Below are 56,561 nucleotides of genomic sequence, written 5' to 3' on the forward strand. Positions count from 1 at the left end.
CTGGGTTGATAGGCCGGATCTGGAAGCCCAGTAATGGGTGGAGGTGACCGGTACTAATAGGCCGAGGGCTTGTCCTCAGTTGCTCGCGTCCACTGTGTTAGTTCTGAGACAACGAACAGTTGTCGGCTAGAGCTTGAACCACACAAAAGAAAAGTGTGCTTGTTCGCTCGAAACCATTAGGGTTTCGGTGGTCATAGCGTGAGGGAAACGCCCGGTTACATTTCGAACCCGGAAGCTAAGCCTTACAGCGCCGATGGTACTGCAGGGGGGACCCTGTGGGAGAGTAGGACGCCGCCGAACAATATTTGGAGGACCCCTGGTCCCAGCGTTCACGCTGGGACCAGGGGTCCTTTTGTTTTTCCAGAAACTTTCAGAAACACAGCCCGGAGCGCGCCGCGTAGCTGGCTGCGCGAGAATGACTTGCGGTACCGAAGACAGGAGTCACCGATGTCCACCAACTCTCCCGAGGACCGACCCGAGCGCGAGGAGCGGCGACGGGACAGTGGTGACCGCGGCGACCGTGGCGGGTACCGCGGAGGCCCGAGCCGTAGCAACGATCGTGGGAACGACCGCGGCGGCAGCAGCGGTGGCTACGGCCGCCGTGACGACAACCGTGGTGGCGCTCCGCGCCGTGACGACCGTGGCAGTGGCGGTGCCAGCAGTGGGGGTGGTGGCGATCGCGGTGGTTACCGTGGGCGTGACGACCGTTCCGCCGGCCCGCGTCGGGATGACCGGCCCGCTGGTCCGCGCCGTGACGACCGTCCGTCCGGTCCCCGTCGGGATGACCGCGGCGGCGAGCGCGGAGGGCGTCCCGGTGGTTTCCGTCGGGACGACAACCGTGGTGAGCGGCCCGCGTTCCGGCGTGACGACCGCAGCGACAACCGTGGTGGCGAGCGTCGCGACGACAACCGCGGTGGCGCTGGCGGTTTCCGTCGCGATGACAGCCGTGGTGAGCGTCCGCCGTTCCGGCGTGACGACAACCGTGGCAGCGGTGGTGGTTTCCGGCGTGATGACAATCGCGGTGAGCGTCCGCCGTTCCGGCGTGATGACCGCGGTGACAACCGGGGCGAGCGTCCTGCCTTCCGGCGTGACGACGACCGCGGTGACCGTGGCAGCTACCCCCGCCGTGACACCGCGGCGACAACCGCAGTGACAACCGGGGTGGCGAGCGTCCGCCCTTCCGTCGTGACGACCGCCGTGACGGTGACCGTCCCGCTTTCCGGCGTGACGACAACCGTGGTGACCGTGGCAGCTACCCCCGCCGCGACGATCGTGCGTCCGGCCCGCGTCGTGATGACCGCGGTGGGGACCGTCCGGCCTTCCGGCGGGACGACAGCCGTGGTGAGCGGCCTCCGTTCCGGCGTGATGACCGCGGTGACAACCGGGGCGAGCGTCCTGCCTTCCGGCGTGACGACGACCGCGGTGACCGTGGCAGCTACCCCCGCCGTGACTCCGGCGTGACGACCGCCGCGATGACCGGCGTGACGACCGTCGGGGCGACGACCGCCGTGGTGGTGGCAGCCGGTTCCGTGACGAGCGGGAGCGTGACCGCGAGCCGATCAAGCGGCTGCCGATCCCCGAGGACGTCACCGGCGAGGAGATCGACAAGGACGTACGGCAGGAGTTGATGAGTCTGCCGAAGGGGCTCGCGGAGGACGTCTCGAAGAACCTGGTGATGGTCGCCCGGCTCATCGACGAGGACCCCGAGGCCGCCTACGCCTACTCCAAGATCGCCCTGCGGCTGGCGTCGCGGGTCGCCGCCGTACGTGAGGCGGCCGGGTTCGCCGCGTACGCCAACCAGAAGTACAGCGAGGCGCTGGCCGAGTTCCGGGCGGCGCGGCGGATGACCGGCAGCGTGGACCTGTGGCCCGTGATGGCCGACTGCGAGCGTGGGCTCGGGCGGCCCGAGAAGGCACTGGAGATGGCCGGGGCCGCCGAGGTGCACAAGCTCGACAAGGCCGGGCAGGTCGAGATGCGGCTCGTCGCGGCCGGTGCCCGGCGTGACATGGACCAGCTCGACGCGGCCATCGTCACGCTGCAGAGCCCGGAGCTGGCCTCGAACTCCGTGCAGCCGTGGACCGCGCGACTGCGGTACGCCTACGCCGACGCCCTGCTCGCCGCCGGGCGTGAGGGCGAGGCGCGGGAGTGGTTCGCCAAGGCCTTGGAGTCCGACAAGGACGGCAGCACGGACGCGTCGGACCGGCTCGCCGAGATGGACGGGGTCGAGTTCGTCGACGCGTTCGTCGAGGACGATGACGATGACGAGGTCGACGCTGAGACTGCGGTCGATGACGAGGTCGAGCCTCAAAACGACGTCTCCGTAGTCGACGAGTTGGACGACGAGGACGAAGACGACGACATCGAGGACGAGGACGACGACGAGGACGACGACGAGGTCGAAGCCGTCGCCGAGACCAAGGAAGACGTCGTCAAGGAAGATGTCCTTCTTAAAGAAGACGACGAAGACGACGAAGACGACGACAAGAACTGACCTACGTCAGTGAAGTGACAAGGGCGGGACCCCAGCACCTGGGGTCCCGCCCTTTCGCGTTTCCGGGGTTGATCGTGGCGTCTCAGACGTCCAGTGCCCGCAGCACCAGCCCCGACGCCGGCTTGGGGCCGAACGACGTCGACTTGCGGGGCATCGTGACGCCCTGGCGGGCCAGGTCGCGGACGATCTCCTCGCGGACGGGGTGCATCAACACGGCCGTACCGCCGTCGCGTTCGGCCTTGCGGACGGTGGCGGCGGTGTCGTGGATGTAGGCGATGTGCGCCGGGTCATCCTCAGGGATGTGCCAGACGTGGTCCAGGAGGGTGGCGTGCAGGACCGTCGCGTCCAGGGTGCGCCAGGCCGCGGGGCGGTCGGCCGGGATCGTGCGGGCCAGGAGGTCCGGGTCCGGGTGGTCGACCAGGTGGAAGGCGCCGTCGCCGGCGAGGAGGAAGGCGTTGCCCTCGCAGGCCGCGTCGGCGAGGGCCTCCAGGGCCTCCGGGAGGGGCACGTCCAGGTGTCGTACGCGGAACAGGCCGTCCAGGGCGGCGAGGGCGTCGGCGACCGGGACGCCGTGCAGGAGGCGGTGGATCGCGCGGACGCGGAGGGGGTAGCGGGCCGTGTCCACGAGGAGGACCAGGCCGTAGTCCCAGGGGCTGGGGGAGGGGTGCTCCGCGCGTAGACGTCGGTACGTCGCCCAGCGGTGGTGGCCGTCGGCGATCAGGGCCTGGTGGTGGGCCAGGTCCGTCTGGATGCGGGCCAGGTCGGTGGGGTCGGTGACCGACCAGAGGCGGTGGCTGTAGCCGTCCTCCGTGGTCGTGGACAGGAGCGCTGGGTCCTCGGCGATGCGCTCCACCACCGTCGTCGTGTCGGCCGGTTGGCCGTTGCCGCGGTAGGTCAGGAGCAGGGGTTCGAGATTCGCGGAGGTGGCGCGCATGAGGGCCGCGCGGTCGGCGACCACATGCGGCATGACGTCCTCGTGTGGCAGGACCACACCCTCCGACGGGTCCGACAGACGCAGGGCGCCGATGACGCCGCGTTGCAACAGGCCGTTGCCGTCGCGCTGTTCGTAGACGTACAGGCCGGGCTCGGGGTCGGTGGTGAGGACGCCCTCGGAGAGCCAGCGGTGCAGGGTGTCGGCGGCCTGTTCGTTGCGGGCGCCGACGGTGGTGGCCTGCGGGAGGATCAGCCGGACGATGTTGTGCGGGTCGGAGTCCTGGAGATGGTGCAGGCCGTCGGGGCGTACGACCACGTCGTACGGTGGGGACGTCACGGCGGCCAGGCTGCCGACCAGGTCGGGGTCGTAGCGAAGGCCTCGGAACGGGGTGAGTTCCAGGCCTCGGCGCTCCGTTGCTTCCGAGTGACCTGCGGTGTTCATCCCGGCATCGTACGTGTGTCAGTGGCATGCGGGATGATCGGGTGAAAGCGATCGAACGAGGAGCGATGTGGAATGAGCCAGAGCGTCAGGACGAGCCCCGAGGGCAGTGCCCGGGCCCTGAGCGAGGCGTACGACACGGCGCTGCTCGACCTCGACGGGGTGGTGTACGCGGGGGGCAACGCGATCGCCCACGCGGTCGACTCGCTCGCCACCGCGCGTGCGGGCGGGATGCGGCTCGCGTACGTCACGAACAACGCGCTGCGGACGCCGGACGCCGTGGCCGAGCACCTCACCGAGCTGGGGATACCGACCGGCGCCGATGACGTCATCACCTCCGCGCAGGCCGTCGCCCGGCTGATCAGCGAGCAGGTGCCGGCGGGCTCCCGTGTGCTGGTGATCGGCGGCGAGGGGCTGCGGGTCGCGCTGCGCGAGCGCGGGCTCGAGCCCGTCGACTCGGCGGACGACGAGCCGGTGGCCGTCGTGCAGGGCTACGGCGGCCCCGACCTGGCCTGGGGGCGGTTCGCGGAGGCCTGTTACGCCATCGCGCGCGGGGTGCCGTGGTTCGCGTCCAACACCGACCTGACGATCCCGAGCGCGCGTGGCATCGCCCCGGGCAACGGCGCGGCGGTGGAGGTCGTACGCATAGCGACCGGAGCCGAGCCGCAGGTGGCGGGCAAGCCGTTGCCGCCCATGCACAAGGAGACGATCCTGCGGACCGGCGCCGAGCGGCCGTTGGTCGTGGGCGACCGGCTGGACACGGACATCGAGGGGGCGTTCAACGGGGAGGTCGATTCGCTGCTCGTCCTGACCGGCGTGACCGACGGCGCCCAACTCCTCGCCGCACCGCCGCAGCACCGGCCGACGTACGTCGACGCCGATCTGCGGGGCATGCTCATCGGGCAGCCCGAGGTCACCGGGGCGGGAGACGGCTTCCGGTGCGGTGGCTGGACCGCGACGGCGGGCCGTGACCGGCTGGAACTCGACGGTGAGGGCGAGCCCATGGACGGGCTCCGGGCGCTCTGCGCGGCGGCCTGGACGGCTGCGGGCGACGGTTCGTGCACGCTGGACGGGGAGAAGGCGCTGGCGCGGCTGGGGTTGTGACACGGGGGAGGCGGGGGCTCGGCATCCGGGGCGCTGATCGACGGTGAGGCGGGACGCACCCTTCGGCTCGAATGCGAGGGTAGGCTAACCTAACCTCGTGTTGGTCGACAGTCCCCCAGAACAGCGCGCGGAGACCGCCCCCGCGCCCCCAACCCGCCGGGCGATACGTGTCCTTGGGCTCTTCGCCTCCGTGGCGCTCCTGGTCCTCGTGGCCCTGGCGAGCATCGCGATCGGCGCGAAATCGCTGCCGTTGGGGGATGTGTGGCACGGCCTGTTCCATGACACGGGGACGTACGCGGACGTCGTGGTCGACGACCGGATCTCCCGTACGGTCCTCGGGCTGCTGGCCGGTGCCGCGCTCGGCCTGTCCGGCGCGGTCCTCCAGGCGCTCACCCGCAACCCCCTCGCGGACCCCGGCCTGCTCGGCATCAACGCGGGCGCCTCGGCCGCCGTCGTCACCGCCATCACCTACTTCGGTGTCACATCGCTGAGCGGCTACGTCTGGTTCGCCTTCGCGGGCGCGGCCGTCGTCGGCGCGCTGGTCTGGTTCCTCGGCGGCAGCCGGGGCGCCACCCCCGTGCGCCTCGCGCTCGCCGGCACCGCGATCAGTGCCGCGCTCTACGGCTATCTCCAGGCCGTCATGATCATGGACGACGCGGCGCTCTCCAAGATGCGCTTCTGGACGGTCGGTTCACTGGCCTCGGCCACCGGCTCGACGATCACGCAGGTCGCGCCGTTCTTCGCGGTCGGCACGGTCGTCTCCCTGCTGCTCGCCCGCCCCCTGAACGCGGTCGCGATGGGCGACGACACCGCCCGCGCCCTCGGCGCCAACCTCAACCGCACCCGCGCGCTCGCCATGCTCTCCGCGACCGTGCTGTGCGGAGCGGCGACCGCCGCCTGCGGCCCGATCGTGTTCGTCGGCCTGATGGTGCCGCACGTGGTGCGCTCCTTCACCGGCCCCGACCTGCGCTGGATCCTGCCGTACGCCACGATCCTGTCGCCCGTGCTGCTGCTCGGGGCCGATGTCCTTGGCCGGTTGATCGCGCGGCCCGCGGAGCTTCAGGTCGGCATCGTCACCGCAGTCATCGGTGGGCCGGTCTTCATCTATCTCGTGCGGCGCCGAAGGACGACTCAGCTGTGAATCCCTCTTCTACGACCGCTTCAACGACCGCGCAGGACAGCCCGGTTGAGAAGGCCGCCCCGGCTCGGGCGCTGCGTACGCGGGCTGTCCGGACCGGCGGCTTCTCCCTCCGCTTCGACCCCCGCGCCTTCACGGTCGTCGCCCTGCTCCTGCTCTGCGCGCTCGCCGCGAGTGTCGTGCTGATCGGTACCGGGGACTTCCCGATCCCGGCCGGTGATGTCGTCAAGACGCTGTTCGGGGGCGGTGACGCGGGACAGGAGTTCATCGTCAACGAGCTGCGGCTGCCGCGCGTTCTCGTCGGCCTCCTGGTCGGTGCCTCGCTCGGGCTGGGCGGGGCGCTGTTCCAGTCCATCTCCCGAAATCCGCTGGGCAGTCCGGACGTACTCGGCCTCTCGCAGGGGTCGACGGCCGGGGCGCTCGTCATGATCGTGCTGTTCTCCGGCAGCGCGACCGCCGTCACCCTCGGGGCACTCGTCGGCGGCCTGGTGACCGGGCTCGCGATCTATCTGCTCGCCTGGAAGCAGGGGGTGCATGGATACCGGCTCGTCCTCGTCGGCATCGGTGTCTCCGCCGTAGTCACCGCCGTGAACGGCTATCTGCTCACCAAGGCCGACCTCGTCGACGCGGCCCGCGCGGTCGTGTGGATGACCGGCTCCCTCAACGGCCGTGACTGGACCCAGGTCTGGCCGCTGCTCGCGCTGTGCGCCGTCCTGGTGCCGCTCGTCCTCGCCAACGGGCGCGGGCTGCGGATGATGGAGATGGGCGACGACGTGTCGTATGCCCTCGGGGTGCGCGTCGAGCGTGTACGGCTGCTGCTGATGGTCGCGGCCGTGCTGCTCACCTCGGCCGCGACCGCCGCCGCCGGACCGGTCGGCTTCGTCGCCCTTACGGCACCGCAGCTCGCCCGGCGCCTGACCCGCTCACCGGGTCCGAACCTCGTGCCCTCGCTGTGCATGGGCGCCACCCTGCTGGTCACCGCCGACTGGGCGTCCCAACGGGCGTTCGGCGCCGACCAGTTGCCCGTGGGCGTGGTCACCGGGGTCCTCGGCGGGGTCTACCTGCTGTGGCTCCTGGTCACCGAGCGGAAGGCGGGGCGGATATGAGCGCCGCCGCCGGCAGCACCACGAACGTCCCAGCGAGCACCTCCAGTACCTCCAGCACCTCTACGAACGCCTCGGCGAACGAGAACCACCGAAGGAGCACCGTGAACCGCCTGTCCGCCGAGAACGTCACCCTCGCCTACGACCAGCGCGTCATCGCACGCGAGCTGTCCGTGGAGATACCCGACAACTCCTTCACGGTGATCGTCGGCCCGAACGCGTGCGGCAAGTCCACGCTGCTGCGGGCGCTTTCACGGATGCTGAAGCCGAACGAGGGCCGGGTGCTGCTCGACGGGCAGGTCATCCAGTCGATGCCGGCGAAGAAGGTCGCGCGGACGCTCGGCCTGCTGCCCCAGTCGTCCATCGCGCCCGACGGCATCACCGTCGGCGACCTCGTGGGCCGCGGCCGGTACCCGCACCAGGGCATCCTGCGCCAGTGGTCCCAGGAGGACGAGCGGGTCGTACAGGAGTCGATGGCGCAGACCGGAGTCGCCGAGCTCGCCGATCGCTATGTCGACGAACTGTCCGGCGGGCAGCGGCAGCGCGTGTGGATCGCGATGGCGCTCGCCCAGCAGACGCCCCTGCTGCTGCTCGACGAGCCGACCACCTACCTGGACATCCAGCACCAGATCGACGTCCTCGACCTGTGCGCGGAACTGCACGAGGAGCAGGGCCGCACGCTGGTCGCGGTGCTGCACGACCTCAACCACGCCGCCCGGTACGCCACCCACCTCATCGCGCTGCGGGAGGGCGCGGTCATCGCGGAGGGCGCCCCGGGCGACATCGTCACGGCCGAGCTGGTCGAGGAGGTCTTCGGGCTGCGCTGCCAGGTCATCGACGACCCGGAGACGGGGACACCGCTGGTGGTGCCGGCGGCGCGCAAGGCACGCGCGCGTACCGACCGCGACAAAGTGGCCGCTACAGAAGCTTCCTGAGGCGGAACAGGTCGAACACGTTGGCCTCCAGCTTCACCCGGCCCGAGCCCCAGGCCTTCGCGAAGTTCAGGCCGCCGTTGACCATGGCGACGAGGTCGTCGCCCGCCATGGTCAGCCTGATCTGGGCCTTCTCCGCCGGAAGGCCCTGCACGGTCTCGTCCACCACGATCCGGCCGCCGGAGAGCCGGCCGACGAACGTGACGTCGAGGTCGGTGATCCGGCAGCTGACCGAACGGTCCATGGCCGCGGCGGCGCGGACATTCCCATCGGCCTTCTGCATGTTGTCCGAGAGCTTCTCGAGTGCGACGCGGCACTCTTCGATCGTTGCCATCGTGATCGACGGTACCCCAGGCCTTCGGGGTAGCGTCTGGGCATGAGCGACTCATTGCCCGAGGCCGAGGTCGGGGCCGTAGCGGAGGGTGTTCCGGCGGGTGTTCCGGAGGCCGTCGTGGAGGCCGTCGTGGAGGCGGAGCCCGCGTACGATCCGGCCGCTCCCGCGCCCCTGAACGTGGACCGTGCCCCGAGCGGCAACGCCGACGTCGACGCCCAGCTCGGGCGCCTTGCCGACACCGACCACCTCGCCACGGACGGACATGTCGAGGTGTACGAGGATGTACACCGGGGGCTGCGCGACGCGCTCACCGCGCTCGACGCCCGCCCGGGACCTCCGGCGCCCCCAAGGCCGTACGACAACAGGAGCTGAACCGAACGTGGCAGGAGTGGCACGCCGACGTCTCGACGCCGAGCTGGTCCGACGGAAGCTCGCGCGCTCGCGGGAGCACGCGAGCCAGTTGATCGCCGCCGGCCGGGTCACCGTGGGCAAGGCCGTCGCGACCAAGCCCGCCACCCAGGTGGAGACCGCGGCTGCCATCGTCGTCGTGGCGGACGACGACGACCCCGACTACGTCTCGCGGGGCGGCCACAAGCTCGCGGGCGCGCTGGCGGTCTTCGTACCGCAGGGGCTCGTGGTCGAGGGGCGGCGGGCGCTGGACGCCGGCGCTTCCACCGGAGGCTTCACCGATGTGCTGCTGCGGGCGGGCGCCACGCAGGTCGTGGCGGTCGACGTCGGGTACGGACAACTCGCGTGGTCTCTTCAGAGCGATGAACGCGTCACCGTCAAGGACCGTACGAACGTACGCGAGTTGACGCTTGAAGCGATCGATGGGGAGCCTGTGGATCTAGTCGTGGGGGATCTGTCCTTCATCCCGCTCGGGCTGGTGCTGCCCGCCCTGGCGCGGTGCACGAAGCCGGACGCGGACCTGGTGATGATGGTCAAGCCGCAGTTCGAGGTGGGGAAGGAGCGGCTGGGCAGCGGTGGTGTCGTCCGCAGCCCGGAACTCCGGGCCGAGGCCGTGCGCGGTGTCGCCCGGCGGGCCGCGGAACTGGGGCTCGGGGTGCGGGGCGTCACCGCCAGCCCGCTGCCCGGGCCCTCCGGGAATGTCGAGTACTTTCTGTGGCTGCGGGCCGGCGCACCCGAACTGGACCCGGCCGATGTTGACCGTGCAGTGGCGGAGGGGCCGCGTTGACACAGAACCGAGCTCGTACTGTTTTCCTGCTCGCGCACACGGGTCGCCCCGCGGCGATCCGGAGTGCCGAACTGGTCGTGAAGGGGCTGCTCCAGTCCGGTATCGGAGTGCGCGTCCTGGAGTACGAGGCACGCGACCTGCCGCTCCCGGACGAGGTGGAGACGGTCACCGAGGCCACCCCGCAGTGCCTTGAGGGGTGTGAGCTGCTCATCGTCCTCGGGGGTGACGGCACGCTGCTCCGGGGGGCGGAGTTCGCGCGGGCGTCCGGGGTGCCGATGCTCGGCGTCAACCTCGGCAGCGTGGGGTTCCTCGCGGAGGCCGAGCGGGACGATCTCGACAAGGTCGTGGACCGGGTGGTCACGCGGGCGTACGAGGTCGAGGAGCGGATGACCGTCGATGTCGTCGTGCACAAGAACGGCAACATCGTGCACACGGACTGGGCGTTGAACGAGGCGGCGGTGCAGAAGGCCGGCGCCGAGAAGTTGCTGGAAGTCGTCCTGGAGATCGATGGGCGGCCGGTCACGGGGTTCGGGTGTGACGGGATCGTTTGTGCGACGCCCACCGGGTCGACCGCGTATGCCTTTTCCGCGGGTGGGCCTGTGGTGTGGCCCGAGGTCGAGGCGTTGTTGATGGTGCCGATCAGTGCACATGCGTTGTTCGCGAAGCCGTTGGTCACTTCGCCGGATTCTGTGCTGGCCGTTGAGGTGTTGCCGCACATCCCCCCGGGGGTTTTGTGGTGTGACGGGCGGCGGACGGTTGAGTTGCCTGCCGGGGCTCGGGTTGAGGTTCGGCGGGGGGCTGTTCCTGTGCGGCTTGCTCGGCTGCACCATGCGTCGTTCACCGATCGGCTTGTTGCCAAGTTCGCGTTGCCTGTTTCGGGGTGGCGGGGGGCTCCTCACTAGTGCGGGTGCGTGGGGGCTGGTCGCGCAGTTCCCCGCGCCCCTAAAAGCAGGGGGTCCACTCCCCCGGGTGACGGGGCGCCTCGCGCTTCTCCCGTCCTACCTCGTAAGGTCTTCACCGTGCTGGAAGAGATGCGGATACGGTCGCTCGGAGTCATCGACGATGCTGTCGTCGAACTGTCGCCGGGGTTCACCGCTGTCACGGGTGAGACCGGTGCGGGTAAGACCATGGTCGTCACCAGCCTCGGGCTGTTGCTGGGTGGGCGGGCCGACCCGGCGTTGGTGCGGATCGGGGCGAAGAACGCGGTCGTGGAGGGGCGGATCTCCGTGCCTCCGGGTGCGTCTGCCATGCTGCGCGCCGAGGAGGCCGGTGCCGAGCTCGAGGACGGGACGCTGCTCATCAGCCGTACCGTTTCCGCCGAAGGGCGGTCCCGGGCGCATCTGGGCGGGCGGTCCGTGCCGGTGGGGGTGCTCGCCGAGCTGGCGGACGAGCTGGTCGCCGTGCACGGGCAGACCGATCAGCAGGGGCTGCTGAAGCAGTCCCGGCAGCGGCAGGCGCTCGACCGGTACGCCGGGGACGCCGTCACCGGGCCGCTCACCAAGTACGCCGAGGCTTATCGGCGGCTGCGCGCCGTCGCCGTCGAGCTGGACGAGATCACCACCCGCGCGCGTGAACGGGCCCAGGAAGCCGACATGTTGCGCTACGGCCTCGACGAGATCGCGGGTGTGGAGCCGCGTCCCGGTGAGGACGTGGAGCTGGCAGCCGAGGCCGAACGGCTCGGGCACGCCGAGGCGTTGGCGTCCGCCGCCACGGCCGCTCACGCCGCGCTCGCCGGTAATCCCGAGGACCCTGAGGGCATCGACGCGGCGACTCTCGTCGCGGGTGCGCAGCGGGCCCTGGAGGCCGTACGGTCCCACGACTCCGAACTCGCCTCCCTCACCGACCGGATCGGTGAGATCGGCATCCTTCTGGGCGATGTGGCGGGGGAGTTGGCGGGCTACGCCGACGACTTGGACGCCGATCCGCTGCGGCTGGCCGCCGTCGAGGAACGCCGGGCCGCCCTCAACGCGCTCACCCGGAAGTACGGCGAGGACATCACCGCCGTGCTCGCGTACGCCGAGCAGGGCGCGTCGCGGCTGACCGAACTCGACGGCGACGACGAACGCATCGACGAGTTGACCGCCGAACGGGATGCCCTGCGCGGTGAACTGGGCGGTCTGGCCCAGGCGTTGACCGACGCCCGCACGGAGGCCGCCGAGCGCTTCGCCGCGGCGGTGACCGCGGAGTTGGCCTCCCTCGCGATGCCGCACGCGCGTGTGTCGTTCGAGATCCGGCAGACCGAGGATCCGGAGGGCGTCGAGGTCGGGGGCCGTGCGGTCGCCTACGGCCCGTCGGGCGTCGACGAGGTCGAGTTGCTGCTCGCCCCGCATCCGGGTGCTCCGCCCCGGCCCATCGCCAAGGGCGCGTCCGGTGGTGAACTGTCGCGCGTGATGCTCGCCGTGGAGGTCGTGTTTGCGGGGACCGACCCCGTCCCGACCTACCTCTTCGACGAGGTCGACGCCGGCGTCGGCGGCAAGGCGGCGGTCGAGATCGGACGGCGCCTCGCGAAACTCGCGAAGACCGCGCAGGTCGTCGTCGTGACCCACCTGCCTCAGGTGGCGGCCTTCGCCGATCGCCAGTTGCTGGTCGAGAAGACCAACGACGGGTCCGTCACCCGCTCCGGCGTGAAGGTCCTCGAAGGCGAGGACCGCGTACGGGAGTTGTCCCGAATGCTGGCCGGACAGGAGGACTCGGAGACGGCTCGGGCACATGCGGAGGAGTTGTTGGCTACGGCACGGGCGGACGGCTAGCGGGGGCCAGGCGGACGGTCGGCGGGCGTTCGGCGAATGGCCGGCGCCGGCCGCGCACGGCTGGTGCGAGCCTCGCGTACGGCTGGCGGGTGCTCCGCGTGCGGTGGCCGGATGATCGTGCGCACGCTTCGCACACCCCCACCCCTTCACTCGTACGGGTGATCCCCGCCCCCCTGTTGCCCTTCCGCACAGCCCCCACACCTACCGGCGTTGCCGGAACACCCGTACGTGCTGGCATCCTTGAGACGGAACGCGTAGGAAGCGTGCGGTACACCCCCTCCGCCCGATCCTTCTGTACTTTCTTCGTGACCGCCCGTCGCCGAACCAGGAGCCCCGGCCACGTGACCCCCGTGAGCAGCCACTCACCGCACGGCCAGTCGCCGCTGCGCACCGTGCAGGTGCTCGGCGGAGGCAATGCCGCCAGTAGCGCGCATGTGCGCTCCCTGGCCTCCGGGCTCGTCGCGCGGGGCGTGCGGGTCACGGTGTGCGCCCCCGTCGAGGCCGATCACACCTACGACTTCACGGGCGTCGGCGCCGAACACGTGCACGTGCCCCGCAGCAGCGACCCCGCCTCCGTGGCAGCGCTCCGGGCCGCCTGCGCGGACGCCGACCTGGTGCACGCGCACGGCCTGCACGCCTCCTTCCGCGCCGTCCTCGCCCTCAGCGGCCGCCGCACCCCGCTCGTCGTCACGTGGCACAACCGCGCCCATGCCGAAGGAGCCCGGGCGCACCTGCTGCGGCTGCTGGAGCGCCGGGTCGTGAAGGCCGCGGTGGTCGTCCTGGGCACCACCTCCGATCTTGTGGACCGCGCTCGGCGGACCGGCGCCCGGGACGCCCGTCTCGCCGCCGTCGCGCTGCCGGGGCCGCGCCGGGCCCCCGTGGACCACGACGATCCCGATCGGCTCAGCCCCAAGCTCCGGGCCGAACTCGGCGCCACCGACCGGCCGTTGCTCGTCGCCGTCGGATCGCTCGACCGGCAGCGGGGTTACGACACGCTCCTGGACGCCTCGCGCGGGTGGTGCCGTCTCGACCCGACGCCGTTGCTCGTGATCGCGGGGGAGGGGCCGCTGCGGGGCGAGTTGCAGCGGCGGATCGAGGACGAGGAGCTGCCGGTGCGGCTCATCGGGCGCCGCGACGACGTGGGCGAACTCCTCGCCGCCGCCGATCTCGCACTCCTGCCCAGCAGTTGGGAGTCCCGCTCGGTGATCGCCCAGGAGGCCCTGCACGCCCGCGTGCCGCTCGTCGCGACGGCTGTCGGCGGCATCCCCGAACTCGTCGGCGACGCCGCCCAACTCGTGCCCTACGGCGACGCCAAGGCCCTCGCCGACGCGGTCACCGGACTGCTGCGCGACCCCGAACGCCGGGACCTGCTCCGGGAGAAGGGCGCCCGACAGGCGGCCAGTTGGCCGACCGAGGACGAGACCGTCGCCCAAGTGCTGAGCGTCTACGACGAGTTGACCCAGCCGCTGCCGTTCACCTGAGAGCGGCGCCTCAGGGGACGAGCCTGCGGGCGCGCAGCGCGAGGCTCAACGCCAGTACCGTCTGCGGGTCTTCGAGGTCCGTGCCGAGCAACTCCCCGATGCGGGCGAGCCTGTTGTAGAGGGTCTGCCGGTTGAGGTGGAGTTCGCGGGCCGTCTCCGCCTTGCGGCCCGCGTGGGCCAAGTACGTTTCCAGGGTGGGCAGTAGGGGCGGTTTGGAGCGGTTGTCGTGGTCGCGGAGCGGGCCGATCGCGCGGTCCACGAAGGCCGCGAGGTCCGGGTGGTCGCGCAACCGCCACAGCAACAACTCAATGTCCAGGCGCCGTGCGTCGTACCAGGGTTGGTCGCTCAGGCCCTGTGCCGCCGTCGCCGTCTCGGCCGCGTGCCGCAGTCCAGCCGACGCGGCCGCCCAGCCGCCGGCCACGCCGACGACCACGATCGGCGGCTGCGCGCCCGGGCGTTGCATCCCGGCGCGCTCAACTCCCGCCCGTAGCGCGGCCGCTACTCGATCCGCGACTGCCGAGCGCTCCGACTCCGAGCGCAGGCCGAGGAGGAGCGGGACGCGGCCCTCGACCGGTCGTACGCCCAGCAGGACCGGGACGCCCACCGAGGCCAGTTCCTCGGCGACCGCGCGGGCCAGGACCGCCCAGCCGCCGCCTGGTGCGGCGAGGGCGTCGCCCAGGCGCATCACCACCGGCAGCAGCGGGCTGGTGCCCGGCTTGAAGCCCAGCACCCGGGCCTGCGCCGGGGCGTCCTCCGCGGCGATGCGGCCCTCGGCGAGGTCGGTGAGGAAGTCGCCGCGTCCGCGGGCCGCCAGTTCCTCCTCCTGGCGGGCCTGCATCAGGACCACGGCGAGGATGTCGGCGGCCCGTTCGGCGGCGATGCGGTGGACGGGGGCCAGGGGAGCGCGGACCGGGAGCAGGACGATCCGCGCCCGCACCGAACCCGTACCGGGACCACCGCCCGGCACGTCCACCACCACCGAACCGGCGGGCGGCGAGGCGTCCTTGTGCTGGCCGCGCAGCCCCTCCCACACCTGGAGCGGGTCGGCGCCCTCGGGCCCCGACCCTGCCGCGTAGAGGAGTTGGCCGTCCGGGGTCTCCAGGAAGACCGGGTTGCCGCTGAAGTCGGCCAGGATGCCCAGGACTTGGGGGATTCCGCCGCCGCCGAGCAGGGCCTCCGTGCAGCGGCGGTGGACCTCCTCGGCCTGCTGGAGCAGCGCGTAGTGGCCGTTGACGATCTCGGTGTGGATCTCCTCGGTGACCGCGACGAACGGCACCTCGCGGTGCAGCTGGACGAGGGGGAGGCCGGTCGCCCTGGCCGTCTCGACGAGCGTGGCGGGGAGGCGGGTGAAGCGCGGGCCCAGCTCGACGACCAGGGCCGCGATGCCGCGCTCGGCGAGGGTGCGGACGAACGCGCGTTGCTCCGCCGGGCGCGTGCCGAGGCCGTAGCCCGTGGTCAGGAGGAGTTCGCCGCCCTTGAGGAGGGAGGCGATGTTCGGGACCTCGCCCGCGTGGACCCAGCGCACGGTCCGCTGGAGGCGGTCGGCGCCCGCCAGGATCTCCGGCAGCCCGCTGCGCAGCCCGGGCAGCTCCAGCGCCCGCTGAACGGTGATGCCGGCGCCCTGGCTGTCGAATGTGCTGTCCGTACGGCTGTCCATGGAGCGGACGGTACCTGCGGGAACGCCCCGGGCACATCTCGGGCCCGGGGCGTGCGCTCGGCGGGGGTCAGCCGCCGTAGGCCCCCGAAGCCGTCAGGCGCAGGGCCGTGTCGATCAGGGGGACGTGGCTGAAGGCCTGCGGGAAGTTGCCGACCTGGCGTTGCAGGCGCGGGTCCCACTCCTCGGCGAGGAGGCCCAGGTCGTTGCGGAGCGACAGGAGCTTCTCGAAGAGCTTGCGGGCCTCGTCCACGCGGCCGATCATCGCGAGGTCGTCGGCCATCCAGAACGAGCACGCGAGGAACGCGCCCTCGTCGCCGGGGAGACCGTCGACGCCCTCGTCCGTGCCCGAGGTCGGGTAGCGCAGGATGAAGCCGTCCGGGGTGGACAGCTCGCGCTGGATCGCCTCGATCGTGCCGATCACGCGCTTGTCGTCGGGAGGCAGGAAGCCCATCTGCGGGATGAGCAGCAGCGAGGCGTCCAGCTCCTTCGAGCCGTACGACTGCGTGAAGGTGTTGCGCTCCTTGTCGTAGCCGCGCTCGCACACGTCCCGGTGGATGTCGTCGCGCAGTTCGCGCCACTTCTCCAGCGGGCCGTCCGCGTCGCCCGACTCGATCAGCTTGATCGTGCGGTCGACCGCGACCCAGGCCATCACCTTCGAGTGCACGAAGTGACGGCGCGGGCCGCGCACCTCCCAGATGCCCTCGTCCGGCTCGTCCCAGTGCTTCTCCAGGTAGCGGATCAGCTTCAGCTGGAGCAGGGAGGCGTAGTCGTTGCGGGCCAGGCCCGTCATGTGGGCCAGGTGCAGGGCCTCGGTGACCTCGCCGTAGACGTCCAGCTGGAGCTGGTGCGCGGCGCCGTTGCCGACCCGGACCGGGCCGGAGTTCTCGTAGCCCGGCAGCCAGTCCAGCTCCGCCTCGCCGAGCTCGCGCTCGCCGGCGATGCCGTACATGATCTGCAGGTTCTCCGGGTCGCCCGCGACGGCCCGCAGGAGCCACTCGCGCCAGGCGCGGGCCTCCTCGCGGTAGCCGGTGCGCAGGAGCGAGGAGAGGGTGATGGCCGCGTCGCGGAGCCAGGTGTAGCGGTAGTCCCAGTTGCGGACGCCGCCGATCTCCTCCGGGAGGGAGGTGGTCGGCGCGGCGACGATGCCGCCCGTCGGGGCGTACGTCAGCGCCTTCAGCGTGATCAGGGAGCGGACCACCGCCTCGCGGTACGGGCCGTGGTACGTGCACTGGTCGACCCAGTCGCGCCAGAAGTCCTCCGTGGCCTCCAACGACTGCTCCGGCTCGGGGAGCGGCGGCGGCTGCTTGTGCGAGGGCTCCCAGGAGATGGTGAACGCGATGCGGTCACCCGGCGCGACGGTGAAGTCGGCGTACGTCGTGAGCTGCTTGCCGTAGGTCTCGGCGGATGTGTCGAACCACACGGAGTCGGGGCCCGCGACGGCGACCGTGCGGCCCTCGTGCTTGTGCACCCAGGGGACGACCCGGCCGTAGGAGAAACGCATGCGGAGGGCCGAGCGCATCGGGACGCGGCCGGAGATGCCCTCCACGATGCGGATCAGCTGGGGGGCGCCGTCGCGAGGGGGCATGAAATCGGTCACGCGGACCGTGCCTCGCGGGGTGTCCCACTCCGACTCCAGGATCAGCGAGTCGCCGCGGTAGCCGCGCCGGGCCGCGGTGGGCGGCGGCGCGTCGGCGGCGTGGGCCGGGCCCAGCCGCCAGAAGCCGTGTTCCTCGGTGCCCAGCAGACCGGCGAAGATGGCATGGGAGTCGAATCGGGGCAGGCAGAGCCAGTCCACCGTGCCGTCCCGGCAGACCAGGGCAGCGGTCTGCATGTCTCCGATGAGTGCGTAATCTTCGATGCGCCCGGCCACGTGCAACTCCAGTCGAACGGCCACGTCGCCCCATGGAAAAGGGGCGGTCGCTGTGTGCGGTCAAGGGATCGTTTGTAGTGCGTCGTTGAGGCATGAAGCAAATGACGGTCGTTGCCCAACGGACTGACGAGCTCTCGTTGTTCCGGGAGATACGGGCGGGGGTGGTGCCGTGTTCCGGACCGGCTCGGCAGCGAGTGTCCGAGCAGGATACGACGCACGTAGATGATCTGTGTGCCGCTCTCGCCAACGGACCTGGGCCGAACGGGTGAGCACCCGGTGAGAAGCAGGTAACCAGGGCGCGTCTGTGTCGACGGGAGGCGGGTTCACGCCGACGCAGGTCGCGTCCGTGTCGAGGCGGGCGCGGAGCGTGGCCGGAAGCCATCCCCTCCGGGCGCTGATACCCTGGTAGCCCGTGGACCGGTGGGCAAGAAACCCCCGAACCGCAGCGACGGCGCCTCCAGAAAAACCCGGGATCTCCGGGCGGGCAGCCGCACCGCACCCCAGACCGCGACCACGGGAGCCCCCTCTTGGCCATGCCGCCCGCTGCTTTCCGAAACAGCAACACCACGACGACCAAGCACATCTTCGTCACCGGGGGTGTCGCCTCCTCACTCGGCAAGGGCCTCACCGCCTCCAGCCTCGGCATGCTCCTCAAGGCGCGGGGCCTGCGCGTCGTGATGCAGAAGCTCGACCCGTATCTGAACGTCGACCCCGGCACGATGAACCCCTTCCAGCACGGTGAGGTGTTCGTCACCAACGACGGCGCCGAGACCGACCTCGACATCGGCCACTACGAGCGCTTCCTCGACCGCGACCTGGACGGCAGCGCCAACGTCACCACCGGCCAGGTCTACTCGACGGTGATCGCCAAGGAGCGGCGCGGCGAGTACCTGGGCGACACCGTGCAGGTCATCCCGCACATCACCAACGAGATCAAGCACCGCATCCGGCGCATGGCGACCGACGAGGTCGACGTCGTCATCACCGAGGTCGGCGGCACGGTCGGCGACATCGAGTCGCTGCCCTTCCTGGAGACGGTCCGCCAGGTCCGCCACGAGGTCGGCCGCGACAACGTGTTCGTGGTCCACATCTCGCTCCTGCCGTACATCGGCCCCTCGGGCGAGCTGAAGACCAAGCCGACCCAGCACTCGGTCGCGGCCCTGCGCAACATCGGCATCCAGCCCGACGCCATCGTGCTGCGCTCCGACCGCGAGGTGCCGACCGCGATCAAGCGCAAGATCTCGCTGATGTGCGACGTCGACGAGGCCGCCGTGGTGGCCTGCCCCGACGCCCGGTCGATCTACGACATCCCCAAGACCGTGCACAGCGAGGGCCTGGACGCCTATGTCGTCCGCAAGCTGGACCTGCCGTTCCGCGATGTGGACTGGCGGACCTGGGACGACCTGCTCGACCGCGTCCACAACCCGCTGCACGAGATCAACCTCGCGCTGGTCGGCAAGTACATCGACCTGCCCGACGCCTACCTCTCGGTCACCGAGGCGCTGCGCGCCGGCGGGTTCGCCAACAAGGCCCGCGTGAAGATCAAGTGGGTCACCTCGGACGACTGCAAGACCCCGGCCGGCGCCGCCAAGCAGCTCGCCGACGTGGACGCGATCTGCATCCCCGGCGGCTTCGGCGACCGCGGTGTGTCCGGCAAGGTCGGCGCCATCCAGTACGCCCGCGAGCACAAGATCCCGCTGCTCGGCCTGTGCCTGGGCCTCCAGTGCATCGTGATCGAGGCCGCGCGCAACCTGGCCGGCATCGCGGACGCCAACTCCACCGAGTTCGACGCGGCCACCGGCCACCCGGTCATCTCCACCATGGCCGAGCAGCTCGACATCGTCGCCGGCGAGGGCGACATGGGCGGCACCATGCGCCTGGGCATGTACCCGGCCAAGCTCGCCGAGGGCTCCATCGTGCGCGAGGTCTACGACGGCAAGGAGTACGTCGAGGAGCGCCACCGCCACCGCTACGAGGTCAACAACGCCTACCGCGCCGAGCTGGAGAAGAAGGCCGGCCTGCAGTTCTCCGGCACGTCCCCGGACGGCAAGCTCGTCGAGTACGTCGAGTACCCGCGCGAGGTCCACCCCTACCTCGTCGCGACCCAGGCCCACCCCGAGCTGCGCTCCCGCCCGACCCGGCCGCACCCGCTCTTCGCGGGCCTGGTCAAGGCGGCCGTGGCACGCAAGACGGGCAAGTAGCAAGTAGTACGAGGGTTGTACGGTGACCGGGGTGCGCGCCTTCAAGAGGTGTGCACCCCGGCCGTATGTGGACATCCGGTTCGTGACATTCCTGTACGTGGGTTTCGGGTACGTGTGGAGGGACAGCGCATGACGATCAAGGACACCCCGGAGGAGTGGGAGATCCGGGCGACCGTGACCCCCTTCGTCGGCAACAAGACCTCCGTGCGCACCGACGACGTGGTCATGCCCGACGGCACGGTCGTGCACCGCGACTACCAGGTCCACCCCGGCTCCGTGGCGATCCTCGCCCTGGACGAGGAGGACCGGGTCCTGGTCATCAAGCAGTACCGCCACCCCGTACGGCAGAAGCTGTGGGAGATCCCGGCCGGACTGCTCGACATCCCCGGTGAGAACCCGCTGCACGCCGCCCAGCGCGAGCTGTACGAGGAGGCGCACGTCAAGGCCGAGGACTGGCGGGTGCTGACCGACGTCTACACCACGCCCGGCGGCTGCGACGAGGCCATCCGCGTCTTCCTGGCCCGGAACCTGTCCGAGGCCGACGGGCAGCGCTTCGAGGTCGAGGACGAGGAGGCCGACATGGAGCACGCGCGTGTGCCCGTCGACGACCTGGTCCGCGGGGTCCTCGCCGGCGAGCTGCACAACAACTGCCTCGCCGTCGGCGTCCTCGCCCTGGTCGCCGCCCGGCACGGCGACGGCGTCGACGCGCTGCGCCCCGCCGAGGCGCCGTGGCCGGCGCGTCCCTTCGAGTCCTGAACCCACCCCCTTGTCATCGATCACCGGTGTGACGATCGGCTGATCCGATCGGGGGACGTGCCCGCCGCGCTCCGCACGGTTCGTCGCAGAGCGTGAACTAGGCTCTGGAATCACCCGATCCGGAGTCCCGGCGGGCTATGCGCGTGCAGTGGGACGGGAGCGTGGCCCGTGACGGATCAGGCGGTGGACACCGGCGGCGTGAGGCTGTCCGAGGACACTTCTGTCGAGGGCCAATTCCTGGGCCGTGCAAGAGAGTTGAAGGAGCTGCGCGCCGACATCGAGCGCGCGGGCCTGGACACCATCGCGGGCCGCAAGGCCCCTCGCGCGCGGGTCCTCCTCATCGCGGGCAAGCCCGGCTCCGGCCGCAGCGCGCTGGCCGCGGAACTCGTCCGACAGGTCGCTGACCGTTACGACGCCGGTGTGTTCCGGGCCCGGCTGAGCGAGCCCGACGGCACCCCCGTCCCCACCGAGCGCACCGCCCGCGAACTCCTCACCGCCCTGGAGCTGCCGACCCCGGCCGGCGCCTCCGAGGACGACCTCTCGGACATCCTGCGCGAGGCCCTCACCGACCGGCGGGCGCTGCTCCTGCTGGACGACGCGGCCGACGCCGAGCAGGTCGACGCGCTGCTGCCGGACTCCCCGGACTGCCTGGTCGTCGCCGTCTCCGGCGGCCCGCTCACCGGCATCGCCGACGTCCGCCCCTGCACCCTGGGCGGCCTCGACACCAAGTCCGCACTGGAACTCCTCACCCGCTACACCGGCGCGGTCCGCATCACCGTCGACCCGGTCGCCGCCGAGGGCCTCGTCGAGGCCTGCCGGCACCAGCCGGCCGCCCTGACCCTGGCCGGCGGCTGGCTCGCCGCCCGCCCGCAGGCGGCCGTAGCGGACCTCGCCAAGCACCTGCACGCCGAGAGCGACGAGGGCACGCCCCTGAGCCGCGTCTTCCGGCTCGTCTACGGCTCCCTGCCGAGCCCGGCCGCCCGGATACTGCGACTGCTCTCCCTCGCCCCGGCCGGCCTGGTCGACCCGCAGACCGCCTCCGCGCTCGCCGGCTGCTCCGTCAACGGCGCCCGCACCACCCTGGACGACTTCGTCGCCGCCGGTCTGCTGCGGGCCCTGGACTCGCCGCTCCCGCAGTACGAGGTCCCCGGCTGCCTCCAGCCCCTCCTGCACGCCCTCGCCGAGACCCAGGACCGCCCGGCCGAACTCCAGCTGGCCCGCGCCCGCATGCTGGAGCGCACCGTACGGCTGCTCCAGTCCTGCCGCGCCATCACCGAGACGGACAGCCCGCAGGCCCGCGAGAAACTCCTCGGCACGCCCCGCGCGCTGCGCTTCCCGACCCCCCGAGCGGCCGCCGACTGGCTCCGCGTCCGCCAGCCCGCCCTGCTCGCCTCCGCCCGCCTCGCGGTCGCCGACGGCGAACTCGACACGCTGGCCCGCCGGTTGATGTCCCAGCTCGTGCGCGCGATGGTCGCCCACTTCGGCACCCAGGCCGCCGCCCCCGAGCTCTACGGCATCCACCGCCTCGTCCTCGACGTGGCCGAGCGGCGGAACCTGCCCCGCGAGAAGGCCGCCGCGCTGCTGAACCTCGCCGATCTGGACGCGCAGACCGGCCGGACCACCGAGGCACTGGCCCGCTACCGGGCCGCGCTGGACGCCGGACGCGAAGCGAACGACCCGTATGCGACCGGCCGCGCGATGGAATCCGTAGGCGGCGCGCACCAGGAGCTCGGTGACTACGACCGGGCCGCCGACTGGTTCGGCCGCGCGCTCGCCCAGCGGCAGGCCCGGGACGAGCGCGTGGACGCCGCCCGGCTCTACGGCCGGATCGGCGCCGCGCACACCTATGCGGGCCGCTACGGCGAGGCGCTGAGGAACTGGCGGGCGGCCGTCGCCGGGCACCGCAAGAACGGCGATGTGGCCGCCCAGGCAAGGGCGTTGAGCGAGCTGGCGCGGGTCCAGGAGTACGCGGGCCGCCCCGAGGAATCGCTCGCCACCTGCCACGAGGCCGTCGAGTGGGCGCGCCGCGCGGATGACGTACGGCTGCAGGCGGCGCTCCAGCTGCGGCTGGCCGACACCCTCGACCGGCTCGGCGATCCGGCGTCTGCCGCGCTGCACCGGGGGACGGCCGAGCGGATGCTGGGCGAGGAGCTTCTGGAGGCCGATTCCGCCCCCGAAACCCCGGAATCCGCCTCCGAACCCCTGGAACAAGACGCTAACGCCTGCGAAATCCGTAGTACATCCGCAGAAGATTGATGCATTGAAAGGCTAGACACGGAGAACACCTTCATTAGACTGGCTCTGCCGCACCTTCTCCTGCGGTCTCCCGGTGCGCTCATGCATGTCCGGGTATGAGATGTATTGCCCCACACCCTCTGAGCCAAGGACCGTGATCGACGTGAAGGTCGGCATCCCCCGCGAGGTCAAGAACAACGAGTTCCGGGTGGCCATCACCCCCGCCGGCGTGCACGAGCTGGTGCGCCACGGCCACCAGGTCTTCATCGAGCAGAACGCCGGCGTCGGCTCCTCGATCACGGACGACGAGTACGTCTCCGCAGGCGCGCAGATCCTGGCCACCGCCGACGAGGTGTGGGCCACCACCGACCTGCTGCTCAAGGTCAAGGAGCCCATCGCCGAGGAGTACCACCGCCTCCGCAAGGACCAGACGCTCTTCACGTACCTGCACCTGGCCGCCTCCAAGGAGTGCACCGACGCGCTCGTCGAGTCCGGCACCACGGCGATCGCCTACGAGACCGTCGAACTCCCGGGCCGCGCCCTGCCGTTGCTCGCCCCGATGTCCGAGGTCGCGGGCCGGCTGGCCCCGCAGGTCGGCGCCTACCACCTGATGCGCTCGGTCGGCGGCCGCGGTGTCCTCCCCGGCGGTGTCCCCGGCACCCAGCCCGCGCGCGCCGTCGTCATCGGCGGCGGGGTCTCCGGCTGGAACGCCACGCAGATCGCCGTCGGCATGGGCTTCCACGTCACGCTGCTCGACCGCGACATCAACAAGCTCCGCGAGGCCGACAAGGTCTTCGGCACCAAGGTCCGGGCGATCATGTCCAACGCCTTCGAGCTGGAGAAGGCCGTCCTGGACGCCGACCTCGTCATCGGCGCGGTGCTCATCCCGGGCGCCAAGGCGCCGAAGCTGGTCACCAACGAACTCGTGTCGCGGATGAAGCCCGGAAGTGTTCTTGTCGACATCGCGATCGACCAGGGCGGCTGCTTCGAGGACTCGCGCCCGACGACCCACGCCGAGCCGACCTTCCCGGTCCACAACTCGGTCTTCTACTGCGTCGCCAACATGCCCGGCGCGGTGCCGAACACGTCGACCTACGCGCTCACCAACGCGACGCTCCCGTACATCGTGGAGCTCGCCAACCGCGGCTGGGCCGACGCGCTGCGACGTGATCCTGCTCTCGCCAAGGGCCTCAACACCCATGACGGCAAGGTGATTTACCGCGAGGTCGCCGAGGCGCACGGACTCGAGCACGTCGAGCTGGAATCGCTGCTCGGCTGACTCTGTCGACTAAGTCACCGTTCGGTAAAAGGCGATACGTCAACACAGGTCGTCAACTCAGCGCACCCGGCCGGACCTTGCTCGACAGGTCCGGCCGGAAGTGTGTGTATGGTCACTTTGCGGCACTCGGTCAACTCGCGCCGAACGTAACCCTTGAACCGATTCGTGCACCGGTGAAACCTGCCGTGCGACTGCCGTACGCCCTTGACAGAGGGATGTTTCATTGCCGACACATCGGGCCGGGTCCGGCGGATTGTGTTGCTGCGAACACCCGACACGCCATAGAGTCGCCAACCGTCGGCATGGTGCCACGCTGACCTATCGAGAAGTTCCCTGGTCACCAAGGAGGTAAGACGACTTGTGAATGAGTCGACATTTTCTCCCGGGGGTGGTCAACCAGGAATGCCTGCAAGGGGCCAGGAGCCCGCGGGGTTCGAGGCTGTCGGCTCCGTTGCGGTGCGAACCTTCGCAGCCCACCAGGGTCACCACAAGCCAGGGGTGACCCAGCCAGCACACCAGAGCATGGATGGCCATCACGTGAACGCCATGGCCGGCGACGGAAGGGGCGCGCCCCACAACCATTTCGCCGACTACGACGAACTGCCCGACGGGCACTTCTACGACCCCGACGCCGAGTACGAGCCCGATCCCGAGTACGCGGCCACACTCGCGCCCGACGCCGCCCGTCAGCGCCGCGAGCGCGTGGGCCCGACCGGACGCCCGCTGCCCTACTTCCCGATCCCGGGTCCGCTGACCAGTCACGGCCCCGCGACGATCATCGCGATGTGCAACCAGAAGGGCGGCGTCGGCAAGACCACGTCGACCATCAACCTGGGTGCCGCGCTCGCGGAGTACGGCCGACGCGTACTGCTCGTCGACTTCGACCCGCAGGGCGCGCTGTCGGTCGGACTGGGCGTCAATCCCATGGAGTTGGACCTCACCGTCTACAACCTGCTCATGGAGCGGGGCATGTCGGCCGACGAGGTTCTGCTCAAGACAGCTGTCCCGAACATGGACTTGCTGCCCAGCAACATCGACTTGTCGGCCGCCGAAGTGCAGTTGGTGAGCGAGGTCGCGCGCGAGTCCACGCTGCAGCGGGCGTTGAAGCCGCTGATGGCCGACTACGACTACATCGTGATCGACTGTCAGCCCTCCCTCGGCCTGCTCACCGTGAACGCCCTGACGGCGGCTCACAAGGTGATCGTGCCGCTGGAGTGCGAGTTCTTCGCGCTGCGCGGTGTCGCCCTGCTGACGGAGACCATCGAGAAGGTCCAGGAGCGCCTCAACCCCGAGTTGGAGCTCGACGGGATCCTCGCCACGATGTACGACTCCCGCACCGTGCACAGCCGTGAGGTGCTCGCGCGCGTGGTCGAGGCGTTCGACGATCACGTCTACCACACGGTCATCGGGCGCACGGTGCGCTTCCCGGAGACCACGGTCGCCGGTGAGCCGATCACCACGTACGCCTCCAACTCCGTCGGTGCCGCCGCCTATCGCCAGCTCGCCAGGGAGGTGCTCGCCCGGTGTCACGCCGAGTGAGTCTGCCGGGGGCCGACGAACTGTTCCGTACGACAGGGGGGATGGCGCTTCAGTCGTCCACCCCGAGGAGCCGGGCCAACGGCGAGGCCCGGGTGCCGGCTCCGGCGGGGGAGAGCGATCCCACCGCCGGGGAGGACGCCCCGCAGTCCGTACCGGCCCAGGGCGGTGACGGAGAGGGCGCCGAGCACGTCGCGGCGGACTCGGACGGCGGCGAGTCCCGCAGCCGGTCCGCGGACGGCTCAGGACGACGTCAGGAGGCGCAGGAAGGTTCTGCCCAGCCTCGGAAGCAGCGACAGCGGGCGCAGGCCAACCGTCGGCCCAGCGGGCGCGAGCGGCACGACGAGAAGATCACCGTGTACGTCTCCGCCGAGGAACTCATCGACCTGGAGCACGCGCGCCTGATGCTCCGGGGCGAGCACGGCCTCGCGGTCGACCGCGGCCGGATCGTCCGTGAGGCGGTCGCCGTGGTCCTGGCCGATCTGGAGTCACGCGGGGACGCGAGCATTCTCGTCCGCCGCCTTCGCGGGCGGTAGCGGTAGCCTGCGGGGGCCATGACCTCGAACGACGCTCCCGCATCCGGCGCCCCCGCCGGCCGTCGGCGTGCGCTGGGCAAGGGGCCGGGCGCGGCTCCCGAGCCCGAGGCGCAGGTCGCCGTGGCGGAGCCGGTGCCGGTGCCCGAGGTGGTCGTAGAAGAATCTGCTGAGCCTGTCGAAGAACCCGATGACGGGGTTTTCAAGGTCCGGCTCGCCAACTTCGAGGGGCCCTTCGACCTTCTCCTCCAGTTGATCTCGAAGCACAAGCTCGATGTGACCGAGGTGGCGCTGTCCAAGGTCACCGATGAGTTCATGGCGCACATCAGGGCGATGGGGCCGGACTGGGATCTGGACCAGACGACCGAGTTTCTCGTCGTCGCGGCGACTCTGCTGGATCTGAAGGCGGCGCGGTTGCTGCCCGCCGCCGAGGTCGAGGACGAGGCCGATCTCGCGTTGCTGGAGGCGCGGGACCTGTTGTTCGCGCGGTTGTTGCAGTACCGGGCGTACAAGCAGATCGCCGACATCTTCAACCGGCGGCTCGACGACGAGGCCCGGCGCTACCCCCGGACCGTCGGGCTCGAACCGCACCACGCCGAGCTGCTGCCCGAGGTCGTCATCCGGATCGGGCCCGAGGGCTTCGCCAAGCTCGCCGTGAAGGCGATGCAGGCCAAGCCCAAGCCGCAGGTGTACGTCGACCACATCCACGCGCCGCTCGTCAGCGTGCAGGAGCAGGCCGGGATCATGGTGGCGCGGCTGCGGGAGCTCGGCGAGGCCAGCTTCAGCGTGCTCGTGGACGACACCGACGACACCCTGACCGTCGTAGCGAGGTTCCTGGCCCTTCTGGAGCTGTACCGGGAGAAGGCCGTCGCGCTGGACCAGGAGACCGCGCTCGGGGATCTGATCGTGCGCTGGACCGGTGGGGAGGGGGAAGGCGAGCCGGTGGTGACGGACGAGTTCGACCGGCCGCCCGAGCCGCCCAAGGAGACCAAGGAGGAGTCGGCGTGAGCGAGGAGACCACGGGCGTACCGGCGAGCCCGTCCGGCGTCGCGGAGCTCGACCTCAAGCCCGCCCTGGAGGCCGTCCTGATGGTCGTGGACGAGCCCGCGACCGTGGAACACCTCGCGAAAATACTCCAGCGGCCCAAACGGCGGATCGCGGACGCGTTGCGCGAGCTGGCCGACGAGTACACCGTCCAGGGGCGCGGTTTCGAGCTGCGGCTGATCGCCGGGGGCTGGCGTTTCTACTCGCGGCCGGAGTACGCGCCGGCCGTCGAGGGCTTCGTCCTGGACGGTCAGCAGGCCCGGCTCACCCAGGCGGCGCTGGAGACCCTGGCGGTCGTCGCGTACCGCCAGCCGGTCAGCCGCAGCAGGGTCTCGATGGTCCGCGGAGTCAACTGCGACGGTGTGATGCGCACCCTCCTGCAGCGGGGTCTGGTCGAGGAGGCGGGCACGGAACCCGAAACAGGTGCGATCCTGTACGTGACGACGAACTACTTTCTGGAGCGGATGGGCCTGCGCGGCCTGGACGAGCTCCCGGAGCTCGCGCCCTTCCTCCCTGAGGCTGAGGCGATCGAGGCGGAGACGCTGGAAGGGGTCCCGTCGTTCGATCCGGATGCACCGGATGCAGATGCAGACGAAACGACGACGACGGAACTTTGATGCGAAGCAGTGGCAGTGGCAGCAGTGGCGGCGGCGGTAGGAGCGGCGGGCGCGGCAACCCCCGCGGGACCGGCGGGGGCGGCAATCCCCGGGGTTCCGGTGGGGGCGGCGGCGGCCGTGGCTCCGGCGCGGGCAACTCCCGGGGCGCCGGTGGCGGCGGCTCCCAGCCGAGGGGCGCGGGAGGCCGTGACGACAAGCCCAAGCGCGCCGGAAAGCCGCGTCCCGAAGAGCGGCGCTACGACGTAGGCCCCACGGGATCCCACGAAGGTCCCAAGTCAGGGCGGGGTGCCGCCGCGCGCGGTGGTGCCAAGGGCGGCCCCAAGCAGGGCCAGGGCACCGGCCGCGGGCGCTGGGCGCCGGCGACCTCGCGTGAGTACGACGCGCGGGCCGAGGAGCGCAACCGGGAGCGGTACGCGGGCAAGAAGGACGTGAAGCTGCCCAAGACCTTCCCGGGCGCCGAGCAGGAGGGCGAGCGGCTCCAGAAGGTCCTCGCACGGGCGGGCTACGGCTCCCGGCGCTCCTGCGAGGAGCTGATCGAGCAGTCCCGGGTCGAGGTCAACGGCGAGATCGTCGTCGAGCAGGGTCTGCGGGTCGACCCCGAGCACGACGAGATCAAGGTCGACGGCCTGACGGTGGCGACGCAGTCGTACCAGTTCTTCTCGCTGAACAAGCCCGCCGGTGTCGTCGCGACGATGGAGGACCCCGAGGGCCGCCAGTGCCTCGGCGACTACGTCACCAACCGCGAGACGCGTCTTTTCCACGTCGGGCGGCTCGACACCGAGACCGAGGGTGTGATCCTGCTCACCAACCACGGCGAGCTGGCGCACCGGCTGACCCACCCCAAGTACGGCGTGAAGAAGACCTACCTCGCGCACATCGTGGGCCCGATCCCGCGCGACCTGGGCAAGCAGCTCAAGGACGGCATCCAGCTGGAGGACGGGTACGCGCGAGCGGACCACTTCCGGGTCGTCGAGCAGACCGGCAAGAACTACCTGGTCGAGGTGACCCTCCACGAGGGCCGCAAGCACATCGTGCGACGCATGCTCGCGGAGGCCGGCTTCCCGGTCGACAAGCTGGTGCGGGTCTCCTTCGGTCCGATCACCCTGGGCGACCAGAAGTCGGGCTGGCTGCGACGGCTGTCGAACACCGAGGTCGGCATGCTGATGCAGGAAGTCGATCTGTAAGTCGATCTTTAGAGGCGTGAGTTGAGTGCGGCCGGTTCCGGGTTTCTCCGGGGCCGGCCGTTTCGTTCTCGTCGTCTTCCTCGGGTGCCGGGGGTTGTGCGGGACCGCGACCCCCCTTTATAGTCGAACTGACTATTAAGGGGGGTGGTTGCTCATGATCACAACACCGGGCTACGACAAGTACGCCTTCGAACCTTTCGCCGTCACCGCCGACCTCGCCGTCCTGACGATCCGCGCGGGCGCCCTGCACGTGCTGCTCGTCGAGCGCGGACAGGAGCCGTACGCCGGGCACTGGGCGCTGCCCGGCGGCTTCGTGGCGCCGGACGAGTCCGCGGAGACGGCCGCCCGGCGTGAACTCGCCGAGGAGACCGGCCTGTCGGACGTCTCCGGGCTGCACCTGGAGCAACTCCGCACCTACAGCGAGCCCGACCGCGACCCCCGCATGCGGGTCGTCACCGTCGCCTTCGCCGCGCTGGTGCCCGATCCGCCCGAGCCGCACGCGGGCAGCGACGCGGCGCAGGCCCGCTGGCTGCCGTACGACGCGCTCGGGCCGCTCGCCTTCGACCACGACCGGATCCTGGCCGACGCGCACGAACGGGTGGGCGCCAAGCTGGAGTACAGCTCCCTCGCCACGGCTTTCTGTTCGCCCGAGTTCACGCTCGGGGAGCTGCAACAGGTCTACGAGACCGTGTGGGGCGCGGAGTTGGACCGGCCGAACTTCCGGCGCAAGGTGCTCGCGACGCCGGGTTTCGTCGAACCTGTGCTGGGCGGGGCCAAGTTGACGGGTGGTCGGGGGAAGCCGGCGGCGCTGTACCGCGCCGGGACCGCCACCGCCCTGTATCCACCGCTGCTCCGGCCGACCCGGGAAGGACGTCTCGCATGACCTCGACCACCGTCAACAAGGGTGCTGCGACAGGGGCGTTGATCGGCCTCGCGCTCGGGGACGCGCTGGGTTTCCCGACCGAGTTCAACGCCGTGCCCGACATCCTCGCCAAGTTCGGTCCCTGGCGGGAGATGGAGTTGCCGAAGCCCGCGATCGTCACCGATGACACGCAGATGACGCTGGCGTTGGGGCGGGGTATGCGAACTGCCATGGAACGGGGGCTGCTTGGGCCCAAGCGGATGGAGCGGCCGGTGCGTGAGGAGTTCGTGGACTGGTATCAGTCGCCGGACAACAACCGTGCCCCGGGCCGGACTTGCCTCGTCGCCTGCAACCTGCTGAAGGGCGAGGGGCGGGTGTGGCAGGACGCCAGCCAGATCGGTTCGAAGGGCTGCGGGGCCAACATGCGCGTCGCGCCGATCGGGCTGATCCCCGGTCTGGACGACGAACAGCGGTCCGGCGCGGCTCAGTTGCAGTCCGCGCTGACCCACGGTCACCCGACCGCCCTCGCCGCGTCCGACCTCACCGCGCACGCCGTGCGGCTGCTCGCGCAGGGTGCGGAACCGACCGGGCTGGTCGGGCTGCTGCGGTCGTACGCCGTCGAGAACCGGACCCGGTACCACCACCGTTGGCTGGGTGACCTGTGGACGCGGAGCCAGGACCCCACGCCCGAGCACTTCATCGCGCGGGGGTGGGACGAGTGCCTGGAGGTGCTCGGCCGGCTCGAGGACGCGGTACGGACAGTCTCCCCGGAGACCGACCCGTGCCTGGCGACCGGCGCGGGCTGGATCGCGGAGGAGGCGCTGGCCACTGGGCTGTTGTGCTTCCTGCTCTTCGTCGAGGAGCCGGTGACCGCGTTGCGGCGGGCGGCCTGTACGTCCGGTGACTCGGACTCGATCGCCTGTCTTGCGGGGGCGTTCGCGGGGGCGCATCTCGGGGCGGATGCGTGGCCGGAGGAGTGGGCGCGGCGGATCGAGTATCGGGGGGAGCTGGTGGGGCTGGGGGCGCTCTGGGATGCCTGACGCATCTCGACTGTGTCTGACGTCGATGGGCGGTGTCAGACAGTGGGCCTATCGTGGCAGGCATGAGTAAGGCGAAGCGCAGACGCGTGCCGGTCCGGGAGCTGTCCCGGCACACCGCGGCTCTGTTGGACGCCGTGGCGGCGGGGGAGTCGATCGAGGTCACTCGGGACGGGGTGCCGGTCGCCATCCTGTCTCCGCTGGAGCCGGCCGAGCGGGACATCCGTGCCGCGATCGCCATCGGCCTGCTCGACGCCTCGGTCATGGACGAGAGTTACGGCGTCGAGGCCGCCGACGCGCTGGAGCGGCTGCGCGCGGTCAGACGGGACGCGGGGGGACGCGGCCCCACCGCGGAGCTGCTCGCCCAGCGCGAGAAGGAGACGCGGTGACGCTGCTCTACCTCGACGCGTCGGCGATCGCCAAGCTGCTGCGGGCCGAGGCGGAGACGGCCGCGCTGGAGCAGTGGATCGGGCAGCACGGCGGAATGCGTTGTGTCATCACCTGTGACCTGGCGCAGACCGAGGTGCGGCTGCTGCTGCACCGGCTCGGCGCGGACGAGGACGAGCGGGCGGCCGCCGACGCGCTGCTGAACGCCATCGCGCGGGTTCGTCTCACGCCCGAACTGATGCAGGACGCGGAGGACTTGACGCCGGACACCTTGCTGCGCAGCCTCGACGCGATCCACACCGTGGCGGCGCTGAAGCTCGGTCACGGGGTCAGCTGGTTCGTGACGTACGACAAGCGGCAGGGCGAGGCCGCCGCCAACGCGGGGTTGGCGGTGGCGTCACCCCGCTAGGGCGTCGGTGGACGCGCGGCGGACCCCGATCAGGAAGTCCTCCACGCGGCGTCGGTCCGGCTCCGCCGGGAGTGGGGTGCGGGTCGCCGCCTCGTCCGTCTCCGTGGCCAGGCGGGTCATCCAGGATTCCACCTCCGGCCAGGGGACTTCGCCGCGTTTCACCGCGAGGAGCGGGGCGCGTCGGTCGCCGACGTCGATCCTCAGGGTGCCCGTGCGGAGCAGGTCGCGGGCGCTGGTGAGGAGGCGGAGGAGGTGCATCGCGTGTTTCCAGCGCGGGGCGCCGTGCGTGCGGATGTCGACCTCCAGCTTTTTGCGCTGGCCCAACGCGTAGCGCGTGAACGTCTCGTGGACCTGGCGGGAGAGGAACGCGTCGCGCAGGGCGAGGAGTTCACGGCCCGTGGCGTCGACGTGCTCGACGAGGGGGGAGTGGAGGCACTCCAGGATGTTGGGGTTCGCGCGCAGGGCCAGTTCGCAGAAGCGCTCCAGCTCCCAGCTGAACTGCTCCTCCGCCGGGCCCTCGATGTGCGTCGGCGGCTTCTCGAAGCGCCAGAAGAGGGGAGTGGGGGCCACGAACACGCCCCGGCGATCCGTGTCGCTGCCGTCCGTCGCCAGGCCGAAGGCGCGTGAACCCATCACGCAGGCGTAGATCGTGTGGTCGCGGACCAGGCTCTCGAACGGCATTCCCGGAGCGTACGTCGCAACTCACGCCAGGCGGATCGAATTTCCCTCCACCTTGATCTGCTCGGCGGGCAGCGGCTTCGGCGCCGGACCCGCCTCCACGGAACCGTCCGCGATGCGGTACTTGCTGCCGTGGCACGGGCAGTCGATGGTGCCGTTCGCGACGGTGCCGACCGTGCAGCCCTGGTGGGTGCAGATCGCCGAGAAGGCCTTGAACTCGTCCTTCTTCGGCTGGGTCACCACGATCTTCTGGTCCTTGAAGATCTTGCCGCCGCCGACGGGGATCTCGGAGGTCTTCGCCAGCTCCTGGCCGCCGGTGGCCTTCACGGACGACGAGCCCGAGGAGTCGTTGCTGTCGCCGTACTTGCTGCAGCCTGCGGTGAGCGCGGCGGCCGCACCCGTCGCGAGGACCGTGCGGCGCGTCGAGCTGTCGGTCATGTGGTCACTCCGAGGGGGGTGGGTAGTCGCCTGGTCGCTGCGACCGTGGTCATGTCGTCACTCCGACCGTGCGGAAGAACCAGAGCGCGGATGTCAGCCAGAGCAGCGTGAGGAGGGTGAAGACCAGTCCGCCGACGACCGGCAGCAGCCAGCCGGGCAGCCGCTCCGAGCGGAGCAGCAGCATCTTGGCACTGAAGGCGCCGAAGAACGCGCACCCCAGGAGGGAATGCCACATCACGCGTGTCGAGTACGTCTGGTAGCCGAACGCGTAGAGGCAGTGCACGGCGACCGGCACGGCCACCAGGAACGCGATCCGCCCCGACCAGCGGTGCAGCGTCGCCGACCAACTCGGGCCCGGCAGCCTGCCGTAGACCATGAAGGCCGAGACGACCTGGACGAGGGCGAAGAAGAACGCGGTCGTCGCGAGCCAGGACTTCACCGCGCCCGTGCTGCTGAAGCCGGCGAGGTTGAAGGCGGTGCCCGCCGGGTCGTGGACCTTGCCGTAGACGCCAAGGCCGACGGCTACGGCGGCGGCGACCAGGGCCGGGACCAGGTAGCGGGCGGGGCTGTCGTGGTGGGGTGCGGGTGGGCGCGGGGGGTAGGACTGGGTGGCGGCGTTCGGGTCGGCGGTCATGATCGGCTCCCTGAGGCGGACGGTGGGTCAGGGGGTGACGGGCTGGGCGGTGAGCTGCTGGCCGTCGACCGTGACCGCGCCGGTCTCCGGGTCGATACGGGGTGCGGAGGTGGCCTTGCCGTCGCGGGTGACGATGCCGGTCTGGCGGCCGTTCGGCAGCACGATCCAGCCGCCGTCGATCTTGGCGCCGCGCACCTTGGCGGTCGCGCGCCACAGCCCGGACGGCTTGACGGCTTTGTCGGCGGTGAACGTGTACGGGCGGCCCTCGTCCTTGACGGTGCCGGTGATCTTCTTGCCCTGCTCGATCCTGCCGTCGAGTACGGCGCCGTTCGGGGCGGTGAGTTTCATGCTGCCGTTGTTGTTGACGCGGCCCCGGAGCCAGGCCTCCTTGTAGCGGCCGTCGCAGAAGTAGGCGACCGCCTTGCCGTCACGGACGGAGACCGCGATCGAGGCGGCGTCGTCGTCGGTGCGGCCGGCGTAGTTGGCGTTCGCGACGGATGGCTTCGACGGCGATGGCGTCGGGCTGGGGCTGGGCGTGGCGGATGGTGTCGGTGGCGTCTTCTGTGACGCGGACGGTGATGCCTCGCTGTACGAGGACGACGCGGTCTTCGTTCCCGAAGTCGCGTTGAGCGTCAGCATGAACAGGCCCAGCACCAGGCCCGCCAGAAGTGTGAGCAATGGTCCAGGACGCTTCACTGTGGCCCTCCCCCGAGGTGTGCTTCCAGCCCATCAGAGCGGACTCCGGGCCGTGGGTAAAGAGGCATACCGGGATGATCTCACCCCAAGTAGCGGAACGGGACGGTTCGGGTGACATTGGCAGGGTTCGAGGCCGGGCCCCGACCAGCGGCCGGCCGCTCTCGAAAGGTGCGAGCCATGGCGGGCAACGATCTCGGCAGCCTTCTCGGTGGACTTCTGAAGGGTGCGGGCGGAGGGGGCCAAAGCGGTTCCGGCAGCGGCAACATCCTGGGCGCGCTGCTCTCGGCCCTCGGCGGCAGTCAGGGCGGCGGGAGTGCCGGAAGCAATCCGCTGGGTGGGCTTCTCGACATGCTCACCAAGTCCGGGCTGGCCGCGCAGAAGGACTCCTGGGTCGGTACCGGGCAGAACCAGTCCGTCACCGGCGCACAGATCCAGCAGGCGCTGCCCGACGAGACCTTGCAGAAGGTCGCCGAGCAGGCCGGTGTCACCCCGGAGCAGGCCGCGAGCGACCTTGCGCAGACCTTGCCCCAGGCCGTCGACAAGCTCACCCCGGAGGGGCAGGTGCCGCAGGCGGCCTCGCTGGAGGAACTGGTCCGGCAACAGTCCCCGTGAACGTCTCGGTGGGCGGGCGCCGCGCACCCGTGCCGGACGGGCTGATTAGGCTGGATGAACCAAGAGCCGTATATCAGCGAGGAGCTAAACCGTGGCGGTACGAGCGGTTCGGGGCGCCGTCCAACTGGACAAGGACGAGGCCGGGCACATGGACGAGCAGGTCGGAGCGCTGCTCACGGCCGTCCTGGAGCGGAACGGCCTCACCGCCGAGGATCTGATCAGCGTCTGGTTCACGGCCACGCCCGATCTGCACAGCGACTTCCCGGCGGCCGCGGCGCGCAAGCTCGGCAGCGGGTTCGCCGACGTGCCGCTGATCTGCGCGCAGGAACTCGACATAGAGGGCGCGATGCCGCGGGTCGTCCGTGTCCTCGCGCACATCGAGTCCGACCGGCCCCGCGCCGACATCGCGCACGTGTACCTCGGTGCGGCGGCCGCGCTGCGCAAGGACATCGCGCAGTGAGGACCGCGCTCGTCATCGGCACCGGGCTCATCGGTACGTCCGCCGCGCTCGCCCTCGCCTCGCGCGGAGTCGTGGTCCACCTCGCCGACCACGACCCCGAGCAGGCGCGTACGGCCGCCGCGCTCGGCGCCGGTACCGACGAGGCGCCGGACGGGCCCGTCGACCTCGCGATCGTCGCCGCGCCGCCCGCGCTGGTGGCCGGGGTGCTGGCCGACGCGATGCGGCGGGGGGTGGCCCGGGGTTACCTCGACGTGGCCAGCGTCAAGGGCGGTCCGCGGCGGGAGTTGGAGTCGCTGGGGCTCGAACCGGCGGTGATGTCCAGGTACATCGGCTCGCATCCCATGTCCGGGCGCGAGAAGTCGGGTCCGCTGGCGGCGACCGGTGACCTCTTCGAGGGCCGCCCGTGGGTGTTGACGCCCACGCGTGACACCGACACCGAGGTGTTGAACCTCGCCCTGGAGCTGGTCTCGCACTGCCGTGCGGTGCCGGTCGTCATGGATGCGGATGCGCACGACCGGGCTGTGGCGCTGGTCTCCCACATGCCTCATCTGGTGTCCAGCATGGTCGCCGCGCGGCTGGAGAACGCCGAGGAGGCCGCCGTACGGCTGTGTGGGCAGGGGATTCGGGATGTGACCCGGATCGCCGCGTCCGATCCCCGGATGTGGATCGACATCCTTTCCGCGAACCCGGGGCCCGTCGCCGATCTGCTCACCGATGTCGCCGGGGACCTGGAGGAGACGGTTCGGGCGTTGCGTGCGCTGCAGTCCGCCGATGACGGCAAGCGGCGGGAAGGTGCGGGCGGGATCGAGGACGTGCTGCGGCGGGGCAACGCTGGGCAGGTCCGGGTGCCCGGCAAGCACGGGTCCGCTCCGCGGGTGTACGAGGTTGTGGCTGTGCTGATCGACGACCAGCCGGGGCAGTTGGCCCGGATCTTCGCGGATGCGGGGATGGCGGGGGTCAATATCGAGGATGTGCGGATCGAGCACGCTACGGGGCAGCAGGCGGGGCTTGTGCAGTTGATGGTGGAGCCGAAGGCCGCGCCGGTGTTGACGGCGGGGCTGCGGGAGCGGGGCTGGGCGATCCGGCAGTAGGTGGGTGCGGGGTGTGTGGGGGCGGGCGTCTTCTGGGGGCTGCGCCCCCAGACCCCCGTCGGCCCTGAAGGGGCCTCGTCCTCAAACGCCGGACGGGCTGAGAATCGCCTGCCCGCGTCAAGCGGTAACCGTCCGGCCGGACGAGTGACGTGAACCCAGTAACCTTGTCCGGGGCGCACTCGCGACCCCGCCCCGCTCACCACCCCGCACCAGGAAGGTGTCCTCCCGTGGAAAACGGCGCCGCCCGGACCGCCCCGGCAGTGATTGTCGCCATCGACGGCCCCTCCGGCACGGGCAAGTCGAGCACGTCGAAGGCCGTCGCCTCGCAGCTCGGGCTGAGCTATCTGGACACCGGCGCCCAGTACCGGGCGATCACCTGGTGGATGGTGAACAACGGGATCGACCTCACCGACCCGACCGCGATCGCGGACGTGGCAGGCAAGGCGGAGATCATCTCCGGTACGGACCCGGCGAACCCGACCATCAGCGTCGACGGTGTGGACGTGGCCGGACCGATCCGTACCCAGGAGGTCACCTCCAAGGTCAGCGCGGTCAGCGCGGTGCCCGAGGTGCGGGCGAAGATCACCGAGCTGCAGCGGTCGCTGGCCGCCCATGCCGAGCACGGCATCGTCGTCGAGGGGCGGGACATCGGTACGACCGTGCTGCCCGACGCCGACCTGAAGATCTTCCTCACCGCTTCCCCGGAGGCGCGTGCCGCCCGCCGCAGCGGTGAGCTGAAGGGCGCCGACGTACAGGCGACCCGTGAGGCGCTGCTGAAGCGGGACGCGGCCGACTCCTCGCGCAAGACCTCGCCGCTCGCGAAGGCGGACGACGCGGTCGAGGTGGACACCTCCGACCTCACGCTCCAGCAGGTCATCGAGTGCGTCGTCACCCTCGTCGGGGAGAAGCGGGCAGCGAAGTGACCGCACCTACGGAGCGCGGCGCCGAGATCGGGCGGCGCATCGGCGTCGGCCTGATGTACGGGCTGTGGAAGCCGCGTGTGCTGGGTTCCTGGAAGGTTCCCGCCACCGGTCCGGTGATCCTCGCCGTCAACCACTCGCACAACATCGACGGCCCCATGGTCATCGGTGTGGCACCCCGCGCTTCGCACTTCCTGGTCAAGAAAGAGGCGTTCGTGGGGCCGCTCGGACCCTTCATGCGCGCCGTCGGACAGCTGGAGGTGGACCGGTCGACCGCCGACCGTACCGCCGTCACGCGGGCGCTCGACGTGCTGAAGGGCGGCGGGGTCCTCGGGATCTTCCCCGAGGGCAGCCGCGGTGAGGGCGACTTCGCCGCGCTGCGCGCCGGGCTCGCCTACTTCGCGGTCCGCGGCGGCGCCCCGATCGTGCCGGTGGCCGTGCTGGGCAGCGCCGAGAAGCGCGGACGACTGATAAAGGCGCTGCCCCCGCTGCGCTCCCGCGTCGACGTCGTCTTCGGCGACCCGTTCGACGCGGGCGACGGCTCCGGCCGCCGTACGCGCAAGGCACTGGACGAGGCCACCGAGCGCATCCAGAAGCAGCTGGCCGCCCACCTGGACGACGCCAGGCGCCTCACCGGGCGCTAAGAGACACTTGAGTAGTGGATCACCCGAAATCCGGGGGTTCCACCGATCACCACGATGAACGAGGTACCGATCTTCATGAACGACCAGATCCAGCCCGACGGCTCCGGCGAGGAGCACGAGCACGGGGCGCTCGGCGACGCCGAGTACGCGGAGTTCATGGAGCTCGCCGCCGTAGAGGGCTTCGACATCGAGGACGTCGAGGGCGCCATCGGCGAGGCGGGACACGGGCCGCTGCCCGTCCTCGCCGTCGTCGGCCGGCCGAACGTCGGCAAGTCGACTCTCGTCAACCGCATCATCGGCCGCCGCGAGGCCGTCGTCGAGGACAAGCCCGGTGTCACGCGGGACCGTGTGACCTATGAGGCGGAGTGGGCGGGCCGCCGTTTCAAGGTCGTCGACACCGGTGGGTGGGAGCAGGACGTCCTCGGGATCGACGCCTCCGTGGCCGCCCAGGCCGAGTACGCGATCGAGGCCGCCGACGCGGTCGTCTTCGTCGTCGACGCCAAGGTCGGCGCGACCGACACCGACGAGGCGGTCGTACGGCTGCTGCGCAAGGCCGGGAAGCCCGTCGTGCTGGCGGCCAACAAGGTCGACGGTCTGAGCGGTGAGTCCGACGCCTCTTACCTGTGGTCCCTGGGGCTCGGCGAGCCGCACCCCGTTTCCGCGCTGCACGGGCGCGGCACCGGCGACATGCTGGACGCCGTCCTGGAGGCCCTCCCGGAGGCGCCCGAGCAGACCTTCGGCACCGCCGTCGGCGGGCCCCGCCGGATCGCGCTGATCGGGCGGCCGAACGTCGGCAAGTCCTCGCTGCTGAACCGGGTGGCCGGCGAGGAGCGCGTCGTCGTCAACGAGATCGCGGGTACGACGCGTGACCCGGTCGACGAACTGATCGAACTGGGCGGTATCACCTGGAAGTTCGTCGACACGGCGGGCATCCGCAAGCGCGTCCACCTCCAGCAGGGCGCCGACTACTACGCCTCGCTGCGCACCGCCGCCGCCGTCGAGAAGGCGGAGGTCGCGGTCATCCTGATCGACGCCTCCGAGTCCATCTCGGTGCAGGACCAGCGCATCGTCACCATGGCCGTCGAGGCGGGCCGCGCCATCGTCCTCGCCTTCAACAAGTGGGACACCCTCGACGAGGAGCGCCGCTACTACCTGGAGCGCGAGATCGAGACCGAGCTCGCCCAGGTCTCGTGGGCGCCCCGGGTGAACGTCTCGGCGCGCACCGGCCGCCACATGGAGAAGCTGGTCCCGGGCATCGAGACCGCCCTGGCCGGCTGGGAGACGCGGGTCCCGACGGGCCGACTGAACGCGTTCCTGGGCGAGTTGGTCGCCGCCCACCCGCACCCGGTCCGCGGCGGCAAGCAGCCCCGCATCCTCTTCGGCACCCAGGCCGGCACCAAGCCCCCGCGCTTCGTGCTCTTCGCCTCCGGCTTCATCGAGGCCGGTTACCGCCGCTTCATCGAGCGCCGCCTCCGCGAGGAGTTCGCCTTCGAGGGCACCCCGATCCACATCTCGGTCCGCGTCCGCGAGAAGCGCGGCAAGAAGAAGTAGCCGCAGCCGTACGGCCGTTCACGGTCGTTCATGGTCGTTCTACGACGAAGAGGGCGGCCCCTGTCTCCACAGGGGCCGCCCTCTTCGTGTGCGTGCGTGCCGCGTCAGATGCCCCGGCGCGGGCCGGGCGGCAGGGCCGCCGGGATGTGGTGCATCCCGGTGTGGCCGTGCTGTTGCTGCTGCTGCCCGGCGTGGCCGAGCTGCCCGACGCGCTGCCACTGCGACTGCTGCCGGGCGCTGTAGGCCCCCGCGCTGTACGCGCTGTACGAACCCCCGCCGAGTGAACCCCCGCCGAACGAACCGCCGCTGAACGAGCCCGTGCTGTGCGGGCTGTGCCCGAAGGCGGTGAAGCCCAGCTCCTCCTCGCCGCTGCGGTCACCCGGCAGCGAGCGGAAGGTCTTGACCCACTCCGAGTAGAGCCGGTCGTAGATCGGCGTGGCCGAGGGGCCGCCGGGGCTGTCCTGTGCCGATCGCGAGGACGGGATCGACTGGTAGGGCCGGCTGCGGGGAACGTCGTATGTGTGCACGTATGTCCAAACGACGCGTGACCTGAAGGGATGCGGCTCAGGTGCCCGCGAGCGGGAGCGCGGAGCCGACCAACTGGCCGTTCGCCGCGGCCTTGTCGAGGGCGCTGCGCAGCAGGTCCTCGCGGGGCTGGCGGCCGATCGAGCCGACCGGTGCCGCGAACATCAGCACCTGCTGGTGCTTGTTGGCGGCGGCCCTCCAGCTGTCGGTGACCTGGAGCGGCTGGTGCGCCTGCCACCAGGCCACCGGGGAACCGCCGTTGCTGCTCGGCTGGAGCACCGCGTGCAGCTGGCCCGCGGCGAGCAGTACCGACCAGCCGTGCAGCACGGGCGGCACGGTGGTGATCTCGCTGAGCGGCATGAAGCCCTGCTCGATCAGCAGCGGCAGGAAGTCGTCCCCGACGTCGGTCGAGCCGGGCCGCACGATCGGCGCGGTCGGCTCGACGACCAGGGCGGGGTGCAACTCCCCCGAGATCAGGACGAGTCCGCTGGTCACCCCGAGCACGGCCTGCTCGGGTACGGCCTTCTCCGGTGCGCCGGCCGGGGCGTGCGTGTTGCCGCTGATGGAGCGGACGGCGCCCTGCAGCTGCTCCTCGGTGACCTGGACGATCTGGGAGGGCAGGCAGGTGGCGTGGGCGAAGGCGAGGACGGCGGTCTCGTCGCCGATGAACAGGACGGTGCTGGTGCGCTCCTGATCGGAGTCGCCCTGGGTGCGGCACGACGTGCAGTCGTAACTGCCCGGGGCGTTGTCTCCGGCGAGCAGCCGGTCGGCTTCTTCGTCGCCGATCTCGGCGCGTACGTCGTCGCTGACGTCGAGCATGCGCGGCACGGGTGGCTCCCTCGGAATGCGGTGCCCGGTGGGTCCCGGGCTCATGCAGAAGACAACGGAGGATCTGTGGCGGGAGTCACGCTCCAGAGCGAACCGAATCGAACCAACCGAAGCGGACGGTCACAGTCGGTGCGGAATCGGACACTCCATGTCAACTCTGTGAGAGGTCAAGGGAGTTGGCCGCGTGAACCGAGTCACAGCACGTGTCGGCAACTGGTCGAAAAATCGTGAAATCAGCGAATGTAGTGGGTGGCCGAAAAGTGCCGATACCCGCGGTAACAGTGAACTGGCCTGCGGGGACGGGGAGTTGGTCGACATCGGCTCGTCCACCTCCGTACATTCCTCCGCCGTGTGCAACGAGCACCGCTCGGGACACGTCCGCCGGCCGAACAAGCCAGCAAGCAGCACCACTTCCGGCGGACGGGGAGGAGCGCGAGGACCACGTCGATGCGTGGGAGCCGCGAACCGCCTTGGGGGACCCCGGGTTGTTGGAGAGGGAACTACATGTCCGACTGTGCCGATACCACTCGCGAGAACGCACCCAAGGCTCACAAGGGTCAAGCGCGTACGACGGCGGTCCTCGCCGGGGCGGCCCTGCTCGCCCCCCTCGGACTGCTGGCCGCGAGCGGCAACGCCGCGGCGGCCGACAGCGGGGTGTGGGACCGCATCGCCCAGTGCGAGAGCGGCGGCAACTGGCACATCAACACCGGCAACGGCTACTACGGAGGACTCCAGTTCTCCGCCGGAACCTGGCGCGCCTACGGCGGTTCGGCCTACGCGGCCACCGCGGACCAGGCCTCCAAGTCCGCGCAGATCGCCGTCGCCAGCAAGGTCCAGCGGGCCCAGGGCTGGGGCGCCTGGCCGGTCTGCTCGGCACGGGCCGGAGCGAGCGGCAGCGCACCCGGGACCTCCTCCGGCACGGTGAGCGAGAAGTCGACGAAGAAGTCGTCCAGCGGATCCAAGTCCGAGTCGGCAACCGGGTCGACGAAGAAGCAGTCGACCAAGAAGGCGACCCCGTCGAAGCCCGCGCAGGCGCCGGCTCGCGGGACGAACAACGCCTCGCGCGGCACGTCCCGCGGCGACTACACCGTCCGCCAGGGCGACACCCTGAGCGCCATCGCCGCCCAGCACGGGACCACTTGGCGGAAGGTCTACGCCGCCAACAAGTCCGTCATCGGCGCCGACCCCGATCTGATCGTCCCCGGCCAGCAGCTCGACCTCTGAGCCGAGCCGCTCCCGCGCCGCCCCCGTCCGGTCCTCCGATCGGGCGGGGGCGCGCCCGTTACGCCAGTTCGGCAGCCTCGCCGCTGAACTCGACCCTCCCGCGCCGCAGTTCGTACACGATCGCCGCCCGGCCGCGCAGCACCGGCGGCAGCCGCTGCTCGGCCACGACCACGCACGCGTCCAGCCCGCCCAGCAGTTCGTACGTGTGCGCCGCGACCGCGGGCGACATGCCTTGGGCCGGTTCGTCCACGAGCACGACACGCGCGCGTGCCAGCAGGGCCCGGGAGAGCGCGAGCATCCGCTGCTCGCCGCCGGAGAGGGTGCCGGCCCGGCGGGGGAGCAGGGGGCGGAGCTGGGGATAGGCGTCGAGGGCGAAGCCGTATGCCGGTGCCGCGAGTTCGAGGTTCTCGTGGACGGTGAGGGACCCGAACACGGCCTGCCGTTCCGGCACCAGGCACAGTCCCCGGCGCGCTCGTTCGTAAGCGGGCATACGGGTCACGTCGGCGCCGTCCCACACCACCGCGCCGCCCGACAGCGCGACCGTACCGGCGAGGGCGCGCAGGGCGGTTGTACGGCCGGAGCCGTTGCGGCCCAGCAGGACGGTGAGCCCGCGGGTCGGGGCGGCGAGGGTGATGCCGTGCAGGGCTTCGAGGGGGCCGTAGCGCACGCGCGCGTGGCGGAGGGCGATGGTCATGCGGGTGCCTCGCGGGTGCGGGGTGTGTCGAGGACGTGGCCGGGCGGGCCGGAGGAGACGATGCGGCCCGCGGCCATCACATGGACCACGTCGGCGAGGTCGGCGACCAGATCGAGGTCGTGCTCGACGACGAGCAGGGCGGTGCCCTCGGCGGCCAGCGCCCTCAACACCAGGGTCAGCGCGGTGACTTCGGCGGTGTCGAGTCCGGCGGCGGGCTCGTCGAGCAGCAGCACGCGAGGGCCGCCGGCGAACGCCCGCGCCAGTTCGACCCGGCGCAGGGTCCCGGTGGGCAGGCCGGCGGCGGGCAGCGACCGTACGTCTCCGTCGAGCCCGAACAGCCGCAACGCCCGCTCCACGGCGCCGGGTTCGGTGACCCGGCCCTGCTCGGCCCCCACGTGCACGTTCTCGGCGACGGTCAACGAGGGGAACACGGCGAGCTGTTGAAAGGTCCGGGCGATCCCGAGCCGGGTGCGGGCGTGCGCGGGCAGCCGGGTGATGTCCCGTCCCTCGACCCGGACCTGCCCCCGCGCGGGCCGCACGGTCCCGGCCAGGCAGTGGAACAGGGTGCTTTTTCCGGCCCCGTTGGGCCCGACGACGGCGGTGACTTCCCCGGCCCGCACGACGAGATCGACTCCGTCGAGCGCGGTGAAGCCGGCGTAGCGGGCGTGCAGGGTGTGGGCGGTGAGGAGGGGTGGGGTGGTGCGTGGTCGGGGGAGGAGGGTGGTCGGTCCGGGCGTGGGCTCGGGGAGGCGCGGCCTCTCGGTGATCGCCGGTGGGTGCGCAACACCCGGCCCAGCAGCCTCCGTTGACCCTGTGCGCACATCCGCGGGTCGCAACCTCCTCCGCACTCCCACCCCCAACACCGTGAGCCGCACCCTCCGTTGAGGCCGCAGCCGCCCCGCCGCCACCCGCAACGCCTCGTACGGGCCCCCGGGAAACCGCCCCACGCACACCGCCAACACCCCGATCAGCGCCGCCGCCACCCCACCCCGCGCCCCCGCGTCCAGGCCGACCAACAAGGCCGCGGCCGCCAGCGCGCCCAGTGTGCTGTCGGCGCCGAGGACGACCACCGCGGCGAACCACAGCAGCCCCCGGACGGGGTCGTAGGCCGAGGGGTCGAAGGCGCGGACGCCCATGCCGAGCATGCCGCCGCCGAGGGCGGCCAGGGCGGCGCCCGCGACGAAGGCCAGGAGTTTCAGGGACGGGACCTGGACGCCCGCTGCCGACGCGCCCTGTTCGTGGTCGCGGAGGGCGGCGAGGGCGCGGCCCGTGCGGCCCCGGCGCAGGGCGTGGGTGGCCAGCAACGCGGCTGCCAGGAGCGCGAGTTCGAGGACGTAGTACGCGCGGTCGCCGTCGAAGCCCGACGGGCGGGCCAGTGACAGGCCCGACGTGGCGTACGGCTGGGCGAAGACGAAGCGGCTGACCCCGACGCCGACCGCGAAGGTCGCGAGGGCGAGGGACAGGCCGTGGCGGCTGATCGCGGGCCAGCCGGTCAGCAGGCCCAGGGGGGCGACCAGGACCATCGCCGTTGCCAGCGCGGCCAGTTCGGGGAGGCGCGGCAGGCCCGGGAAGCAGCCCGCCGCCAGCAACGCCGTGAACAGGGCACCCAGGCCCGCGTACGCGGCCTGTCCGAGCGCGAGTTGGCCGCCGCGTCCGGTGACCACCACCAGGGACAGCAACACCACGCCCAGCGCCGGGACTTGGACCGAGGTGTGCAGGTCCGAGCCCGCGAAGCCGAGGGGGAGGAGGAACAGCACCCCGGCCACGATCCAGGCACCGGGAGGCGTCGCGACCCGGGCCGTCGCCGTACGCGGGAGGGCGTCCCGGGAGCCGACACCGGGCAGCACCAGCGCCGCGACCAACAGGGCGACCACGAACAGGTTCGCGCCCGCCGCCTGCGACAACTCGCCTTCCCAGCCCGGCAGATGAAGCCGCGTCAACTGGCTCTGCCCGACGCCGATCCCCAGCGCCACCACCACCGCGACCGGCAGACTCCGCATCCGCGCGGCCACCGCGACCGCCACCACCTCCATGACGAGCAGCGGCAGACCGTACGGGTCCAGGCGTACGGACGGCGCGAGGAGCACGCCCGTCAGGCCCGCCGTGAACGACCCGAACGCCCAGCCCGCCGAAGCCACCCGGTCCGCGTCCACGCCACCCAGGACCGCGAGTTGGCGGTCGTCCACCACGGCCCGCAGCTCCCGCCCGAACCGAGTCCACCGGATGACCGCCCCAACTCCGGCGGCCAGCACGAGCACCACCGCCAACTGCCCCCAGGGATCGGCCGACACCAGCTCCGGTGCGTCGTCCCGCGCCCCCTGCCCCCACACCAGCGCGGCCCCGCCGACCAGCAGCACGAACACCCCGATGGACGCGACCAGCGTCTGCGCCGGATCGCCGCCGATGACCGCCAACGGCCGGAAGACGAACCGTTCCAGAGCCACCCCGATACCCGGCGCGAGGAACAGCAGCGTCACCACCGCGCCCAGCCACAACGGCCAGCCCCACCCCACCACGCACTGCCGCAGCACGTACGCGCAGACCATCGCGATCGCGCCGTGCGCGAAGTTGAGGACGCCGGTCGCCCGGTACGTCACGATCAGGCCGATCCCGGTGAGCGCGGCGGCGCTGCCGACGGAGAGACCGGCGAGGGTGAGGTCGTAGGTGAAGGAGGACATGGGGGCTTCAGTCGTCGGCTTCGGCGGGTTCGCAGATCGGGCAGGGGCTCAACTCGCCGTTCGCCACGAGCTTGGAGTCCACCGGCACCGCCTCCGGCTTCCCGGCGACCAACGGGCAGTCCGCGCGGTGCCACAACGTGCCGCCCGGCACCATCAGCAGGTCCCCGCTGACCGCCACGGGCGTCACGGCGGCCCGCGCGGACTCCTCCGCGTCGGCGGGCTCGGCGGCCACGAGAAGGCCGTACAGCTTCTCCACGCGGGCGGCGGCGAGGGCGGAGCGGCCGTGGGTGAGCAGGACCGCGGCGGCGACGATGAGCGCGGCGCCGGGGATCGTGCAGGAGGCCAGATAGGGGAGTTGGCGTTCCGCGTAGCGTTCGCCGGAGACGCCGTACCAGCCGATCACGCACAGGACGGCGCCCGCGGCGAGCGCGGCCCAGCCGGCCCACAGGGCGGGGTGCACGGTCCGCAGTCGGGCTGTCCGCATTTACGGCCCCCACACGTCGTGTGTCTGTCCATGCCGGCCAATGGCTTGCACTATGCCTTCTGACACCTGACCTGAAAACACCGGGCGAGCACGGCCCGGAACGACACCCGGCGGTGAGCCACATGGTTCTCGGGAGCGACCTCAGGCGAAGGAACACAAGGCGCTTGCGGGGCACGGTAGTTACGGCGGCCATGGTCCTCGTGCTCGGTCCGGTACTCGCTGCCTGCAGCGATGACAGCGGGGGCGGCAGCAGCGCGCCGCCGCCCACCCCGTCCGTCGAGCAGACGACGAGCGCCCCGGCGACCGCGCCCGCCGACCCGGCCGCCGCGACGACCCAGATCAAGGCCAACTGGAAGAAGTTCTTCGACCCGGCCAGCTCCAGCGCGGACAAACAGGCCGTCCTGGAGAACGGCGACAAGATGGGCCCGGTCCTCAAGGCCTTCAGCGGCGACAAGCGCGGCGGCCAGGTCCAAGCACTCGTCCAGAAGGTCGAGTTCACGTCGGCGACCCAGGCCACCGTGACCTACAGCCTCACCCTGAACGGCGCCACCGCCCTCCCGAACGCCTCCGGGACGACCGTCCAACAGGGCGGTACCTGGAAGGTGTCCGTCAACACCCTGTGCGCGCTGGTGGCGTTGAGCGGCGATGCCTCGCAGTCGCCCGGGTCGGGCTGCTGAGGCCGCTGCCGCGGTGCTGCTGCTCCTCGCGGGCACGGCCTGCGGCAGCCGCCTCCCGGAGAGCGACTTCGAGCACGGCAACTCCCGTACGCCCGCGCCCAGTAGCGGTACGCCGATCCTGGTCGGCATCATCACCAGCGCGACCAGCCCGGTCGGCGGCGACACCTTCACCGGCCCCCGCGACGGCGCCCAGGCGTACTTCGACCGCCTCGAAGCGCGCGGGGGCATCGACGGACACCCGGTCGAGGTGCGGCTGTGCGACGACGGCGGCAGCGGTGTCGGCAACAACGCGTGCGTGCACCGACTGATCGACGAGGACAAGGTCGTCGCCCTGGTCGCCACCACCGCCCTCGACTACGCGGGCGCCTCCCGCGTCTCCCACGCGCGCGTGCCCGACATCGGCGGCCAGCCCATCGGGCCCGCCTACGACACGTACCCGCACCTGTACGGCATCTACGGCAGCCTCGCGCCCCGCGTCGGCACCCCGGGCTGGGGCGGGCAGCTGTACGGCGGCACCGAGGTCTACCGGTACTTCAAGCGCGAGCGGGGTGCCCGTACCGCCGCCGTCGTGTCGTACAACCAGGCCGCGTCCGCCGCCTACGCCCGGCTCGTCGAACAGGGTCTGAAGGCCGAGGGGTACAAGGTCGTCACTGAGCAGGTGGACTTCGCGCTGCCCAACTTCCGCGCCGTGGCAGCGGACTTGAAGCAGCAGGGTGCCGACCTGGTCTTCGACGCCATCGACACGCACGGGAACGCCCAGCTGTGCGAGGCGATGGACGAGGTCGGCGCGAAGGTCATCGCCAAGGTGACGAACGTACAGAACTGGACATCCACCGTCCCGGAGGACTACAAGAACGCCCCGCGCTGCCGCAACGCCCTGTGGGCGACCGGGTCCAGCCGCGACTTCGACGACACCTCCCAGGCGGCCGTACGGGACTTCAGGGACGCGACGAAGGGGCTGAAGACGCATTCCCAGTGGCAGTTGGAGGGGTGGGCGGCGGCGATGTGGTTCACGGACGCGGCCCGGGCGTGTGCGAGAACGGGCGTCACGCGCGCGTGCATCGACGGGTTCATGAACCGGAGCGAGGACTACACCGCCGACGGGCTGTTGGTTCCCGTCTCCTTCGAGCGGCTCGCCGAACCGCCGAAGACACGCAGGACGTGTCTGTCCGTGGCCCGCTGGCAGGACGGCAAAGGGTGGGTCCCGCAGGGGGACATGAACCGCACGTGTTTCGAGGTGCCGCAACTGCCGTACCGCCCTTGACGCGGGCCGCCGCCTCTGACCCGGACCGTCCTTGATAGAGACTTCGACCATGTTGGAGACCTCGGCACGACTCCTGCGTCTGCTCTCGCTGCTCCAGGCCCACCGCGAGTGGTCCGGCGCCGACCTGGCCGACCAGCTCGGGGTCACCCCGCGTACCGTGCGCCGGGACGTGGACCGGCTGCGGGAGCTGGGCTATCCCGTCAACGCCAGTCCCGGCACAGGGGGTGGATACCAGCTGGGCGCGGGCGCCGAGTTGCCGCCGCTGCTGCTGGACGACGACGAGGCGGTCGCCGTGGCGGTCGGGCTGCGCACCGCCGCCGGGCAGGGCATCGAGGGCATCGGCGAGACCTCCGTACGCGCGCTCACCAAGCTCGAACAGGTGCTGCCGAGCCGGTTGCGCCGCCGGGTGGGTGCCCTCAACGCGTTCACCGTACCGATGCTCCACAACACGCTGCCGTCCGCCGTGGACCCGGCCGTGCTGACCGAGCTGGCCGCGCTGTGCCGGGACACCGAGCGGCTGCGGTTCGACTACGAGAGCCACGACGGCACCCCGACCCGGCGCAGTGTCGAACCGCACCGCCTGGTGTGCACCGAGCGGCGCTGGTACCTCGTCGCCTGGGACCTGGACCGCGAGGACTGGCGCACCTTCCGCGTCGACCGCATCACGCCCCGGCCGCCGCACGGGCCGCGCTTCACCCCGCGTGAGCCACCGGCCGAGGACCTCGCCGCGCACGTCTCGAAAGGGGTCTCCACGCGCGCGTACGCCTCGCACGCCGTCGTCCGGCTGCTCGTGCCCCTCCAGGAGGCGGCCGCGCGGATCTCACCGTCCGGCGGGACGCTGGAGGCCGACGGACCGGACGCCTGTCTGCTGCGGACCGGGGCTCCGAACCTCGATCTGATGGTGATCCACGTGATGATGATGGGCTTCGACTTCGAGGTCCTGGAGCCCGTCGAGCTGACCGAGCGGATCAGGACGGCCCGGGACCGGCTGTCCCGCGCGCTGGACCGGCAGGGCCGGGGAGCCCACGGCGATTCTGTGCTGGAACGGTGAAACTCTTATGCGGCGTCAGCTCCCGCCGTACCGCACGGAATCGGAATGGAAAGGGGCACCCAGCCGGTTCTCACGGCACTTTCCGCGGGGCTATTCGGGGAGCCGGACCGACATGAGGGAATTACGTTCGAATGCCTGCGGAAGGCGTACGGAACCGCTCATACGTGTGAGGGATGCCGAACAAAACACACGTCCTGATCCTGTGACAGAAGTGTGACCGGAGAGGGACGGAGAGAGCGCGAGAGGGGCTAGCGTGGCGGGCATGGCATCCATTCCGACTCCACCGGCAGAGCCCCAGGACAGTCCGAACAGCTATGTGGGCCTCGACGCGGCAGAGGCCGAGCGGCTCGCGCGGGAGCGCGGCTGGCCGACCGTGCGGTCGCTGCCGCCGGGGGCGATCATCACCATGGAGTTCCGCGTGGGACGGCTCAACTTCGAGGTCAGGGACGGCACGGTGGCGCGCGCCTGGAAGGGCTGAGCGCGGAGGTGACGAAGGCCCCGGTTCCGCTGGCGGAACGGGGGCCTTCTTGATGCGCGGGGATGGTTGTGCGTACCGGCCCCGCGGTCTGTGCGGCCGTCAGCCGCCCGCCGCCGGACGGGCCGCGGCCGGGGTGGTGCCGCGGGCCACGCGGTCGGGGTGCGGCGGGCGGCGGCTGCCGATCGGGGTGACCGGGGTGCGCTCCGAGCGGGTCGTGTGCGGGCCCGGGGCGAGATGGGCCGGTGGCCGGGCCGAACGGCTCGCGGTGACCGTCTCACGGGCCGCCGGGACCTCGTCGCCCGAGGAGGACGCGCGCGGCTTGAGCAACACCGGTGCGGTGACCGGGGAGGCGGGCGCGGGTGCGGGCGCCCTACCGCCGCGGCGGGCCCGCCAGCGGTCGCGGTAGTCGAAGATGCGGGTCTCCGCCAGCGCGATCAGCGGCTCGCACCACGGGAGGGCGAGCAGGACCAGCAGACCGGCGGCCCAGCCGAGCAGGACATCGCTCAGCCAGTGCGTGCCCAGGTAGACCGTGGCGAGACCGACGCCGAGCGAGGTCACCGCGGAGGCGGCGGACAGCCAGCGGCGGGCGGCCGGCGTGGAGGCCAGATACGCCAGGATTCCCCAGGTCACGACCGCGTTGGCGGTGTGGCCGCTGGGAAATATATCGCCGCCGAGACCCATCTCGTTCGAGCCGATGACGGTGGCGTAGTGCGGGCCGAGGCGGCCCATGCCGAGCTTGGCCGCGCCGACCGTGATGTTCAGCAGGAGCAGCAGGGTGCCCAGGGTCAGCAGCGGGCGCAGCGTGTGCTGCCGCCAGGAGCGCCAGCCCAGCCAGGCCGCGACCATCACCGCGGTGGGGCCGCGCTGGCCGAGGACCACGTAGTAGTCGACGAACCAGTGGATGCCGGCCCACTGCTGGTACGGCCGGAAGAACATGACCTGCCAGTCGAACCGGACCAGCCAGGACGTGGTCACGACGAGCCACACGATCGCCAGATAGAAGGCCAGGGTCGCCGCGAAGAGCACGACCCTGTGCCGGCTCATCTTCGGCACATCGATGTTGGCCGGCCGTTCAGGTTCACGGTCCAGCCTCGCGAACACCCGGTCCAGACGGGTGAGGTTTCGTTCGGTACGCACTCAATCGACGTTACAGCGAGTGAGTGTGGATCCCCGTCGAATCAGCGGCTTTGTGATGACGATGTGATGTGGGAAAGCTCTCAGGAGCAGGTTTATTTCCGGGGATTCCGCAATCCAGGACCGCTCCGTCCTTCAATTCCTTTGATCATGCCGGGTCGAGTTTTATGGCCCTTATGAATTAGTTCACCAAATGCTGGGGTGAAATTGGCCGGGCGCTCATGGAGCGTGACGAGTGGATCATGGGGTGGGATGAGTCGATCATGGCGGGCCGGAGCCGTTCAGCCAGAACGCCCCGTACGCGGCCGACGCCACCGCGACCCCGCCCACCACCCACGCTGACCTGGACGTACGCAGCCGCGCCAGGGCGAGCGCGAGCGGGAGCAGCAGGGGGAAGGCGGGCATCAGCAGGCGCGGTTTCGAGCCGAAGTAGCTCGACGCGCACAGCGCGAGCGCGGTGACGACGCCGGTGTACACCAGGAGCGGCAGCGGCTGGCCCTGCCGGACGCCCACGACGTACAGCCAGAGCACCAGCGCGACCCCGACGATCAGCCCGACCCCGGCCAGTGCCGAGGGGAACGACGTGAACTTCTCGCCGACGAAACGGGCGAAGGCGGCACCCCCGTCGAAACCGTTGCGCCAGCCCGCCTGCACGTCGAGATAGCCCAGCGGGCCCTTGCCGATGCGGTGGCCGACCCACAGGACGTATCCGGCGGCGCCCAAGGGCGCGAGCGCCATCCCGAGGGCGCGCGGCCAGACCCGCGCGCCGGGCGTGGGCGCCGTGCTGCGGTCCCGCACGAAAGTGGCGATGCCGGCGACCCACACCGCGGCCACCACGGCGAGCCCCACGGGCCGTGTGAGACCGGCGAACAGGGCGAGGACCCCGGCTGCCGGCCAGCGGCCCGTCAGCACGGCGTACAGGGACCACGCGGCCAGCGCCGTGAAGAGCGACTCGCTGTACGCCATCGACTGCACGATCCCGACCGGGAGCACGGCCCACAGCAGCACGGCGCACACGCCCACGCGACGGCCGTAGACGTGTTCCACGACCGCGAAGATCCCCCAGGCCGCCGCGAGCGAGGCGAGCAGGCTCACCACGAGACCGCCGTCCGCGTACGACAGCGGGGAGACGGCGTGCATGAGTCTTTCCAGCCAGGGCAACAGCGGGAAGAAGGCGAGGTTCGAGTGGACGTCGCCGTTCGGGAGGCGGACCTCGTAGCCGTAACCGAGGTCGGCGACCCGGGTGTACCAGAGGGCGTCCCACCGCGCCGTCAGCAAGGTGTGGGCGCTCTTGCCGCGCGCCGCGCTCCACACCGCGAGCACCACCAGGCCCAGGGCGCGGACGGCGGCGTACCCGAGGAGGGCCGGGGCCGCCCGGCGCAGAGGTGCTGCGAGATCGTTCACGGACCCGATTATCGAGGGGACCCGGAACCGGCCGGCCCGGCGGGGGCGTGGTCCACAGAAGGGTGAGTGGTGTACGCCACACGTGTTCTCCGGGGAGTGTGAGAGGTCCGCCACGTGGCATTGGCGTGAACTCGCGTACGCTGACGGCTCACTCGCCTTCGTTGCGCGGGTCGGAGACACCGCTCCTCTCCGGCCGCAGTCACGGGGAGTCCCCACCCCGTGAGCCCGCCGAACGCGAGGGATCATCTGGGAGGTAGTTCATGTCCGGGACGACCACGGCCGCCGCAGCGCTGCGCCGTCGGGCGGCCGGGGCCGGTGCCAACCGCTGGGTCGTCCTCGTCGTCCTCTGTGTCAGTCTGCTGCTCGTCGCGCTCGACGCCACCGTCCTCCATGTCGCGGTGCCCGCCGTCACCGAGGACCTCAAACCCGGCGCGATAGAGCTGCTCTGGATCGTCGACGTCTATCCGCTGGTCTGCGCCTCGCTCCTCATCCTCTTCGGCACGCTCGGCGACCGCGTGGGCCGCAGGCGCATCCTGCTCCTCGGCTACGGCCTCTTCGGCGTCGCCTCCGGGCTGGCCGCCCTCGCCCATGACGCCCAGGTCCTGATCCTCGCGCGGGCCCTGCTCGGCGTCGGCGGCGCGATGATCATGCCGGCCACGCTCTCGATCCTCCGCCAGGTCTTCCCCGACCGGCGCGAGCGGGCGGTGGCGATCGGCGTGTGGAGCGCGGTGGCGGCGGTGGGCGCGGCGGTGGGACCCCTGCTCGGCGGTTTCCTCCTCGAACACTTCTGGTGGGGCTCGGTCTTCCTCGTCAACATCCCCCTGATGCTGATCAGCCTCCCGATCGGCCGCCTCCTGCTCCCCGAGTCCCGCGGCGACCGCAACGGCCCGTGGGACGTCGTCGGCGCGCTCATGGCCGCGGGCGGTCTCTTCGGCGTCGTCTTCGGCGTGAAGCGGCTCGGTGGCGGGGAGCCGGTGGAGAGCGGGTGGACCGTGGCTCCGCTGCTCGTGGGCGCGGTGCTGCTGGTTCTTTTCGTACGACGGCAACGGCGCCGTACGCATCCGCTGGTGGACCTGAAGATGTTCCGCAGGCCGGCGTTCAGCACGTCCGTCGGCTGCATCGTGCTGGCGATGCTGGCACTGGTGGGCCTGGAGCTGATCGCGGCGCAGTACCTGCAACTGGTCCTCGGCCTGTCGCCCCTCCAGACAGGTCTACGACTGCTGCCGCTGACGTTCGCGGCGATGGCGGCGGGGTTGTTCGGGGCGCGGATGCTCCGGCGGTTCGGCCCGCGCCGGATGGTGTGCTTCGGGTTCTGCCTCACCGCGTTCTCGGTACTGACGCTGATCGCGATGGGCGAGCAGGACAACACCGGGCTGCTGCTCTTCGGGTTCCTGCTGCTGGGGTTCGGGCTGGAGATGACGCTCTTCGGGGCGTACGAGTCGATGCTGAGCGAGGCGCCGCCGGCGCAGGCGGGGGGCGCGGCGGCCATAGGTGAGACCTCCTACCAACTCGGCGCGGGGATCGGCATCGCGCTCCTCGGCAGCGTGATGAACGCGGCGTACGCGCCCGGGCTGTCGTCTGTTCCCGGTGTACCGGCGTCCGCGTCGGCGTCGGCGGGGCATTCGCTGGGGGAGGCGTATGACGTTGCCGGGCGTCTCGGCGGGGAGCGTGGAGCGGCCCTGCGTGACGCCGCTCGGCACGCCTTCGTCCACGGCCTGCATGTCACGTTGCTCGTCAGTGCGGGGTTGTTGTTGCTGGGCGCGGTGATGGCGTTGAGGCTCCCCCGAGTGATGCAGTGCGAGGCGCCGCTGGCCGCGGTCCCTGCCCCGAGGGAAGTAGCGGAGTCCCGCGTCTCCGCCTGAGGTCACGGAGCTCTCCCACCCACGCACCGCCCGTTTACGGGCGATGGAAAGGTGGACGTTTCCCGTGGGGGCCGCCCGCCGTTGGCGGCTGCGGGCTGCGGGCTGCGGGCTGCGGGCTGCGGGCTGCGGGCTGCGGGCTGCGGGCTGCGCGGGCCGTGACGGAGGCTCGTAGCGTTCGGACTCGGCCGCAGCCGCCAACGGCGCCCGCCCCCCACGGCAAACGGTCCATCGCAACCGCCCCGCACGGGCGGGCGGGTGGGAAAGGGCTTGGGGTGAGGAGACACGCTGGACGCATGACACCCGTCGTCGTAACGTCGACCCGTCCCGCTAACTAGCGCTGATAGTTTTAAATGCCGGAGGCTGTGTCATGGCTGCGTCCCCGAAGTTGCCCCCCTTCGACCCCGCCGACCCCCTCGGCCTCGACGACCTGCTGGACCCCGAGGACCTCGCGATCCGGGACACGGTCAGGACCTGGGCCGCCGACAGGGTGCTGCCGTACGTCGCCGAGTGGTACGAGAACGGGGAGTTGCCCGGGATCAGGGAGCTCGCCCGCGAACTCGGTGGCATCGGGGCGCTCGGGATGTCGCTCGACGGATACGGGTGCGCCGGTGCCTCCGCCGTCCAATACGGGCTCGCCTGCCTGGAGTTGGAGGCGGCCGACTCCGGGATCAGGTCGCTCGTGTCCGTGCAGGGATCCCTCGCGATGTACGCCATCCACCGCTTCGGAAGTGAGGAGCAGAAGCAGACCTGGCTGCCGCGCATGGCCTCCGGCGACGTCATCGGCTGCTTCGGGCTCACCGAACCCGACCACGGTTCCGACCCCGCCGGCATGCGCACCTACGCCAAGCGCGACGCCGGCGACTGGGTCCTCAACGGCCGCAAGATGTGGATCACCAACGGGTCGGTCGCCGGCGTGGCCGTCGTATGGGCACAGACCGACGACGGGATCCGCGGTTTCGTCGTACCCACCGGGACCACCGGATTCTCCGCCCCGGAGATCAAGCACAAATGGTCACTCCGCGCATCCGTCACCAGCGAACTCGTCCTCGACGACGTCCGGTTGCCCGCCGACGCCGTGCTTCCGGAGGTCGTAGGACTGAAGGGTCCGCTCAGCTGTCTGTCGCACGCTCGTTACGGAATCGTGTGGGGTGCGATGGGCGCGGCGCGCGCTTCCTTCGAGTCCGCGGTCGAATACGCGAAGACCCGGGAGCAGTTCGGGCGGCCCATCGGCGGCTTCCAGCTCACCCAGGCCAAGCTCGCCGACATGGCGGTCGAACTGCACAAGGGGATTCTGCTCGCCCACCATCTGGGGCGGCGCATGGACGCCGGGCGCCTGCGTCCCGAGCAGGTCAGCTTCGGCAAGCTGAACAACGTACGGGAGGCCATCGAGATCTGCCGTACGGCACGGACGATCCTCGGTGCCAACGGGATCTCACTGGAGTACCCCGTGATGCGGCACGCGACGAACCTGGAGTCGGTGCTCACGTACGAGGGCACCGTCGAGATGCACCAGCTCGTGCTGGGCAAGGCGCTCACCGGACTCGACGCCTTCCGCTAGGAAGACCCGAAGTCCCGTACAACCCTGCGGGAGGCAGGGCCGATGAGCGGCCCTGCCTCAGCTCTGGTTGAAGAAACCGTCCTCACGGCGCACGGCGGGGTCGCCGCTGACGATCTCCGTGTTGGCGGGGGTCAGCAGGAAGACACGGTTCGCGACCCGCTCGATCGTGCCGCGCAGGCCGAAGGTGAGGCCGGCCGCGAAGTCGACCACGCGCTTGGCGTCGGTCGCCTCCATCGCCGTGAGGTTCACGATCACCGGAACCCCTTCCCGGAACAGCTCGCCGATCGCGCGGGCGTCGCGGAAGCTGTCCGGGGTGACCGTGCCGATCCGCCGGCCCTTCACCTCGGCGACGTCCTCCGCCACCTTCACCCGCGGATCCGTGACCCAGGCATCCCCGGGCTGCTCGGTCCCTTCGGAGTAGTCGTCGTCGTAGTAACGCTCGTCATCGTTGTCGTCAACGAGTCCAAGCCAAGCACTCGCCTTGCGTACCGATCCCATGGACGCCTCCTCTCACAGCGGTCTTACTTGCTTTCCGCATCCCTATGGTCATCCATGATGCGGATCGCGCGCCAAGTGGATAGACGCCGCGCGGGGGGTTTGTGACGCTACTGGTGCACAGCCAATACGTCGAGGGCCCCCGTGTATCAAGGGTGTTGCTGGACACGGCTGCTGACTGAGAGTGAAATATGATTCTTCCCGGCGTCCGGGTGACGGCTGGTGCGTACGGGTGAACGGAGTGGTCGATGGGATGCGGCTGCTCAACGCCCGGTCAGATGCCATATCGATCTCCAGATGCCCAGTCAGATGTCGTTCACGCCACGGGGGGTTGTCGTGTTCGGAATGGTCCGGCCCTGCAGTCACAGACTCGGTGAAAGCCTCAAGACCCAGTGGATGGCGCATTTGTGCGGGCTGTGCCTCGCGCTGCGCGGGGACCACGGGCAGTTCGCGAGGATTGTCACGAACTACGACGGTCTGCTCCTCTCAGTGTTGACGGAGGCTCAGGTCGAGCGCGCGGGCGGCGGATGGCGTCGTACGGCCGGGCCCTGCCCGTTGCGCGGGATGCGGACCGCGTCCGTCGCGCAGGGCGAGGGCGCGCGGCTCGCGGCGGCCGTCTCGCTGGTGCTCGCCTCCGCCAAGGTGCGTGACCATGTCGCCGACGGGGACGGGCTGCTGGCCCGCAGGCCGGTGGCGCTGGCCGCGCGGCGGGTCGCCGGGAGCTGGGGGCGGGCCGGGGCGCGGACGGGTTCCGCGGTCGGGTTCGACGCCGCCGTACTCGTCGACGCCGTGGAGCGGCAGTTCGGCATCGAGTCCCTGGCCGGGCCCGGGACGCCGATCCTGACCGTCACCGAACCGACCGAGACCGCCACCGCGGCCGCCTTCGCGCACACCGCGGTCCTGGCCGGACGGCCGGGCAACGCCGTACCGCTGGCCGAGGCCGGGCGCCTCTTCGGCCGGCTCGCGCATCTGCT

At 71.0% G+C, this 56,561-nt stretch carries 55 protein-coding genes and 2 rRNA genes (1 of these 57 running past the window's edge); 41 read left to right on the forward strand and 16 right to left on the reverse strand.

Annotated features, from left to right (window positions below; all coding sequences use genetic code 11):
- The 5 genes from OO69_RS41910 to OO69_RS41930 all read left to right on the forward strand — a co-directional run.
- Positions 1-77 (forward strand): 23S ribosomal RNA (locus tag OO69_RS41910); the annotation flags it as partial.
- Between the two features lie 106 nt (positions 78-183).
- Positions 184-300 (forward strand): 5S ribosomal RNA (gene rrf / locus OO69_RS41915).
- Between the two features lie 301 nt (positions 301-601).
- On the forward strand, positions 602-1,153 hold the full coding sequence (locus tag OO69_RS53785) for a hypothetical protein (protein WP_158713484.1): 552 nt from the start codon (positions 602-604) through the stop codon (positions 1,151-1,153).
- 92 nt (positions 1,154-1,245) lie between these two features.
- Complete coding sequence (locus OO69_RS53790) at positions 1,246-1,461, forward strand: hypothetical protein (protein WP_158713485.1); 216 nt, start codon at positions 1,246-1,248, stop codon at positions 1,459-1,461.
- A 166-nt stretch (positions 1,462-1,627) separates the two neighbouring features.
- Complete coding sequence (locus tag OO69_RS41930) at positions 1,628-2,491, forward strand: hypothetical protein (protein ID WP_106971205.1); 864 nt, start codon at positions 1,628-1,630, stop codon at positions 2,489-2,491.
- Positions 2,492-2,573: 82 nt separating this feature from the next.
- Here OO69_RS41930 and OO69_RS41935 read toward each other — a convergent pair whose 3' ends face one another.
- The gene (locus OO69_RS41935; protein ID WP_033286225.1) at positions 2,574-3,866 is read right to left on the reverse strand and encodes a DUF1015 family protein; all 1,293 of its coding nucleotides are present in this window, start codon (positions 3,864-3,866) and stop codon (positions 2,574-2,576) included.
- A gap of 72 nt (positions 3,867-3,938) precedes the next feature.
- Between OO69_RS41935 and OO69_RS41940 the strand changes: the two genes are divergently transcribed.
- The 4 genes from OO69_RS41940 to OO69_RS41955 all read left to right on the forward strand — a co-directional run bounded on the left by OO69_RS41940 (position 3,939) and on the right by OO69_RS41955 (position 8,143).
- Positions 3,939-4,967, forward strand: a complete 1,029-nt coding sequence (locus OO69_RS41940; protein ID WP_033286226.1) for an HAD hydrolase-like protein — start codon at positions 3,939-3,941, stop codon at positions 4,965-4,967.
- A gap of 97 nt (positions 4,968-5,064) precedes the next feature.
- On the forward strand, positions 5,065-6,108 hold the full coding sequence (locus OO69_RS41945; protein ID WP_033286227.1) for a FecCD family ABC transporter permease: 1,044 nt from the start codon (positions 5,065-5,067) through the stop codon (positions 6,106-6,108).
- 71 nt (positions 6,109-6,179) lie between these two features.
- Positions 6,180-7,211 (forward strand): FecCD family ABC transporter permease, encoded by a 1,032-nt coding sequence (locus OO69_RS41950; protein ID WP_033286318.1) that lies wholly within the window; start codon positions 6,180-6,182, stop codon positions 7,209-7,211.
- Positions 7,208-8,143: an ABC transporter ATP-binding protein gene (locus OO69_RS41955; RefSeq protein ID WP_033286228.1), complete on the forward strand. Its 936-nt coding sequence runs from the start codon at positions 7,208-7,210 to the stop codon at positions 8,141-8,143. Before OO69_RS41950 ends, OO69_RS41955 begins: the two co-directional genes overlap by 4 nt.
- On the opposite strand, the gene OO69_RS41960 is transcribed toward OO69_RS41955, so the two are convergent.
- The gene (locus tag OO69_RS41960) at positions 8,127-8,474 is read right to left on the reverse strand and encodes an SCP2 sterol-binding domain-containing protein (RefSeq protein ID WP_033286229.1); all 348 of its coding nucleotides are present in this window, start codon (positions 8,472-8,474) and stop codon (positions 8,127-8,129) included. The two genes, OO69_RS41955 and OO69_RS41960, sit on opposite strands and share 17 nt — an antisense overlap.
- 42 nt (positions 8,475-8,516) lie before the next feature.
- Here OO69_RS41960 and OO69_RS41965 point away from each other — a divergent pair, with 42 nt between their 5' ends.
- The 5 genes from OO69_RS41965 to OO69_RS41985 all read left to right on the forward strand — a co-directional run bounded on the left by OO69_RS41965 (position 8,517) and on the right by OO69_RS41985 (position 13,900).
- Positions 8,517-8,846: a hypothetical protein gene (locus tag OO69_RS41965; protein WP_078652811.1), complete on the forward strand. Its 330-nt coding sequence runs from the start codon at positions 8,517-8,519 to the stop codon at positions 8,844-8,846.
- A 7-nt stretch (positions 8,847-8,853) separates the two neighbouring features.
- The gene (locus OO69_RS41970; RefSeq protein WP_033286231.1) at positions 8,854-9,669 is read left to right on the forward strand and encodes a TlyA family RNA methyltransferase; all 816 of its coding nucleotides are present in this window, start codon (positions 8,854-8,856) and stop codon (positions 9,667-9,669) included.
- The gene (locus tag OO69_RS41975; RefSeq protein WP_026179466.1) at positions 9,666-10,571 is read left to right on the forward strand and encodes an NAD kinase; all 906 of its coding nucleotides are present in this window, start codon (positions 9,666-9,668) and stop codon (positions 10,569-10,571) included. The genes OO69_RS41970 and OO69_RS41975 overlap by 4 nt, the downstream gene beginning before the upstream one ends.
- Before the next feature lie 129 nt (positions 10,572-10,700).
- Positions 10,701-12,419, forward strand: coding sequence for a DNA repair protein RecN (recN, locus tag OO69_RS41980; RefSeq protein ID WP_033286232.1), 1,719 nt, complete (start codon positions 10,701-10,703; stop codon positions 12,417-12,419).
- A gap of 341 nt (positions 12,420-12,760) precedes the next feature.
- Entirely contained in the window at positions 12,761-13,900 is a 1,140-nt protein-coding gene (locus OO69_RS41985; RefSeq protein ID WP_033286233.1) for a glycosyltransferase family 4 protein, read from the forward strand.
- Positions 13,901-13,910: 10 nt separating this feature from the next.
- On the opposite strand, the gene OO69_RS41990 is transcribed toward OO69_RS41985, so the two are convergent.
- Positions 13,911-15,557 carry a PucR family transcriptional regulator gene (locus OO69_RS41990; RefSeq protein ID WP_033286234.1) on the reverse strand — a complete coding sequence of 549 codons (1,647 nt, stop codon included), beginning with the start codon at positions 15,555-15,557 and terminating at the stop codon, positions 13,911-13,913.
- A 67-nt stretch (positions 15,558-15,624) separates the two neighbouring features.
- On the reverse strand, positions 15,625-17,427 hold the full coding sequence (locus tag OO69_RS41995; protein WP_033286235.1) for a glycoside hydrolase family 15 protein: 1,803 nt from the start codon (positions 17,425-17,427) through the stop codon (positions 15,625-15,627).
- A gap of 533 nt (positions 17,428-17,960) precedes the next feature.
- On the opposite strand from OO69_RS41995, the gene OO69_RS42000 reads away from it, so the two are divergent.
- From OO69_RS42000 to OO69_RS42060, 13 genes are all read left to right on the forward strand, one after another.
- Complete coding sequence (locus OO69_RS42000) at positions 17,961-19,628, forward strand: CTP synthase (RefSeq protein ID WP_033286236.1); 1,668 nt, start codon at positions 17,961-17,963, stop codon at positions 19,626-19,628.
- Positions 19,629-19,757: 129 nt separating this feature from the next.
- A complete protein-coding gene (locus OO69_RS42005; protein WP_033286237.1) occupies positions 19,758-20,384 on the forward strand; it encodes an NUDIX domain-containing protein in 627 nt (208 codons plus the stop codon).
- A 168-nt stretch (positions 20,385-20,552) separates the two neighbouring features.
- A complete protein-coding gene (locus OO69_RS42010) occupies positions 20,553-22,640 on the forward strand; it encodes a tetratricopeptide repeat protein (protein WP_033286238.1) in 2,088 nt (695 codons plus the stop codon).
- 142 nt (positions 22,641-22,782) lie between these two features.
- The gene (gene ald / locus OO69_RS42015) at positions 22,783-23,898 is read left to right on the forward strand and encodes an alanine dehydrogenase (RefSeq protein ID WP_033286319.1); all 1,116 of its coding nucleotides are present in this window, start codon (positions 22,783-22,785) and stop codon (positions 23,896-23,898) included.
- A 402-nt stretch (positions 23,899-24,300) separates the two neighbouring features.
- Positions 24,301-25,437 carry a ParA family protein gene (locus OO69_RS42020; RefSeq protein ID WP_078532803.1) on the forward strand — a complete coding sequence of 379 codons (1,137 nt, stop codon included), beginning with the start codon at positions 24,301-24,303 and terminating at the stop codon, positions 25,435-25,437.
- Entirely contained in the window at positions 25,422-25,970 is a 549-nt protein-coding gene (locus tag OO69_RS42025; protein WP_078652812.1) for a hypothetical protein, read from the forward strand. Before OO69_RS42020 ends, OO69_RS42025 begins: the two co-directional genes overlap by 16 nt.
- Positions 25,971-25,988: 18 nt before the next feature.
- Positions 25,989-26,975 carry a segregation and condensation protein A gene (locus OO69_RS42030; RefSeq protein WP_051801622.1) on the forward strand — a complete coding sequence of 329 codons (987 nt, stop codon included), beginning with the start codon at positions 25,989-25,991 and terminating at the stop codon, positions 26,973-26,975.
- Positions 26,972-27,628 (forward strand): SMC-Scp complex subunit ScpB, encoded by a 657-nt coding sequence (scpB, locus tag OO69_RS42035; protein ID WP_033286240.1) that lies wholly within the window; start codon positions 26,972-26,974, stop codon positions 27,626-27,628. Before OO69_RS42030 ends, scpB begins: the two co-directional genes overlap by 4 nt.
- Positions 27,628-28,812 (forward strand): pseudouridine synthase, encoded by a 1,185-nt coding sequence (locus OO69_RS42040; RefSeq protein ID WP_033286241.1) that lies wholly within the window; start codon positions 27,628-27,630, stop codon positions 28,810-28,812. Before scpB ends, OO69_RS42040 begins: the two co-directional genes overlap by 1 nt.
- A gap of 154 nt (positions 28,813-28,966) precedes the next feature.
- Positions 28,967-29,695, forward strand: a complete 729-nt coding sequence (locus OO69_RS42045; protein ID WP_033286242.1) for an NUDIX hydrolase — start codon at positions 28,967-28,969, stop codon at positions 29,693-29,695.
- Entirely contained in the window at positions 29,692-30,714 is a 1,023-nt protein-coding gene (locus OO69_RS42050) for an ADP-ribosylglycohydrolase family protein (RefSeq protein WP_033286243.1), read from the forward strand. Before OO69_RS42045 ends, OO69_RS42050 begins: the two co-directional genes overlap by 4 nt.
- Positions 30,715-30,776: 62 nt before the next feature.
- On the forward strand, positions 30,777-31,100 hold the full coding sequence (locus OO69_RS42055) for a type II toxin-antitoxin system Phd/YefM family antitoxin (protein WP_078652813.1): 324 nt from the start codon (positions 30,777-30,779) through the stop codon (positions 31,098-31,100).
- Entirely contained in the window at positions 31,097-31,507 is a 411-nt protein-coding gene (locus OO69_RS42060; protein WP_051801624.1) for a type II toxin-antitoxin system VapC family toxin, read from the forward strand. Before OO69_RS42055 ends, OO69_RS42060 begins: the two co-directional genes overlap by 4 nt.
- Here OO69_RS42060 and OO69_RS42065 read toward each other — a convergent pair.
- Genes OO69_RS42065 through OO69_RS42080 form a run of 4 tightly spaced genes read right to left on the reverse strand, consistent with a single transcriptional unit; the run spans position 31,496 to position 33,953 of the window.
- Positions 31,496-32,188, reverse strand: a complete 693-nt coding sequence (locus OO69_RS42065; protein ID WP_033286245.1) for a DNA polymerase beta superfamily protein — start codon at positions 32,186-32,188, stop codon at positions 31,496-31,498. The genes OO69_RS42060 and OO69_RS42065 overlap by 12 nt on opposite strands.
- A 21-nt stretch (positions 32,189-32,209) precedes the next feature.
- The gene (locus tag OO69_RS42070) at positions 32,210-32,623 is read right to left on the reverse strand and encodes a Rieske (2Fe-2S) protein (RefSeq protein ID WP_033286246.1); all 414 of its coding nucleotides are present in this window, start codon (positions 32,621-32,623) and stop codon (positions 32,210-32,212) included.
- 49 nt (positions 32,624-32,672) lie between these two features.
- Positions 32,673-33,257 (reverse strand): DUF6529 family protein, encoded by a 585-nt coding sequence (locus OO69_RS42075; protein WP_033286247.1) that lies wholly within the window; start codon positions 33,255-33,257, stop codon positions 32,673-32,675.
- 27 nt (positions 33,258-33,284) lie between these two features.
- A complete protein-coding gene (locus tag OO69_RS42080) occupies positions 33,285-33,953 on the reverse strand; it encodes a hypothetical protein (protein WP_033286248.1) in 669 nt (222 codons plus the stop codon).
- 177 nt (positions 33,954-34,130) lie between these two features.
- On the opposite strand from OO69_RS42080, the gene OO69_RS42085 reads away from it, so the two are divergent.
- The 6 genes from OO69_RS42085 (at position 34,131) to der (ending at position 39,231) form a co-directional block, all read left to right on the forward strand.
- Positions 34,131-34,565: a YidB family protein gene (locus OO69_RS42085; protein WP_033286249.1), complete on the forward strand. Its 435-nt coding sequence runs from the start codon at positions 34,131-34,133 to the stop codon at positions 34,563-34,565.
- A gap of 91 nt (positions 34,566-34,656) precedes the next feature.
- A complete protein-coding gene (gene aroH, locus OO69_RS42090; RefSeq protein WP_033286250.1) occupies positions 34,657-35,025 on the forward strand; it encodes a chorismate mutase in 369 nt (122 codons plus the stop codon).
- A complete protein-coding gene (locus tag OO69_RS42095; protein WP_033286251.1) occupies positions 35,022-36,116 on the forward strand; it encodes a prephenate dehydrogenase in 1,095 nt (364 codons plus the stop codon). Before aroH ends, OO69_RS42095 begins: the two co-directional genes overlap by 4 nt.
- A gap of 227 nt (positions 36,117-36,343) precedes the next feature.
- Positions 36,344-37,039, forward strand: a complete 696-nt coding sequence (gene cmk, locus OO69_RS42100) for a (d)CMP kinase (RefSeq protein ID WP_033286252.1) — start codon at positions 36,344-36,346, stop codon at positions 37,037-37,039.
- 53 nt (positions 37,040-37,092) lie between these two features.
- Positions 37,093-37,680, forward strand: a complete 588-nt coding sequence (locus OO69_RS42105; protein WP_390165486.1) for a lysophospholipid acyltransferase family protein — start codon at positions 37,093-37,095, stop codon at positions 37,678-37,680.
- A 75-nt stretch (positions 37,681-37,755) separates the two neighbouring features.
- Positions 37,756-39,231, forward strand: coding sequence for a ribosome biogenesis GTPase Der (gene der / locus OO69_RS42110; RefSeq protein WP_033286322.1), 1,476 nt, complete (start codon positions 37,756-37,758; stop codon positions 39,229-39,231).
- Positions 39,232-39,335: 104 nt separating this feature from the next.
- On the opposite strand, the gene OO69_RS42115 is transcribed toward der, so the two are convergent.
- Positions 39,336-39,758, reverse strand: a complete 423-nt coding sequence (locus OO69_RS42115) for a hypothetical protein (protein WP_033286254.1) — start codon at positions 39,756-39,758, stop codon at positions 39,336-39,338.
- 37 nt (positions 39,759-39,795) lie between these two features.
- Complete coding sequence (locus OO69_RS42120; RefSeq protein ID WP_033286255.1) at positions 39,796-40,584, reverse strand: hypothetical protein; 789 nt, start codon at positions 40,582-40,584, stop codon at positions 39,796-39,798.
- Positions 40,585-41,088: 504 nt separating this feature from the next.
- Here OO69_RS42120 and OO69_RS42125 point away from each other — a divergent pair.
- A complete protein-coding gene (locus OO69_RS42125; RefSeq protein WP_033286256.1) occupies positions 41,089-41,808 on the forward strand; it encodes a transglycosylase family protein in 720 nt (239 codons plus the stop codon).
- A 58-nt stretch (positions 41,809-41,866) separates the two neighbouring features.
- Here the strand turns inward: OO69_RS42125 and OO69_RS42130 are convergent, their stop codons facing one another.
- The 3 genes from OO69_RS42130 to OO69_RS42140 are packed head-to-tail and all read right to left on the reverse strand — an operon-like array spanning position 41,867 to position 45,664.
- Entirely contained in the window at positions 41,867-42,502 is a 636-nt protein-coding gene (locus OO69_RS42130) for an ATP-binding cassette domain-containing protein (RefSeq protein WP_033286257.1), read from the reverse strand.
- Positions 42,499-45,180, reverse strand: coding sequence for an ABC transporter permease subunit (locus OO69_RS42135; RefSeq protein WP_033286258.1), 2,682 nt, complete (start codon positions 45,178-45,180; stop codon positions 42,499-42,501). The genes OO69_RS42130 and OO69_RS42135 overlap by 4 nt, the downstream gene beginning before the upstream one ends.
- A 7-nt stretch (positions 45,181-45,187) precedes the next feature.
- Positions 45,188-45,664, reverse strand: a complete 477-nt coding sequence (locus OO69_RS42140; protein WP_033286259.1) for a hypothetical protein — start codon at positions 45,662-45,664, stop codon at positions 45,188-45,190.
- Between the two features lie 122 nt (positions 45,665-45,786).
- Here OO69_RS42140 and OO69_RS42145 point away from each other — a divergent pair, with 122 nt between their 5' ends.
- The 4 genes from OO69_RS42145 to OO69_RS42160 all read left to right on the forward strand — a co-directional run bounded on the left by OO69_RS42145 (position 45,787) and on the right by OO69_RS42160 (position 49,134).
- Positions 45,787-46,341 (forward strand): hypothetical protein, encoded by a 555-nt coding sequence (locus OO69_RS42145; RefSeq protein WP_033286260.1) that lies wholly within the window; start codon positions 45,787-45,789, stop codon positions 46,339-46,341.
- The gene (locus OO69_RS42150) at positions 46,310-47,605 is read left to right on the forward strand and encodes an ABC transporter substrate-binding protein (RefSeq protein WP_033286261.1); all 1,296 of its coding nucleotides are present in this window, start codon (positions 46,310-46,312) and stop codon (positions 47,603-47,605) included. Before OO69_RS42145 ends, OO69_RS42150 begins: the two co-directional genes overlap by 32 nt.
- Positions 47,606-47,654: 49 nt before the next feature.
- Positions 47,655-48,656 carry a helix-turn-helix transcriptional regulator gene (locus tag OO69_RS42155; RefSeq protein WP_033286262.1) on the forward strand — a complete coding sequence of 334 codons (1,002 nt, stop codon included), beginning with the start codon at positions 47,655-47,657 and terminating at the stop codon, positions 48,654-48,656.
- Positions 48,657-48,918: 262 nt separating this feature from the next.
- Positions 48,919-49,134 carry an I78 family peptidase inhibitor gene (locus OO69_RS42160; RefSeq protein ID WP_033286263.1) on the forward strand — a complete coding sequence of 72 codons (216 nt, stop codon included), beginning with the start codon at positions 48,919-48,921 and terminating at the stop codon, positions 49,132-49,134.
- Between the two features lie 99 nt (positions 49,135-49,233).
- Here the strand turns inward: OO69_RS42160 and OO69_RS42165 are convergent, their stop codons facing one another.
- Entirely contained in the window at positions 49,234-50,271 is a 1,038-nt protein-coding gene (locus tag OO69_RS42165; RefSeq protein ID WP_033286264.1) for a phosphatase PAP2 family protein, read from the reverse strand.
- Positions 50,272-50,529: 258 nt separating this feature from the next.
- The gene (locus OO69_RS42170) at positions 50,530-51,672 is read right to left on the reverse strand and encodes a glycosyltransferase family 39 protein (RefSeq protein ID WP_033286265.1); all 1,143 of its coding nucleotides are present in this window, start codon (positions 51,670-51,672) and stop codon (positions 50,530-50,532) included.
- Between the two features lie 260 nt (positions 51,673-51,932).
- Between OO69_RS42170 and OO69_RS42175 the strand changes: the two genes are divergently transcribed.
- Both OO69_RS42175 and OO69_RS42180 read left to right on the forward strand, forming a co-directional pair.
- Positions 51,933-53,534 carry an MFS transporter gene (locus tag OO69_RS42175; RefSeq protein WP_033286266.1) on the forward strand — a complete coding sequence of 534 codons (1,602 nt, stop codon included), beginning with the start codon at positions 51,933-51,935 and terminating at the stop codon, positions 53,532-53,534.
- A gap of 367 nt (positions 53,535-53,901) precedes the next feature.
- Positions 53,902-55,092, forward strand: coding sequence for an acyl-CoA dehydrogenase family protein (locus OO69_RS42180; RefSeq protein ID WP_033286267.1), 1,191 nt, complete (start codon positions 53,902-53,904; stop codon positions 55,090-55,092).
- Positions 55,093-55,149: 57 nt separating this feature from the next.
- Here OO69_RS42180 and OO69_RS42185 read toward each other — a convergent pair whose 3' ends face one another.
- A complete protein-coding gene (locus OO69_RS42185; protein WP_019059292.1) occupies positions 55,150-55,590 on the reverse strand; it encodes a cell division protein SepF in 441 nt (146 codons plus the stop codon).
- Positions 55,591-55,923: 333 nt separating this feature from the next.
- Between OO69_RS42185 and OO69_RS42190 the strand changes: the two genes are divergently transcribed.
- On the forward strand, positions 55,924-56,561 hold the 5' portion of the coding sequence (locus OO69_RS42190) for a DUF5685 family protein (RefSeq protein ID WP_199811137.1). The gene runs 526 nt beyond the window's last position; the window shows 638 of its 1,164 coding nt (coding positions 1-638); the start codon lies at positions 55,924-55,926; its stop codon lies off the right edge, out of view.

It is taken from the genome of Streptomyces sp. NRRL F-525 (genome assembly GCF_000716605.1).
Classification (GTDB): domain Bacteria; phylum Actinomycetota; class Actinomycetes; order Streptomycetales; family Streptomycetaceae; genus Streptomyces.

Bases quoted from the DNA above. Each gene is read 5' to 3' on its own strand.
- OO69_RS41955 (WP_033286228.1), top strand. From the start codon at position 7,208: ATGAGCGCCGCCGCCGGCAGCACCACGAACGTCCCAGCGAGCACCTCC.
- OO69_RS42130 (WP_033286257.1), bottom strand. From the start codon at position 42,502: ATGACCATCGCCCTCCGCCACGCGCGCGTGCGCTACGGCCCCCTCGAA.
- OO69_RS42000 (WP_033286236.1), top strand. From the start codon at position 17,961: ATGCCGCCCGCTGCTTTCCGAAACAGCAACACCACGACGACCAAGCAC.
- OO69_RS42005 (WP_033286237.1), top strand. From the start codon at position 19,758: ATGACGATCAAGGACACCCCGGAGGAGTGGGAGATCCGGGCGACCGTG.
- OO69_RS42175 (WP_033286266.1), top strand. From the start codon at position 51,933: ATGTCCGGGACGACCACGGCCGCCGCAGCGCTGCGCCGTCGGGCGGCC.
- OO69_RS42185 (WP_019059292.1), bottom strand. From the start codon at position 55,590: ATGGGATCGGTACGCAAGGCGAGTGCTTGGCTTGGACTCGTTGACGAC.
- OO69_RS42045 (WP_033286242.1), top strand. From the start codon at position 28,967: ATGATCACAACACCGGGCTACGACAAGTACGCCTTCGAACCTTTCGCC.
- OO69_RS42150 (WP_033286261.1), top strand. From the start codon at position 46,310: ATGCCTCGCAGTCGCCCGGGTCGGGCTGCTGAGGCCGCTGCCGCGGTG.
- OO69_RS41935 (WP_033286225.1), bottom strand. From the start codon at position 3,866: ATGAACACCGCAGGTCACTCGGAAGCAACGGAGCGCCGAGGCCTGGAA.
- OO69_RS42180 (WP_033286267.1), top strand. From the start codon at position 53,902: ATGGCTGCGTCCCCGAAGTTGCCCCCCTTCGACCCCGCCGACCCCCTC.
- recN (WP_033286232.1), top strand. From the start codon at position 10,701: ATGCGGATACGGTCGCTCGGAGTCATCGACGATGCTGTCGTCGAACTG.
- OO69_RS42065 (WP_033286245.1), bottom strand. From the start codon at position 32,188: ATGCCGTTCGAGAGCCTGGTCCGCGACCACACGATCTACGCCTGCGTG.
- OO69_RS42020 (WP_078532803.1), top strand. From the start codon at position 24,301: ATGCCTGCAAGGGGCCAGGAGCCCGCGGGGTTCGAGGCTGTCGGCTCC.
- OO69_RS42055 (WP_078652813.1), top strand. From the start codon at position 30,777: ATGAGTAAGGCGAAGCGCAGACGCGTGCCGGTCCGGGAGCTGTCCCGG.
- OO69_RS41940 (WP_033286226.1), top strand. From the start codon at position 3,939: ATGAGCCAGAGCGTCAGGACGAGCCCCGAGGGCAGTGCCCGGGCCCTG.
- OO69_RS41930 (WP_106971205.1), top strand. From the start codon at position 1,628: ATGAGTCTGCCGAAGGGGCTCGCGGAGGACGTCTCGAAGAACCTGGTG.
- OO69_RS41965 (WP_078652811.1), top strand. From the start codon at position 8,517: ATGAGCGACTCATTGCCCGAGGCCGAGGTCGGGGCCGTAGCGGAGGGT.
- OO69_RS42075 (WP_033286247.1), bottom strand. From the start codon at position 33,257: ATGACCGCCGACCCGAACGCCGCCACCCAGTCCTACCCCCCGCGCCCA.
- OO69_RS42140 (WP_033286259.1), bottom strand. From the start codon at position 45,664: ATGCGGACAGCCCGACTGCGGACCGTGCACCCCGCCCTGTGGGCCGGC.
- OO69_RS42085 (WP_033286249.1), top strand. From the start codon at position 34,131: ATGGCGGGCAACGATCTCGGCAGCCTTCTCGGTGGACTTCTGAAGGGT.
- OO69_RS41990 (WP_033286234.1), bottom strand. From the start codon at position 15,557: ATGGACAGCCGTACGGACAGCACATTCGACAGCCAGGGCGCCGGCATC.
- OO69_RS42050 (WP_033286243.1), top strand. From the start codon at position 29,692: ATGACCTCGACCACCGTCAACAAGGGTGCTGCGACAGGGGCGTTGATC.
- der (WP_033286322.1), top strand. From the start codon at position 37,756: ATGAACGACCAGATCCAGCCCGACGGCTCCGGCGAGGAGCACGAGCAC.
- OO69_RS42125 (WP_033286256.1), top strand. From the start codon at position 41,089: ATGTCCGACTGTGCCGATACCACTCGCGAGAACGCACCCAAGGCTCAC.
- OO69_RS42070 (WP_033286246.1), bottom strand. From the start codon at position 32,623: ATGACCGACAGCTCGACGCGCCGCACGGTCCTCGCGACGGGTGCGGCC.
- OO69_RS42145 (WP_033286260.1), top strand. From the start codon at position 45,787: ATGGTTCTCGGGAGCGACCTCAGGCGAAGGAACACAAGGCGCTTGCGG.
- OO69_RS42105 (WP_390165486.1), top strand. From the start codon at position 37,093: ATGTACGGGCTGTGGAAGCCGCGTGTGCTGGGTTCCTGGAAGGTTCCC.
- OO69_RS42030 (WP_051801622.1), top strand. From the start codon at position 25,989: ATGACCTCGAACGACGCTCCCGCATCCGGCGCCCCCGCCGGCCGTCGG.
- OO69_RS42155 (WP_033286262.1), top strand. From the start codon at position 47,655: ATGTTGGAGACCTCGGCACGACTCCTGCGTCTGCTCTCGCTGCTCCAG.
- OO69_RS42040 (WP_033286241.1), top strand. From the start codon at position 27,628: ATGCGAAGCAGTGGCAGTGGCAGCAGTGGCGGCGGCGGTAGGAGCGGC.
- OO69_RS42135 (WP_033286258.1), bottom strand. From the start codon at position 45,180: ATGTCCTCCTTCACCTACGACCTCACCCTCGCCGGTCTCTCCGTCGGC.
- OO69_RS42160 (WP_033286263.1), top strand. From the start codon at position 48,919: ATGGCATCCATTCCGACTCCACCGGCAGAGCCCCAGGACAGTCCGAAC.
- OO69_RS41960 (WP_033286229.1), bottom strand. From the start codon at position 8,474: ATGGCAACGATCGAAGAGTGCCGCGTCGCACTCGAGAAGCTCTCGGAC.